At 45.1% G+C, this 57,671-nt stretch carries 54 protein-coding genes and 3 pseudogenes (1 of these 57 cut by a window edge); 31 read left to right on the top strand and 26 right to left on the bottom strand.

Features of this window, described 5'->3' with window-relative positions:
• Positions 1-14, top strand: partial view of a YqaA family protein gene (locus A9E74_RS02475; RefSeq protein WP_069295072.1) — the 3' end only. 427 nt of this gene lie to the left of the window's left edge; the window shows 14 of its 441 coding nt (coding positions 428-441); its start codon lies off the left edge, out of view; its stop codon occupies positions 12-14.
• A gap of 63 nt (positions 15-77) precedes the next feature.
• Here A9E74_RS02475 and A9E74_RS02470 read toward each other — a convergent pair whose 3' ends face one another.
• From A9E74_RS02470 to A9E74_RS02460, 4 genes are all read right to left on the bottom strand, one after another.
• Positions 78-1,580 carry a PepSY domain-containing protein gene (locus A9E74_RS02470; RefSeq protein ID WP_218104275.1) on the bottom strand — a complete coding sequence of 501 codons (1,503 nt, stop codon included), beginning with the start codon at positions 1,578-1,580 and terminating at the stop codon, positions 78-80.
• Positions 1,580-3,010: a TonB-dependent receptor gene (locus tag A9E74_RS02465; RefSeq protein WP_218104274.1), complete on the bottom strand. Its 1,431-nt coding sequence runs from the start codon at positions 3,008-3,010 to the stop codon at positions 1,580-1,582. Before A9E74_RS02465 ends, A9E74_RS02470 begins: the two co-directional genes overlap by 1 nt.
• 73 nt (positions 3,011-3,083) lie before the next feature.
• Complete coding sequence (locus tag A9E74_RS14480; RefSeq protein WP_218104273.1) at positions 3,084-3,704, bottom strand: Plug domain-containing protein; 621 nt, start codon at positions 3,702-3,704, stop codon at positions 3,084-3,086.
• A 155-nt stretch (positions 3,705-3,859) separates the two neighbouring features.
• Positions 3,860-5,050 carry a YbfB/YjiJ family MFS transporter gene (locus A9E74_RS02460; protein WP_069295070.1) on the bottom strand — a complete coding sequence of 397 codons (1,191 nt, stop codon included), beginning with the start codon at positions 5,048-5,050 and terminating at the stop codon, positions 3,860-3,862.
• A 202-nt stretch (positions 5,051-5,252) separates the two neighbouring features.
• Here A9E74_RS02460 and dsbG point away from each other — a divergent pair, with 202 nt between their 5' ends.
• The 8 genes and pseudogenes from dsbG (at position 5,253) to A9E74_RS02430 (ending at position 11,294) form a co-directional block, all read left to right on the top strand.
• On the top strand, positions 5,253-6,014 hold the full coding sequence (gene dsbG, locus A9E74_RS02455) for a thiol:disulfide interchange protein DsbG (RefSeq protein ID WP_069295069.1): 762 nt from the start codon (positions 5,253-5,255) through the stop codon (positions 6,012-6,014).
• The gene (locus A9E74_RS13985) at positions 6,014-6,373 is read left to right on the top strand and encodes a prolipoprotein diacylglyceryl transferase family protein (protein WP_084002844.1); all 360 of its coding nucleotides are present in this window, start codon (positions 6,014-6,016) and stop codon (positions 6,371-6,373) included. Before dsbG ends, A9E74_RS13985 begins: the two co-directional genes overlap by 1 nt.
• On the top strand, positions 6,370-6,813 hold the full coding sequence (locus A9E74_RS13980; protein ID WP_176718896.1) for a TlpA family protein disulfide reductase: 444 nt from the start codon (positions 6,370-6,372) through the stop codon (positions 6,811-6,813). Before A9E74_RS13985 ends, A9E74_RS13980 begins: the two co-directional genes overlap by 4 nt.
• A gap of 50 nt (positions 6,814-6,863) precedes the next feature.
• Positions 6,864-7,655 carry an SDR family NAD(P)-dependent oxidoreductase gene (locus A9E74_RS02445; protein WP_069295068.1) on the top strand — a complete coding sequence of 264 codons (792 nt, stop codon included), beginning with the start codon at positions 6,864-6,866 and terminating at the stop codon, positions 7,653-7,655.
• A gap of 78 nt (positions 7,656-7,733) precedes the next feature.
• Positions 7,734-8,836: pseudogene (locus A9E74_RS02440) on the top strand (NADH:flavin oxidoreductase/NADH oxidase).
• 24 nt (positions 8,837-8,860) lie between these two features.
• The gene (locus tag A9E74_RS13975; RefSeq protein ID WP_084002840.1) at positions 8,861-9,268 is read left to right on the top strand and encodes a GFA family protein; all 408 of its coding nucleotides are present in this window, start codon (positions 8,861-8,863) and stop codon (positions 9,266-9,268) included.
• Between the two features lie 91 nt (positions 9,269-9,359).
• A complete protein-coding gene (locus tag A9E74_RS02435; protein ID WP_069295067.1) occupies positions 9,360-10,196 on the top strand; it encodes a 23S rRNA (adenine(2030)-N(6))-methyltransferase RlmJ in 837 nt (278 codons plus the stop codon).
• Between the two features lie 102 nt (positions 10,197-10,298).
• A complete protein-coding gene (locus A9E74_RS02430) occupies positions 10,299-11,294 on the top strand; it encodes a DNA topoisomerase IB (RefSeq protein WP_069295066.1) in 996 nt (331 codons plus the stop codon).
• 45 nt (positions 11,295-11,339) lie between these two features.
• Here the strand turns inward: A9E74_RS02430 and A9E74_RS02425 are convergent, their stop codons facing one another.
• The gene (locus A9E74_RS02425) at positions 11,340-12,182 is read right to left on the bottom strand and encodes an HDOD domain-containing protein (RefSeq protein ID WP_069295065.1); all 843 of its coding nucleotides are present in this window, start codon (positions 12,180-12,182) and stop codon (positions 11,340-11,342) included.
• A 94-nt stretch (positions 12,183-12,276) separates the two neighbouring features.
• Between A9E74_RS02425 and alaC the strand changes: the two are divergent.
• The 4 genes and pseudogenes from alaC (at position 12,277) to A9E74_RS02405 (ending at position 16,458) form a co-directional block, all read left to right on the top strand.
• A pseudogene (alaC, locus tag A9E74_RS02420) lies at positions 12,277-13,453 on the top strand (alanine transaminase).
• 11 nt (positions 13,454-13,464) lie between these two features.
• The gene (locus A9E74_RS02415; protein WP_069295064.1) at positions 13,465-14,775 is read left to right on the top strand and encodes a homoserine dehydrogenase; all 1,311 of its coding nucleotides are present in this window, start codon (positions 13,465-13,467) and stop codon (positions 14,773-14,775) included.
• A gap of 35 nt (positions 14,776-14,810) precedes the next feature.
• A complete protein-coding gene (thrC, locus tag A9E74_RS02410) occupies positions 14,811-15,956 on the top strand; it encodes a threonine synthase (protein ID WP_069295063.1) in 1,146 nt (381 codons plus the stop codon).
• A 1-nt stretch (position 15,957) separates the two neighbouring features.
• Positions 15,958-16,458, top strand: coding sequence for a hypothetical protein (locus A9E74_RS02405; protein WP_069295062.1), 501 nt, complete (start codon positions 15,958-15,960; stop codon positions 16,456-16,458).
• A 7-nt stretch (positions 16,459-16,465) separates the two neighbouring features.
• Here the strand turns inward: A9E74_RS02405 and A9E74_RS02400 are convergent, their stop codons facing one another.
• The 4 genes from A9E74_RS02400 to rph all read right to left on the bottom strand — a co-directional run bounded on the left by A9E74_RS02400 (position 16,466) and on the right by rph (position 19,365).
• The gene (locus tag A9E74_RS02400; RefSeq protein ID WP_069295088.1) at positions 16,466-16,768 is read right to left on the bottom strand and encodes a hypothetical protein; all 303 of its coding nucleotides are present in this window, start codon (positions 16,766-16,768) and stop codon (positions 16,466-16,468) included.
• Between the two features lie 34 nt (positions 16,769-16,802).
• Positions 16,803-17,963 (bottom strand): radical SAM family heme chaperone HemW, encoded by a 1,161-nt coding sequence (hemW, locus tag A9E74_RS02395; protein WP_069295061.1) that lies wholly within the window; start codon positions 17,961-17,963, stop codon positions 16,803-16,805.
• Between the two features lie 80 nt (positions 17,964-18,043).
• Positions 18,044-18,649: an RdgB/HAM1 family non-canonical purine NTP pyrophosphatase gene (gene rdgB, locus A9E74_RS02390; protein ID WP_069295060.1), complete on the bottom strand. Its 606-nt coding sequence runs from the start codon at positions 18,647-18,649 to the stop codon at positions 18,044-18,046.
• A complete protein-coding gene (rph, locus tag A9E74_RS02385) occupies positions 18,649-19,365 on the bottom strand; it encodes a ribonuclease PH (protein ID WP_069295059.1) in 717 nt (238 codons plus the stop codon). The genes rdgB and rph overlap by 1 nt, the downstream gene beginning before the upstream one ends.
• 115 nt (positions 19,366-19,480) lie before the next feature.
• Here rph and A9E74_RS02380 point away from each other — a divergent pair, with 115 nt between their 5' ends.
• Positions 19,481-20,344 carry a YicC/YloC family endoribonuclease gene (locus A9E74_RS02380; RefSeq protein ID WP_342670154.1) on the top strand — a complete coding sequence of 288 codons (864 nt, stop codon included), beginning with the start codon at positions 19,481-19,483 and terminating at the stop codon, positions 20,342-20,344.
• A gap of 210 nt (positions 20,345-20,554) precedes the next feature.
• A complete protein-coding gene (locus A9E74_RS02375) occupies positions 20,555-21,811 on the top strand; it encodes an OmpP1/FadL family transporter (RefSeq protein ID WP_069295057.1) in 1,257 nt (418 codons plus the stop codon).
• A gap of 27 nt (positions 21,812-21,838) precedes the next feature.
• On the opposite strand, the gene A9E74_RS02370 is transcribed toward A9E74_RS02375, so the two are convergent.
• The 8 genes from A9E74_RS02370 to A9E74_RS02335 form a co-directional block, all read right to left on the bottom strand.
• Positions 21,839-22,969 (bottom strand): mechanosensitive ion channel protein MscS, encoded by a 1,131-nt coding sequence (locus A9E74_RS02370; protein ID WP_069295056.1) that lies wholly within the window; start codon positions 22,967-22,969, stop codon positions 21,839-21,841.
• 23 nt (positions 22,970-22,992) lie between these two features.
• Positions 22,993-24,612, bottom strand: a complete 1,620-nt coding sequence (locus A9E74_RS02365; protein WP_069295055.1) for a diguanylate cyclase domain-containing protein — start codon at positions 24,610-24,612, stop codon at positions 22,993-22,995.
• 346 nt (positions 24,613-24,958) lie between these two features.
• On the bottom strand, positions 24,959-29,524 hold the full coding sequence (locus tag A9E74_RS02360; RefSeq protein WP_069295054.1) for an EAL domain-containing protein: 4,566 nt from the start codon (positions 29,522-29,524) through the stop codon (positions 24,959-24,961).
• A gap of 295 nt (positions 29,525-29,819) precedes the next feature.
• Positions 29,820-30,365, bottom strand: coding sequence for a VPLPA-CTERM sorting domain-containing protein (locus tag A9E74_RS02355; protein WP_069295053.1), 546 nt, complete (start codon positions 30,363-30,365; stop codon positions 29,820-29,822).
• 249 nt (positions 30,366-30,614) lie between these two features.
• Positions 30,615-31,157, bottom strand: coding sequence for a VPLPA-CTERM sorting domain-containing protein (locus tag A9E74_RS02350; RefSeq protein WP_245652018.1), 543 nt, complete (start codon positions 31,155-31,157; stop codon positions 30,615-30,617).
• A 140-nt stretch (positions 31,158-31,297) separates the two neighbouring features.
• Positions 31,298-32,368, bottom strand: a complete 1,071-nt coding sequence (locus A9E74_RS02345) for an ABC transporter ATP-binding protein (protein WP_245652017.1) — start codon at positions 32,366-32,368, stop codon at positions 31,298-31,300.
• Entirely contained in the window at positions 32,358-34,016 is a 1,659-nt protein-coding gene (locus A9E74_RS02340; protein WP_069295051.1) for an ABC transporter permease, read from the bottom strand. The genes A9E74_RS02345 and A9E74_RS02340 overlap by 11 nt, the downstream gene beginning before the upstream one ends.
• A gap of 58 nt (positions 34,017-34,074) precedes the next feature.
• Positions 34,075-35,115, bottom strand: coding sequence for a Fe(3+) ABC transporter substrate-binding protein (locus A9E74_RS02335; protein ID WP_069295050.1), 1,041 nt, complete (start codon positions 35,113-35,115; stop codon positions 34,075-34,077).
• Between the two features lie 241 nt (positions 35,116-35,356).
• On the opposite strand from A9E74_RS02335, the gene gmk reads away from it, so the two are divergent.
• Genes gmk through A9E74_RS02290 form a run of 8 tightly spaced genes read left to right on the top strand, consistent with a single transcriptional unit; the run spans position 35,357 to position 43,249 of the window.
• Positions 35,357-35,968: a guanylate kinase gene (gmk, locus tag A9E74_RS02325; RefSeq protein ID WP_069295048.1), complete on the top strand. Its 612-nt coding sequence runs from the start codon at positions 35,357-35,359 to the stop codon at positions 35,966-35,968.
• 50 nt (positions 35,969-36,018) lie between these two features.
• Positions 36,019-36,279 carry a DNA-directed RNA polymerase subunit omega gene (rpoZ, locus tag A9E74_RS02320; RefSeq protein WP_069295047.1) on the top strand — a complete coding sequence of 87 codons (261 nt, stop codon included), beginning with the start codon at positions 36,019-36,021 and terminating at the stop codon, positions 36,277-36,279.
• Between the two features lie 5 nt (positions 36,280-36,284).
• A complete protein-coding gene (locus A9E74_RS02315) occupies positions 36,285-38,444 on the top strand; it encodes a RelA/SpoT family protein (protein ID WP_084002836.1) in 2,160 nt (719 codons plus the stop codon).
• A 43-nt stretch (positions 38,445-38,487) separates the two neighbouring features.
• The gene (locus tag A9E74_RS02310) at positions 38,488-38,874 is read left to right on the top strand and encodes a RidA family protein (protein WP_069295046.1); all 387 of its coding nucleotides are present in this window, start codon (positions 38,488-38,490) and stop codon (positions 38,872-38,874) included.
• A 25-nt stretch (positions 38,875-38,899) separates the two neighbouring features.
• On the top strand, positions 38,900-40,981 hold the full coding sequence (gene recG / locus A9E74_RS02305; RefSeq protein ID WP_069295045.1) for an ATP-dependent DNA helicase RecG: 2,082 nt from the start codon (positions 38,900-38,902) through the stop codon (positions 40,979-40,981).
• A 13-nt stretch (positions 40,982-40,994) separates the two neighbouring features.
• Complete coding sequence (locus A9E74_RS02300) at positions 40,995-41,549, top strand: chorismate--pyruvate lyase family protein (RefSeq protein ID WP_069295044.1); 555 nt, start codon at positions 40,995-40,997, stop codon at positions 41,547-41,549.
• Complete coding sequence (gene ubiA / locus A9E74_RS02295; protein ID WP_069295043.1) at positions 41,546-42,412, top strand: 4-hydroxybenzoate octaprenyltransferase; 867 nt, start codon at positions 41,546-41,548, stop codon at positions 42,410-42,412. The genes A9E74_RS02300 and ubiA overlap by 4 nt, the downstream gene beginning before the upstream one ends.
• Positions 42,413-42,415: 3 nt before the next feature.
• Positions 42,416-43,249 carry a thermonuclease family protein gene (locus A9E74_RS02290; RefSeq protein WP_069295042.1) on the top strand — a complete coding sequence of 278 codons (834 nt, stop codon included), beginning with the start codon at positions 42,416-42,418 and terminating at the stop codon, positions 43,247-43,249.
• Positions 43,250-43,258: 9 nt separating this feature from the next.
• Here the strand turns inward: A9E74_RS02290 and A9E74_RS02285 are convergent, their stop codons facing one another.
• The 5 genes from A9E74_RS02285 to A9E74_RS02265 form a co-directional block, all read right to left on the bottom strand.
• The gene (locus A9E74_RS02285; RefSeq protein WP_069295041.1) at positions 43,259-43,648 is read right to left on the bottom strand and encodes a CBS domain-containing protein; all 390 of its coding nucleotides are present in this window, start codon (positions 43,646-43,648) and stop codon (positions 43,259-43,261) included.
• A gap of 18 nt (positions 43,649-43,666) precedes the next feature.
• Positions 43,667-44,017 (bottom strand): transcriptional regulator, encoded by a 351-nt coding sequence (locus A9E74_RS02280; RefSeq protein WP_069295040.1) that lies wholly within the window; start codon positions 44,015-44,017, stop codon positions 43,667-43,669.
• Complete coding sequence (locus tag A9E74_RS02275; RefSeq protein ID WP_141696752.1) at positions 44,014-45,504, bottom strand: DUF1538 domain-containing protein; 1,491 nt, start codon at positions 45,502-45,504, stop codon at positions 44,014-44,016. The genes A9E74_RS02280 and A9E74_RS02275 overlap by 4 nt, the downstream gene beginning before the upstream one ends.
• A 65-nt stretch (positions 45,505-45,569) precedes the next feature.
• Positions 45,570-46,643 carry a DUF484 family protein gene (locus A9E74_RS02270; RefSeq protein ID WP_069295039.1) on the bottom strand — a complete coding sequence of 358 codons (1,074 nt, stop codon included), beginning with the start codon at positions 46,641-46,643 and terminating at the stop codon, positions 45,570-45,572.
• A 39-nt stretch (positions 46,644-46,682) separates the two neighbouring features.
• Positions 46,683-47,408 carry a ComFC family protein gene (locus tag A9E74_RS02265; RefSeq protein WP_245652016.1) on the bottom strand — a complete coding sequence of 242 codons (726 nt, stop codon included), beginning with the start codon at positions 47,406-47,408 and terminating at the stop codon, positions 46,683-46,685.
• Between the two features lie 33 nt (positions 47,409-47,441).
• Here A9E74_RS02265 and bioB point away from each other — a divergent pair, with 33 nt between their 5' ends.
• From bioB to bioD, 6 genes and pseudogenes are all read left to right on the top strand, one after another.
• On the top strand, positions 47,442-48,455 hold the full coding sequence (bioB, locus tag A9E74_RS02260) for a biotin synthase BioB (protein ID WP_069295038.1): 1,014 nt from the start codon (positions 47,442-47,444) through the stop codon (positions 48,453-48,455).
• Positions 48,456-48,567: 112 nt separating this feature from the next.
• Positions 48,568-49,739, top strand: a pseudogene (gene bioF / locus A9E74_RS02255) (8-amino-7-oxononanoate synthase).
• Positions 49,729-50,304, top strand: coding sequence for an alpha/beta fold hydrolase (locus tag A9E74_RS02250; protein WP_245652015.1), 576 nt, complete (start codon positions 49,729-49,731; stop codon positions 50,302-50,304). The pseudogene bioF and the gene A9E74_RS02250 overlap by 11 nt, the downstream one beginning before the upstream one ends.
• Entirely contained in the window at positions 50,262-50,486 is a 225-nt protein-coding gene (locus tag A9E74_RS14625; protein WP_245652014.1) for an alpha/beta fold hydrolase, read from the top strand. The genes A9E74_RS02250 and A9E74_RS14625 overlap by 43 nt, the downstream gene beginning before the upstream one ends.
• The gene (bioC, locus tag A9E74_RS02245; protein ID WP_069295037.1) at positions 50,479-51,378 is read left to right on the top strand and encodes a malonyl-ACP O-methyltransferase BioC; all 900 of its coding nucleotides are present in this window, start codon (positions 50,479-50,481) and stop codon (positions 51,376-51,378) included. Before A9E74_RS14625 ends, bioC begins: the two co-directional genes overlap by 8 nt.
• Positions 51,378-52,034, top strand: a complete 657-nt coding sequence (bioD, locus tag A9E74_RS02240) for a dethiobiotin synthase (protein ID WP_069295036.1) — start codon at positions 51,378-51,380, stop codon at positions 52,032-52,034. Before bioC ends, bioD begins: the two co-directional genes overlap by 1 nt.
• Positions 52,035-52,037: 3 nt before the next feature.
• Here bioD and A9E74_RS02235 read toward each other — a convergent pair whose 3' ends face one another.
• The 3 genes from A9E74_RS02235 to A9E74_RS02225 all read right to left on the bottom strand — a co-directional run bounded on the left by A9E74_RS02235 (position 52,038) and on the right by A9E74_RS02225 (position 54,919).
• On the bottom strand, positions 52,038-52,697 hold the full coding sequence (locus A9E74_RS02235) for a glutathione S-transferase (RefSeq protein WP_069295035.1): 660 nt from the start codon (positions 52,695-52,697) through the stop codon (positions 52,038-52,040).
• Between the two features lie 80 nt (positions 52,698-52,777).
• A complete protein-coding gene (locus A9E74_RS02230; protein WP_069295034.1) occupies positions 52,778-53,374 on the bottom strand; it encodes a PilZ domain-containing protein in 597 nt (198 codons plus the stop codon).
• 135 nt (positions 53,375-53,509) lie between these two features.
• A complete protein-coding gene (locus A9E74_RS02225; protein ID WP_069295033.1) occupies positions 53,510-54,919 on the bottom strand; it encodes a PhoH family protein in 1,410 nt (469 codons plus the stop codon).
• 305 nt (positions 54,920-55,224) lie between these two features.
• Here A9E74_RS02225 and A9E74_RS02220 point away from each other — a divergent pair, with 305 nt between their 5' ends.
• Positions 55,225-56,115, top strand: a complete 891-nt coding sequence (locus tag A9E74_RS02220) for a mechanosensitive ion channel domain-containing protein (RefSeq protein ID WP_069295032.1) — start codon at positions 55,225-55,227, stop codon at positions 56,113-56,115.
• Positions 56,116-56,262: 147 nt separating this feature from the next.
• On the top strand, positions 56,263-57,303 hold the full coding sequence (locus tag A9E74_RS02215) for a DUF2235 domain-containing protein (protein WP_069295031.1): 1,041 nt from the start codon (positions 56,263-56,265) through the stop codon (positions 57,301-57,303).
• 17 nt (positions 57,304-57,320) lie between these two features.
• Here the strand turns inward: A9E74_RS02215 and A9E74_RS02210 are convergent, their stop codons facing one another.
• Positions 57,321-57,578, bottom strand: a complete 258-nt coding sequence (locus A9E74_RS02210) for a hypothetical protein (RefSeq protein WP_069295030.1) — start codon at positions 57,576-57,578, stop codon at positions 57,321-57,323.
• Between the last annotated feature and the right edge of the window lie 93 nt (positions 57,579-57,671).

The raw sequence follows: 57,671 nt of genomic DNA, 5'->3' as shown, positions 1-57,671 counted from the left end.
TGCAAGTTGGTTGAAAAGACTTTGCTGTATTCCTGATAGCGCAAGCTTGGAAGGATTTTTGCCACGCGCGATCTAAATTACGTTGTATTAAACGACTTTGATTTATCTTGGTATTTTCGTGTTTTTCTTCTTAGTCTGCGCCAGCCTATCAGAGTACCGCTGATACAAATAATCAGTCCACCAAGACTGAATAGGGTAATTAGACTTTCCCGTAAAATCGGGCGCTCCAGTAACGGCTGCCAATCCCAGCTATGCAAAAGATTAAATAGCCAGCGTGCTATTCGACGGTTTTGATCAAGGCTTTCAATGACCGAACCGTTATGTGGATCAATGTGAATCCACGTTTTAGCAGGATCATCAAACTTGGCGCGTAAAATTGGTAACGGTCTTTCTCTTGCGCCATACATGCTTTGTTGTTCTCGGGCAAAATAGTAAAAATCATAATCCTTCACCCACTCAAGCTGAAATGTTTGTGTATCAGACATAGTCTGAACCGCGTGTTTTAATGCCATAAATGGAACGATCTGTAGTACAAGTCCAGTTGATGATAGGGCTTGTACTCGACTTTGCCCGTGTTCATCGTAAGCCGTTGCCCAATCTTTACCAGCAACTTTATTCCAGACCAGCTCACGAGGCTGAATACCTGCCTGTTGGAAATTTTGGATAAGCTTTGCCGTAGTCATATTTGTATCGAAGTTATTGAGTGCTTCTCCCTTAAAGCTCTGGATATCAATCTCCGATTTATTGGCCAACAAGTTCCAGGGATTCATAGACATTAAACCACTGAAAATCCAGGCAATTAACAAAAAACCAAACAACATACCGCCGATATGATGCCAACGCATATTGGTCTGAGAGTATGGCGAATGTGAGCCACTACGATAGGTTTTGCTAAAGCGCCAGCGCTTGATGCCAATAAACTGACCTAAAAATGCCATCGCTGTTGCAGTGAGCGAGAGGTAAATAATCAGCTCGCTCCACCAGCTTAAGTTTCGAAATGGATAAAGCCAGTGTAACCAGGCGCCAAGCCAACCCCATGTTCGCTCATGAAAAGTTGCATCACGGATGACTCTGCCAGAATGTGAAGAAATATACAGAATTCGGCCAGCCTCATCATTGAGTCTAATTTTGTGCAAAGGTCTTTCGGTGTCTAGACCTCGCGACAAAGTCCAACTGTCGTACTCAATAAGTCCGAGATATTCAGTTTTTGCTGCAGGATAAAAGGCTTGAGCAGAGGCTAAAGCCTGAAGCTGGTTTGCGTTTTCGATTTTTTGTGCAGTCAAGGCATCTATAGCTATTGCTGCCTGATCTGGATAACGTATTAAATAATGAGGTTTGTCAGCAATGGAACTCAGTCTGACTTCAACAGGTGGCACAGTTTGTTTAGTCGCATTAATAGCCTGATTAACGTCAATATAGTCGGTCCCGGCAGATAGTGCTGGCAGACTTTGCAAATGTTCTGTGGATGTTAACTTGGGATAGCCGACAAACAACATGACGATACCTGATATGAACCACAAGGCCATAAACAGGCATAGAGCAATCCCAAGCCAACGATGCCACAGAAACAACTGTCTCATCAGTATTTCAGATCCAATGATAATTCGACGCTGCGTGGCTCACCGACGTAATACTGACTAGAAGAACCAGAATAGGCATACAACTTGTCAGATAGGTTTCGTCCACGTAGCGTGATATCCAAGTGCTGACTAACACGGTATCGAGCATACGCATCATATAGGGTATAGGCTGGGAGTTTCTGAGTGTTGGCACTGTCGGCATATACCGATGTCACGTGACGGGCTCCCAAACCGAACTGCCAGTCTGACAAGGGTTGATAAATCAACCATAAATTGCCAAGTCGTTTAGGAATACTGCTCGGCATGTTGCCCTTATATGATTCACCCGCCTCGAAATATTCATCATATTCGGCGTTGACAAAGGCGACATTGGCATCAGCACGCAGAGTTGTGGTTATTTGCAGAGATGTCGCAAATTCGAGGCCTTTTGATGTTTGTTGACCAACTTGAATCGAACGGCTGGAGTCATTTGGATCTCGGACTAAGAAATTCTTACGAACGATATGATAAGCCGCGATAGTGGAAGTACCACGGTTATTCCAATAATTAAATTTTGCACCTATTTCAAATTGACGGCCTTTACTGATATCGAAGTCATCAATCGTCGTAGTGCTTGATGTCGTCAATGTACCGCCTGGTGGTTCTGATGAGGTGCTGTACTGAGAATATAAACTGATGTCCTCATTTAACGCATACACCAGTCCTAAACGGCCAGAAACGGTATCCCATTGACTGGTTGATTTTTCTGCCTCTGGCGAAGGTACAAGTTCAAAATCAATGTGGTCATAACGCAAAGCCGAGATAAGTGATAGACGATCGGTAAGGCCTTGTCGGTTCTCTGCGAATACAGAAATCATCTTGACTCTGTTGCTGCGGCCTTCTTGCAAAGAACCAATACCTAATTCAGCAAAGCTGCCAGGGTCATAGTTATATGGATTAATAAAATCAAAAGTTCCGGATGAGGTCGGAAAGCCTGTGTGATGGTTAGTGTTGAAGTCAAAGCCAACAGCCCAGTCACTTTGTTGGGCGAACAGCTCGCCCTGATGCGTCAGCTCAATTCGGTTACCATTCATTTCCTGTTCATGACGTTGTTGAAGCCCACTGCGTCGATCAATTACGCTATTGGTTGAGTCTGTATAACGATAGCCCTCAAGGTTCTGATAGTCACGTTCAGCACGATAATGATAAAACGTATTTCGTAAAGCGGTTTTGTCATTAAACTGGTAGTCAGTCACTGATCGTAGCCAACGAACACGTTGCTTATATACCCCATCTTCAACGTTATAGTTGTTATGGCGGATACGCTTATCAATTTGTAATGTGCCGCTGTGGGGCTGTAACGTTGGCGTGCCCCAATATGGACTATCAACATTTTCTTCCTGATATTCCACAGCTAACGTATGAGATAGATTGGTCGTAAGATCACTCAACCATGAGAAGGCCATAGAATCAGAGCGTGTTTCATTTCGATCAATGTAACCGTTGCTATTTCCTTGACTGTAATCAAAAACGAATCCAGTTATACTCATTGAGTTCTTTGTTAACACCAAGGGATGTTTCAGTGGTATCAAAGCGACCATAACTTAAGCGACCGGTAAGTTCTTGATCAATACGATCAGCGGTTTTGGTAACGTAATTCAGGCTACCGCCAACGGAGCTAGCTCCATATAAAAAAGAAGATGGGCCGCCAACCGCTTCAACACGATCATATATCCATGAATCAACAGGTCGCGCAGCTATACTATAAGCTAAAGGTATACCATTAAATAACTGGTTTACCTGTGATCCTGTAAATCCTCTGTATGAAACAAAGGCACCACGACCTGGAAAGGATGCCAGATTAATTCCGGGCAAAATATTGGCAGCATCTTGCAAGTCGCGAGCTCCTATTTGTATCATTAACTCACGATCTGCAACTGCAACCGATGCTGGGTTTTCCCGAGCTGATAATCCAAGGCGGGAACCTGCCTCAGTCGGTGTATCAAGATCTAATAAACCTCTATTTTTATCGGAAGTTACCACCAAAGCGTCTAATTCTTGTGGTGATTCAATACTTGTGTCGGCGAAGGTAAGTGGACTTAAACCTAGAAATAGAAGATTGATATATACGATTTTTCCAGACATTGATAAAGCTCCGCAAAATTAAGCAAAGCATGTTACCGATGAAAATCTGGGGGGAAATCGGTGATTTAATCTATGACTATGGGATATGACACGATTTTCAATAATGCGTTGTTTTACTTGTGAAGTTATGACAAGGATGTCTTGGTCTACGCAATCTAATGCGTTGAGGTTTTGATTAATAACTTTTCTTCAAACCGCTGAATCCGCCAGACAAAGAAAATGCCGGTACTCATGACTGCTGCAGCCATCCACAAGGATGAGAGGTAATTACCGGTTAGGGTTGATAAATATCCGGCTAAAGCTGGTGCGATCAGTTGGGCAATCCCGTAGCTTATTGTCAGTTTTGCCATGGCTTTGGCAGGGTTATGTGGAAACTTATGGCCGACATACACCAGCATCAGACTGACAATACCGGCAAAGGTGGCGCCGAAGAGCAATGCGCCAAGCACATTCAGTAACAGTGATTCGCTGAAAAGTGGGATCAAGATGGATAGCAATATCATTGAATAAGCCGTAATAATCGCTCGAGTTTCTCCTATTCGTTCAGCCACTTTGTCCCAGATGATGCACGATGGAATCGCTGCAACTCCCAACATGACCCAGATAATATTGCCATGACCGGAAAGACTGGGCATGCCTTCGAGGATCGCCACGATAAATGTGGCACTGATAACGTAACCCACACCAGCACAGGCATAAGCGGCAATCATTAATCGCATCCATTTAGTATTGGGAGCGGTAAAATCGGCTGTCGGAGCATTTTGTAAAGCAGGTTTTGGCATTAAAAACCAGGCAGGCAGGAAAAACAAAATCCCGAAAACCCCCATGATTAACCATTGCTCAGCCCAATTAAAATAAGGCGTGATAATCACGATAACAATACCCGGAATAGCGATTCCTAAACCCAGCCCGGAAAAATGGATACCCAAAGCCGATTTGTAGCCATTCTGTTTAAGCCAGCCCATCACAAATCCTGCGGCAAGAATGATTCCTGCGGTGCTGGAAAGACCACCAATAAACCGCAAAATGCTCCATAAAACCATATCGGTGGTAATGGCCATTAATAAAGTGCTCAACACCGCTAGGATGAGATTGATCCGGTAAAACAAAAACTTGGTTTTAAGGCTGGTTAAGAACGAAATCAGCACGACACCACTCAGATAACCAATGTAATTAAACGTCGCTAGCCAACCACCGGTGAATTTATCCAGTGACGTTTCGCTGAGCATTACGGGTAAAAATGGCGTGTAGGCAAAACGGGCAATACCGACGGTGAGGATTAATGCACAAATGCCTGCCAGGATCACTTGATAGCGAGGGGATATATGCAGTCGGTTGGTGCTCATAATCAGAAACTTACCTGAACAAAATGGCGAGTCATACGTTTTACCATAAGTCATCGCAATGCGTACGGAAGAGAGTGAAACGACTTGAGAGGTTCATTAACTTAAAGGATTAATTCATAGTTGGCCTTGCTTTAGTGCTCATTAATCCTCACTTAATAACAGTTGATTAGACTCAATCAAACAAATAACACCGGAGTTTTGAATGAAGAAAATAATCTTAGCTGTTTCGATAGTGCTCATTGGCTTGGGCAGTTATTTTGCGATCGCTGAACAGCAAGAGCCCGAAGTCATCAGCTATATCAAACAGCAAGGTGTGACGATTGTGGATACGTTTGACACCCCCGCCGGTTTAAAAGGCTATGCCGCTATGGTTCAAGGCCAGCCGATGAGTATTTATCTGACAGAAGATAAACAATATGCCGTTATTGGAAATCTGATTAATGCCGAAGGTGACGATTTGGGGCAGGAAGCGCTTTATGAACTGATCAGCGCGCCGCAAAATGAAAAGGTTTGGCAGCAATTGGAGAGTGCGAAGTGGGTATTAGATGGCGATAAAAATGCCAAACAGATTATTTATACCTTCACCGATCCGTTTTGCCCATATTGTCAGCGACTACGTGAAATGGCCGAACCATACATTGCGAAAGGTGAGGTGCAGTTTCGCCATATTATCGTCGGTATTTTGCAGGAAGACAGTTTGCAAAAGGCCGCTTCTATTTTAGCGGCCGACTCGCCTGAAGAGGCTTTGCAGCAACATATTCAACAGTCTGATAGTGCTGGCTCAAGCCTCAATGAAGAAGCTTTAACCAAAGGCACAGTGCTGGTGGATGAAAATAATCTGTTGATGGAACAGTTGGGTCTGATGGCGACACCAACCAGTGTTTATAAAGATGCCAAAGGCCATGTGCGACTGGTCGAAGGCATGCCGATGCGGGAAGATATCAACAGGATGTTTGAACCGTGATGTCAATTAACATCGGTCCATTTGCCATACCACTTGAGCCATTGCTGTTATTTAGCAGCGGTTTAGTTGGAATCTTGGTGGCATCTTTTTTAGCCAGAAAAAATGAAGGTTCAGTGACCGATCCGTTATTGATGATGCTGTTATTCGGGCTGGTGATTGGTCGTATCGTGTTTGTGATCAAATTTGCTGATCATTATGAATCCTTCTGGCAAATGCTGGATTTCCGGGATCGTGGCGTGGATTGGTTTTCCGGCATGATTGCGATGGTGCTGTTTTTGTTATGGCAGATTAAACGTCTGCCTCAACAACGCATAGCTTTATTCGGCGGAGCTTATCCATTCTGCTGTTCTTTTCAGTGACATCTTTTGCGCTAAATGCGGGCCGTGAAGCACCTTTGATACCGGATATCACCATCGAGCAACTCGATGGCGAGCAAAAATCGTTGAATCAGTTTGCTGGAGAGAACGTGACGGTGGTGAATTTATGGGCAAGTTGGTGCCCACCCTGTCAACGTGAAATGCCTGCTTTTGAAAAGTCAGAGCAACAGTATCCTGAGATCCGCTTTGTCATGCTGAATCAGCAAGAATCAGCGGAAACAATTGAGAAGTTTCTGGCTGAAAACCAACTGACATTTGATCATGTGCTGATCGATAAAACCGGCAAAGTCGCAGATGCATTTGGTGCTTACGGTTTGCCTGTCACGTTATTTTTTGATCAGCAAGGCACATTGGTTGAGAGTCATATGGGGGAAGTCTCAGCGGCTTCGTTAAGCGCAACGTTAAAACAGCTTTCACCGTAATCAGCACGTCACGCTCACCCTGTTTTATATACAGTTTGAAAGGAGTATTTATGGATCTGCAACTTACTAACAAAACTGCTTTTATCAGTGGTAGTACTGCCGGTATTGGTTTTGCCATTGCCAATGCTCTGGCTGAAGAAGGTGCCAATATTATCGTGAATGGGCGATCCGAGGCATCCGTAAAACAGGCTGTAGAATCATTGAAAACAACGGCCAAAGGCGAAGTAACAGGGTTTGCCGGCGATTTGTCTTTGGCCTCTGAAGCTGCGAAATTAACTGAGCAGTATCCCAAAGTAGATATTCTGATTAATAATCTGGGTATCTTCGAGCCAGTCCCTTTTGAAGAAATACCGGATGAAGACTGGTTGCGCTTTTTTGAGGTGAATGTGCTCAGTGGTGTGCGTTTAACGCGTGCCTATCTACCTGCGATGAAACAACAAAACTGGGGCCGGGTGATTTTTATATCCAGCGAAAGCGGCGTACAGATTCCTCATGAAATGATTCATTACGGCATGACGAAAGCAGCTCAGATTGCCATTGCCCGAGGTCTGGCAGAACAGGTTGCCGGTACCGATATCACGGTGAATTCAGTCTTGCCGGGCCCAACCAGCTCAAGAGGTGTTGAAACCTTCGTCAGTGATCTGGCAGAAAAAGAAGGTCAAAGCATTGAAGCATTCGAAAAAGACTTCTTTGCAAACGTCAGACCGACATCACTGATCAAACGTTTTGCCACCACCGAAGAGGTCGCATCAATGGTGTGTTATCTGTCCAGCCCCTTGGCTTCTGCAACGACCGGAGCAGCTGTTCGTGTTGATGGTGGGGTGATTAAAAGTGCTTTTTAAGCATTTATCCGATTTCTAACTTTTCAAAATCCAGCCTCAGAAATATTTTTGAATTTTATTCTTTAACAAGAGATTTTTATGACAGCATTGTTTACTGAGTTTTCACTGAAAGATGTGACGTTACGCAACCGTATTGCGGTTCCACCGATGTGCCAATACAGTGCCGATGATGGCCATACCAATGACTGGCATCTGGCGCATTACACCCAATTAGCACGCGGTGGTGCGGGTCTGGTGATTGTTGAAGCCACGGCAGTCAGTCCCGAAGGAAGAATTACCCCGGGGTGTACTGGCATATGGAATGACGCCCAGGCTGAAGGCATGGCAAAAATTGCTTCGGCCATTAAAAAAGCCGGTGCATGTGCAGGTATTCAGATTGCACATGCTGGACGTAAAGCCAGTGCTAATCGTCCATGGGAAGGTGATGATCATCTGGCTGATAGCGATCCGCAAAGCTGGCAGACAATCGCACCGTCTGCGGTTGCTTTTGGTGCCAATTTGCCCAAAGTCCCCCAAGCGATGACGCTGCAAGATATTGAACGGGTTAAAGCTGACTTTGTTGCCGCTGCCAAACGCGCCAAGCTGCCGGATTTGAGTGGCTGGAATTGCATTTTGCTCATGGCTATCTGGCACAAAGCTTTTTTTCAGTCCACTCCAATAAGCGTGACGATCAATATGGTGGCGATTTGGCCGGTCGTAGTCGATTCTTACTGGAAACTTTACAAGCCGTGCGAGAAGTCTGGCCAGAAAATCTGCCATTAACCGCCCGCTTTGGGGTGATTGAATATGATGGTCGTGATGAAGAAACGCTAAGTGAGTCGATTCATCTGACTCAACAATTTAAACAATCTGGTTTGGATATGCTCAGTGTCAGTATTGGGTTTTCTACTCCCGATGCGGCTATTCCGTGGGGACCGGCTTTGTTAGCACCTATTGCTGAGCGTGTGCGTCGTGAAGCAGAGATCCCAGTTGCTTCAGCCTGGGGCATTGATGAACCTAACACGGTGAACCAGGTTATTACTGATCAACAAATGGATTTAGTTATGGTGGGACGTGCGCATTTAGCCAATCCTCACTGGCCTTACCATGCAGCTAAAACCTTAAAAATTGAAGATCCAGCCTGGGTGTTACCTGCACCTTATGCACATTGGCTGTCGCGTTATCATGCTCCAGATAGCTAAACATTAAAAAGTAGCCAAAACGTAATGATCACCAAAATAGGGAACACCCAAATTCAGCCTCATCATAAAGGCAGTTGCCATTGTGGTGAGGTTGAGTTTGTTGTGCATTTGCCAAACGGTATTGAAGACCCTCGGCGCTGTGATTGTTCTATGTGCCGGAGAAAAGGTGCCATTGCCGCGTATGTCCCGCTATCTACTCTGCAAATCACCAAAGGTGCAGATAAGCTCTCGCGGTATCAATTTAATACCATGACGGCAAAGCACTATTTTTGCTCAAGATGTGGGATTTATACGCATCATCAAACCAGAGCAAATCCTGAACTACTTGGCTTTAATCTCGCCTGCCTGGAAGGGGTAAATCCTTTTGAGTTGGGTGAGGTTCGAGTGAACGATGGCATCAATCATGTCTCGGATCGAGGTACGTTAAATTAACGCGGAATGAAGTTTTTTTGCCAAATCAGCTGGCTCAGCGTAATTTGCTGTTTTTCGATTCACTGTCCCTAAAAAATAATCAGGATATCCCTTGCTAAGCTACCGCCATTCCTTTCATGCTGGCAATTTTGCCGATGTGCTCAAACATATTGTATTGATTGAGATTTTGCAGCACCTCGGTAAAAAAGAAAAAGCCTTTGACTACATAGACACGCATGCCGGGGCTGGTCTTTATCATCTGGCTTCAGCTCATGCTGAAAAACTTCAGGAATACCAAAATGGTATTGCTAAATTAAAGGCATCTGACTGGCCGGAACTGGCTGCCTATTTTGCCGTGATTGATGCGGTCAATAACAATAACTCGCTGGAGTATTACCCCGGTTCCCCGTTTATTGCTTTGCATTGTATGCGTCGCCAAGACCGAGCCTGGTTATATGAATTACATCCTGAAGATGCCAGTTTGTTATTGCAAAACACCCAAAAAGTGAAACGGGCCAGAGTGATGCGTGAGGATGGTTTAAAAGGCTTATTGTCTTTATTACCACCAGTATCACGCCGTAGTCTGGTATTGATTGATCCGTCTTATGAAATCAAATCTGATTACGATTTAGTGTTTCAGACCGTTGAAAAAGCCTGTGCAAAATTTCCCACCGGCACCTATGCCATCTGGTATCCAGTGGTTGAACGCAGTCGAATCACTCGCCTGGAAAAACAATTTATTAAAAGTGGCATCAAAAATATTCAACGCTTTGAGTTGGCCGTCACTGCGGATTCTGACGAGCGCGGCATGACAGCCTCGGGCATGATTGTGATTAACCCGCCTTGGCAGCTAATGGAGACAATGAACCAGCTATTACCAAAATTGGTCGGCACGTTGGCAGTCGATAGCGGTGCTTTTTATAAAGCAGAAATACTGGTAGCAGAATAATCCCTCGCGACTTCGCCAGCAGACATAATCTGCATTAAAGTCAAACGCCATAATCTCATGACAAGATAGTGTTGGATTCACCATTCCGGACTAAATAGCATCATGAGCAATCCGATTATTCATCGCAAACCACACGGTAAATCGTTCAGTTATCGTTATGGCAATGGTAAGACGGTTAAAAACGCGGCATTAAAACGCTGGATAAAAAGCCTCGCTATTCCACCTGCATGGGAAGGGGTTGAAATTCAGCAGGATCGGGATGCCAAAGTTTTGGTGACCGGACGGGATAATCAGGGCCGAAAACAATATATCTATAATCCCCACTGGGTCGAAACGGCCAGCGAACAGAAGTTCAAACGAATTTTGCGATTTGCCGAGCAACTGGAAACTATGCGGCGGGTAACAGGACAACATATCCAACGAAGACCCATTGATCAAACCACTGTGCTCGCCTGTATGACACGGATGCTGGATGATGCTTTTTTTCGACCCGGCAGTGCCAGTTATACCCGGCAAAACCATACTTATGGTTTGACCACCTTGCGCGCAAAACACATGACTATCAAAGATGATCGTGTGGAGTTTGAATACGAAGGTAAAAGCCATCAACAGCAATTTCGTACTGTCACCGATGAGCAGGTACGCGAGGTGCTGATAGCATTGGAAAATATGTCCGGTTATGAATTATTTGATATCACCTTGCCGGATAAAAGCCGGAAAAAAATCACGGCACAAGATTTGAATCAGTACATTTCAGACGTCATGGGTGAGGACTTTAGTGCCAAGGATTTTCGCACTTGGGCTGGAACTGTTTTGATGGCGGTGGCATTGGATAAACTTGGTCCGGCTTCCACTGAAAAAATCAGTAAAAGTAATATCGTCGAAGCAGTGAAAAATGTGGCTGAACGGCTTGGCAACACTCCCGCTGTATGTCGCAGTAATTACATTCATCCACAAGTGATTTTGCAGTATGAAAGCGGCAAGACTTTGGATTACTTTCGCCGACAATTTAAACGTTATCGCGGCAAATATCTTAGTCTGGATGAGAAAGCGACAATGAAACTGTTAACTGTTTTAATGAGCGATGAGAGTAAATAAAAAAGCCCGTTGTATTGAACAACGGGCTTTTTTAGGTAAACAGACTCAGAAATTTTGAAATAAAGCTAAAGCTGCAGCATATTCTTCACTATTTTCATCCAGCTCTACTACACTGATGCCGGTATCAATACCCAGCTTGCGGAAGGCTAGAACCTTGTCGCGAGTGTTGGGATCCAATGCCTTATTGGTATTGAAATAGCTTTGCAGACTGGCGACTTGGACCACGTCGGTCAAATCCGGACCGTTCTGGCTGTTACGATTCAAGTTAGCATGCTCTGCGGCAACCGTGATGAGATTCTCTGGAAAATCCCAGCTTTTAAGAATGGCTTCCCCAATTTTTGAATACAGATTTTCAATCAAAGTATCCAGACGGCGAGGATCTTCTATTAAATCCGGCATATCTGCAGCTTTCATCAGAATTGGCAGCGCACCAATTTCATGTATCAATCCTGCCAGCATCGCTTCATCATTGGCAATATGAGAGTGTTTTGAGGCGATGACCTGACTGGCTGCAGCAACTTCGATACTGTGTTGCCACAAATCGCGCATGCGTTTTTCCAGTTTTTTATTGGTTGGACGGAACATTTGTTCCATCACCAAACTGGTGACCAGATTGCGAACCATGGGAATGCCGAGTCGAGACACTGCTGTCTGCACCGATTCAACTTCAACGCGACCTCGATACAGCGGGCTGTTGGCGACTTTTATAAGTCGAGCTGATAACGCTGCGTCGGTGGTGATGACCTCAGCAAGTTGCGCTGCAGAGACATCCGGATTGTTGGCAACCTCACGTACCTTGAGAGCAACCTCGGGCAATGTAGGCAGTACCAGTTTTCCCTTTTGGAGATCATTAATGATCGTCGTGTACAATTGGTCTTGTTGACTCATATTAATCCACTGTAATAAATCAATTTGAAGTGTGAATGATTTTCAGTTATTTTGCTTGGTTTGCCAACCGTTTTAGCTAATAGCAGGTGCTCAGTTGAACGACGAATTTCCTAGAATCAAACGTCTTCCGCCATACGTTTTCAACATTGTAAATGATTTGAAGGCAAAAGCGCGTGCGCGCGGCGAAGATATTATCGACTTTGGCATGGGAAATCCGGATAAACCGGCACCCGCGCACATTGTGGAAAAATTAGTCGAAGCGGCCCAGCGTCCCGATACTCATCGATACTCTGTTTCTCGAGGTATTCCACGTCTGCGTAAGGCAATCTGCGACTGGTATCAGCGTAAATACGATGTGACTCTGGATCCCGATTCTGAAACCATCGTGACCATTGGTTCTAAAGAAGGTTTGGCGCATCTACATGGCAACTGTTGGTCCTGGTGACGCAGTATTGGTACCAAATCCGGCTTATCCGATCCATCCGTATGGCTTTGTTATTGCTGGTGCGGATATACGACATGTGCCATTGACGCCTGATGTTGATTTTTTTGCTGAACTGGAAAAGTCAGTAAAAGACTCTTGGCCGAAACCCAAAATGCTGGTGCTGAATTTTCCCGGCAATCCGACTACTCAATGTGTAGAGCTGGATTTCTTTCAGCGCGTGGTGGATTTCGCCAAGGAACACCAGATTTGGGTGGTTCATGATCTGGCATATGGTGAAATCACCTTTGATGGTTATAAAGCACCGTCAATTTTGCAGATCCCCGGCGCAATTGATGTAGCTGTCGAGTTTTATACCTTATCTAAAACCTACAATATGCCGGGTTGGCGGGTAGGCTTTATGTCTGGTAACCCGACATTGGTTGCGGCTTTGGCTCGGATGAAGTCCTATCTGGATTACGGCATGTTCACGCCGATTCAGGTAGCCGCAATTACCGCATTGGAAGGTCCGCAGGAATGTGTCGCGGAAATCGTTGAAACCTATAGACAACGTCGTGACGTGTTGTGTGAAGGTTTGAATGCGATTGGTTGGCCGGTTGAGAAGCCAAAAGCGACCATGTTTGTCTGGGCCAAAATTCCGGAACAATTCCGTGAAATGGGCTCGTTAGAATTTAGTAAAAAATTGCTCAAAGACGCTAAAGTCGCGGTATCACCTGGCATCGGTTTTGGTGAATACGGCGATGAATATGTTCGTTTCGGACTGATTGAAAATCAGCACCGTACCCGGCAGGCAATCCGTGGTATCCGCGACATGATGAAAAAAGGGTAGGGGGCAAAAAAGTGCAATCAGTCAAAATTGGTATTCTTGGCTTAGGCACTGTTGGTAGTGGTACTGTCAGTGTTTTAAAGCGAAATTCAAAAGAAATTAGCCGTCGCGCTGGCCGTGGTATTGAAATTACGCGTGCAGCGGATAAAAACCTGGATTCACCCAAAACCTGTGATCTCAGTGGCATTGAATTAACGGATGATGCGTTTTCGGTGGTCAATGACCCTGACATTCAAATCGTCGTTGAGTTGATCGGCGGTACTGGTATTGCCCGAGATTTGGTCATGCAGGCCATTGAAAATGGCAAACACGTTGTCACTGCCAACAAAGCACTGATTGCGATGCATGGTAATGAGTTGTTTGCTAAAGCCCAGGAGAAAGGCGTCACCATTGCTTTTGAAGCGGCGGTAGCTGGCGGTATCCCTATCATTAAAGCTATCCGTGAAGGTTTGGCAGCCAATCGCATTGAATGGCTGGCAGGCATTATTAACGGTACGGGCAACTTTATCCTCACTGAGATGCGCGACAAAGGCCGTAACTTTGCCGATGTGTTGGCTGAAGCTCAGGCACTAGGTTATGCCGAAGCGGATCCAACGTTTGACGTGGAAGGGATTGATGCGGCACACAAGCTGACCATCATGGCGTCGATCGCGTTTGGTATTCCGTTACAGTTTTATAAAGCCTATACCGAAGGCATCAGCAAAATTTCTCAGGAAGATGTGCAGTACGCCGAAGAACTGGGATATCACATCAAACATCTGGGCATTGCTAAGAAAACAGCACAAGGTGTTGAGCTGCGCGTACATCCGACATTGATTCCAAAACGTCGGCTGATTGCCAACGTTAATGGCGTGATGAATGCGGTAGTAGTGAAGGGCGATGCAGTTGGGCCAACCTTATATTACGGTGCAGGCGCGGGTGCTGAACCCACTGCTTCTGCCGTAGTGGCTGATATCGTTGATATTGTCCGTGCGTTAACTACAGATCCGGAAAATCGCGTACCCCATTTGGCTTTCCAACCGGATTCATTAAAAGACACACCAATTTTGCCAATGTCTGAGGTAATAACCTCCTATTATTTGCGCATATGTACAGAAGATAAACCGGGTGTGTTAGCTGACATCACGCGGATTTTCAGCGAGCAGGACATCAATATTGAAGCGATTCTGCAAAAACAACCGGAAGAAGAAGAGGGCCTAGTGCCAATCATTATGCTGACGCAACCGGTAGTTGAAAAAAACATGGATGAGGCTATCGCTCAAATCGAAGCTTTAGACACCGTTAAAGATGCGATCATGCGTATTCGCATGGAAACGCTGGGCTGATTTAGCGCCCGTTAAAGAATTAAAGAGGAAACTTTATGTCATTTCGTCCACGTTACACTGGCCTGATTGAACGCTATCGCGACCGTTTGCCGGTCAATGACGACACTCGTCTGATAAGTCTTGGTGAAGGTAACACTCCACTATTGAAGCTGAATAACATCCCTAAACTGATTGGCAAAGATGTTGATATTTATGTCAAATATGAAGGTTTGAACCCGACGGGCTCATTCAAAGATCGTGGCATGACCATGGCGGTGACCAAAGCCGTTGAAGACGGTAGTAAAGCGATTATTTGTGCTTCAACTGGTAATACGTCTGCTGCAGCTGCGGCTTATGCTGCACGTGCCGGTATTACTGCGTTTGTAATTATTCCGGATGGCAAAATCGCTCAGGGTAAGTTGGCACAAGCGATGATGCACAATGCTGTCGTTATCCAAATCAAAGGTAACTTTGATGAAGGCATGCAATTAGTTAAAGAAGTCGCTGAACATGCGCCTGTCACCATCGTAAACTCGATTAATCCATACCGCTTGCAAGGTCAGAAAACAGCCGCTTTTGAGATTGTTGAAGAATTAGGCCGTGCACCGGATTATCACTGCCTGCCAGTCGGTAATGCCGGTAATATCACTGCACACTGGATTGGTTATTGTGAATATTCATCTGGCTGTGGTGAACATGTGACAGAAGCTTGTGCTTTCTGTCATGGTCATTGCAAATATGCTGGTGGAGCCATTGTGGGTAATCGGCCGAAAATGGTGGGTTATCAAGCTGCTGGCAGTGCGCCGTTTATGCGTGGCGCCATGGTAGATGACCCTGAAACCGTTGCTACTGCGATTCGCATTGGTCATCCGCAAAGTTGGGATATGGCTTGGAAAGTCAAAGAAGAATCTCACGGCTGGTTTGATGAATGCTCGGATGATGAAATTCTGGCTGCACAGAAATTACTGGCTGAAAAAGAAGGTATTTTCTGTGAACCTGCGTCAGCAACCTCACTGGCCGGCGCTTTACGTGATATTAAAACCGGCAAAATCCCTGAAGGCAGCACAGTTGTTTGCACGCTGACAGGACACGGTCTTAAAGATCCGGATATTGCGATTAAGCAAAGCACCTCACCTGTAATTACAGTTAGTGCTACATTGGACTCAGTACGCGAGGCGATCATCAACAACTTGGCCAGATAATATGACTGAAATGACGGCACCAGAAGATCAGGAAAGAGCGGCGGCTAGAATGCCGCACGATATCTTTTTAACCAACCTGATTGCGAACCATATCCTCCTGTTCACGGCGATAGCCGCAACAGGTAAGAGTTATTTTGAGTTTATCGTGCTGGTGCCGTTGTTATCATTTTCATTTTTGGGTTACACGTTTATTCGTTCCAGCCGAATCAAGCGTGAAGACAGTGAGTTTGTTTATATCCATTGGCAAATTGCACGGCGCTGGAGTTTTATCTTCGCCATGGTGCTTACAGCCGTCGTCAGTGTCGCAGTGTTGGGTTGGTTAAGTTATACCTATCTCGGGCTAATGAAAGAAGCCGCATTTGCTTTTGTTGGCGGGCTGAGCTTTCTGCCGACACTGATTAGCGTGTTGGTATTAATCGTTATAGAGATGGATTCACTGCATCATGCCAGAGTCGGTACATTACCAGCATGGGCCAGACGGCGTTTTCTGGGCGAATCTTAAACTTGTTTTACTGTGGGGCCGGTTCGCGCTGAACCACCGAGTGAATCACTAGCTGGTTCTCAAAATACACATCAAATTGTGAATATTGCCAGCGAGTAATGGCTGGAGTGCCTTTGGCCGCGTATTGCTTCTGCGCCTTGCCAAACTTCTGTTCAACCTGCTGCATTGTCATGCCACGTGTCGGACGCAAAACACCTGTCTCAGAGTTCGGCGTATTATAAGTCGGTTCTGCGATAGATAAGACATCGGCTTGGGTTGGCAGTGCCATTAACAGCATTGCTCCGGCAGCCATAAGATGGCATTTCAACATGATGGTGACTCCCTTTATGACCTGCGCCAGCATATTATTGCGGCAAAAATAGTTCAATCAAACTGTTTAAATAACGTTGACCTAACTCAGTTGGGCGAATCCACTCGACCGAATAATCAATCAATCCACGTTCTTCAGCTTCTGCAAGTTGGCTTTTTATCGTCGCCAATGGCACACCGCAATGTTGCATAAATAAAGGTGTGGCAAATCCATCGGTCAGGCGCAGCGCGTTAAGCATAAACTCAAAACCAATTTCATTAATGCCGACTTGTTCTTGCTTCAGAATACGTTGTGAACTGTTGACCTTATCCAGATAGGCTTGGGGTTGTTTTTGTTTTACCAGTCGCTCGATCGACTGTGTGGCGGCGCTGGTTAATTTTCCATGCGCACCGGCGCCTATGCCCAGATAATCACCAAACTGCCAGTAGTTGAGGTTGTGACGACTCTGGCAGCCTTTTTTGGCATACGCTGAGACTTCATATTGCAGGTAACCGGCCTCTGCAAGGCGTTGTTGATTAGCAATTTGCCAGTCATAAATCGGCTCATCATCGGGTAATTGTGGTGGCGATTGATGAAAAAAGGTATTGGGTTCAATGGTCAGCTGATAATAGGAAATATGTGTTGGCTCGAGAGCAATCGCTGTTTCTACATCTTTTTGGGCGAGCGCTGCTGTTTGATTGGGTAAACCAAACATCAGATCCAGATTGAAATTATCAAAACCAGCATGGTGGGCGATCTCTGCAGCACGAATCGCTTGTTTGCCATCATGGATGCGACCCAAAACAGTTAATGAATCACCATTAAAACTTTGAACGCCAATTGATAAACGATTAATGCCCACTGCACGATAGTCGGTGAACTTAGCTGCTTCAAAGGTGCCGGGATTGGCTTCTAGGGTAATCTCTGCATCAGCGCGGATTGGCAATAATGCTCGCAGAGCTGAAAATAAACGATCATAACCTTCTGCACTGAATAGGCTGGGAGTACCACCACCGATAAAGATGGTTTGAATCGTTCGTCCCCAGACCAGAGGCAAATCCTGTTCGAGATCGCGGATCAATGCATCGATATAGGTTTTTTCAGGGATCTCATTACCGGCCTGATGTGAATTAAAGTCGCAATATGGACATTTACGCACACACCAGGGCACATGGATATACAGGCTAAGTGGCGGTAAGGTGGTGAAGTTGAACATAGTGGCATCAGCCTTGATGATTTTAGTCTGCAAGGCAGAATGACTCGCGTATTAAATATAGGTTTAGCAATAGCAAACTTTTATGGTTGGTGGCGAGTGTATTTAAATTCTTCCATGAACTGACGCATGGCTTTGCCTCGGTGACTAATCGCATGTTTCTGTTCAGGTGAAAGCTCGGCTGCTGTGCAATCTGTTTCGGGAACCCAGAAAACCGGATCATAACCAAAACCTTCATCGCCGCTTGGCGATTGCAGAATTTGTCCCTGCCAGCTGCCCTGACAAATCAGCGGGGTCGGATCTTCAGCATGACGCATAAACACCACCACACATTGAAAACGGGCTGTGCGTTCATTCTCCGGCACATCTTTCATTGCGGTAAGTAAGGCGTGAATATTATCGGTATCGGAGGCATCGGGTCCGGCATAGCGCGATGAATAAATACCAGGAGCACCATGCAATGCATCAACTTCAATACCGGAATCATCGGCAATGGCTGGTAAACCAGTCACTAAAGCGGCATTACGAGCCTTAATGATGGCATTTTCAACGAAACTGAGGCCGGTTTCTTCGGCCTCAGCAACATTCAAATCGGATTGGGCAATCAGCTTCAATCCTAATGGGCTAAGGATCTGCGATAACTCACGCAGTTTGCCAATATTGCCGCTGGCCAGAACAATTTGTGACATTAGTTTGCCAAAGCTTCGCGTTGTTTAATCATCAGTTGTTCAATCCCTTTAGCCGCCAGATCCAACATGGACTGTAATTCATCGGCACGAAACGCATGGCCTTCCGCAGTGCCCTGTAACTCAATATAAGCCCCGGCATCATTCATGACAACATTCATATCAGTTTCAGCAGTAGAGTCTTCAGCATAATCCAGATCCAGCACTGCTGTGCCATTATGAATACCAACCGAAACAGACGCTACCTGGCCGTGTAAAGGGCTTTTCTTGATTTTGCGTTTTTTAATTAAAAAATCAATTGCATCATGCAGTGCGACAAAGGCACCGGTAATGGAAGCGGTACGCGTTCCGCCGTCAGCCTGAATAACATCACAGTCAATGGTTATGGTACGTTCGCCCAATGCTTTTAAATCGATGGCGGCACGTAAAGATCGACCAATTAAACGCTGGATCTCCATAGTGCGGCCACCTTGTTTACCTCGGGCAGATTCACGTTGCATACGGGTACCGGTAGAGCGAGGCAACATGCCATATTCAGCAGTAATCCAGCCTTCGCCCATACCACGCAAAAAAGGTGGAATACGTTCTTCAACCGAGGCTGTGCACAATACTTTGGTGTCACCAAATTCAACCAAGACGGAGCCTTCCGCATGTTTTGTGTAATTGCGGGTAATGGTGATCTCACGAAGTTGATCTGGTTGCCGGCCACTTGGACGCATCTGCTTTATCCTTAACATAAAATACGATGATTATACTGATGCCACCCATTTCCCGCGTGCTTTTTACGTTCAGTTTTCGTTACCATAGGCGCTCAACAGCTATAGGAAAAACATCGTGATACGAAGCATGACCGCCTTTGCCCGCCATGAGCAAGTAACTGAACTCGGTACCCTGATCTGGGAGGTTCGATCAGTGAATCATCGATATTTAGAGCTCGCATTGCGACTGGAGGAAACGTTTCGTCCTTTAGAAATGGATATCCGCAAAATGTTTGCTGAACGCATGGCTCGTGGAAAGATTGAAGCCAGTCTGCGTTATCAACCTTCTCAGCAACAAACGGCTTTGCATATTAACGAGAATCTTGCTCAATCCGTTATCAATGCTTGTGATCAATTAACCCAAATGGCTAACCAGACCTTGCCGATTGATCCGCTAAGATTATTGCAATGGCCAGGTGTAGCCGATACCGAACAAGTGGATTTAGCGACATTGAAACAACAATCTGTGGATGCTCTGGAGATTGTGTTAGCAGACTTTATCAGTGGCAGAGAACGGGAAGGACACGCCCTGGCGGAAATGATTTTGCAGCGCTGCGACGAAATTTTACAAATCGCAGAAGCGGTAAAACAACGTATGCCGGAGATCCTGGAACAACAACGTCAGCGTCTGGCACAAAAAGCAGCAGAGCTTGAAGTCACGTTGGAACCGGAACGCCTTGAGCAAGAAATTGTATTAATCGCCCAGAAAAGTGATGTCGCCGAAGAACTGGATCGTTTGCAAAGTCATGTCGATGAAGTCAAACGAGTACTGCAACGTGATGAGCCAGTAGGCCGCCGACTCGACTTTTTGATGCAGGAGCTTAATCGTGAAGCCAATACTTTGGGCTCCAAATCTATTGATACCGATACCACTCGATATTCAGTTGATCTGAAGGTATTAATCGAACAAATGCGTGAGCAGATCCAGAATATTGAATAAGTTCGTATCCGGCAAGGCTCTCGCCAAAAGTATCTATATCAAAGTATTCAGATCAGCTTATCCGAAGATTGGTTAATTTTTTGACGTAGCATTAAAGACACATTAGTTTGTGCCGCTACTTGGTTCTGTATTCGGAACGTTCATGATGAGGTTCTGTGGTAACAAGTGCTCTAAAGGGATGAATAAAAGAGCACTCATTAAGAGCTTCGAATGAAAAAAATAATAATATGTTCTTTAGGGCTTTTTGCAGGCGCCAGCCATGCCACAAATGGCATCAATCTGATTGGTTTCGGTGCTGAATCAACATTAATGGCAGGTGCGGATATTGCTGTCGCTCGGGATACCAGCGCGCTGAATACAAATCCGGCCGGGCTAACTCAAATTGATAGTAAACGCTTTGACCTTTACGGTTCTTTATTGCGGATAACCGATCTGTCACATGAAGATCAGTTCGGTAATGACAGGCATGCGAGCAATCTCTATACCGGCCTGGGTGGTATGGGCTACGCCCAAAAAATTGAAAATACACCGTGTACTGCCGGGCTTGGGCTTTTTGCACAGGGCGGCTCGGGCGGTGTGTTTGAAAATCTGCAAACGGCTTTTGGCACCGAGGATGAATATTCCGGTTTATTTGCTGTGGCAAAATTGACAGCGGGTTTAGGCTGTAAAGTGAATGATAAATGGTCGGTCGGTGGAAGTTTTGGTCTGGTCTATGCCCAGGCCGAACAAAAGATTTTTGCCGATACATCCACATCCGCGCCGCAGACCTTCAACGGTATTGAAATCGAAGATGCCAGCAGCCTACGCACCAGTTTTAAACTGGGTATTCAATATCAGGCAACACCCAAACTCACGCTAGCAGCAACTTATACCGGGAAGACTGAGCTGCCATTAACCGATGGTCAATTAAAGCTCAACATGACTGGGGCAGGTCTAGGCGTAGTGAAATACGATGATGTCACATTAAAAGGGTTGGCGTTACCCGAGGAAATTGGGGTGGGTGCTGCCTATCAGATGAACAATAAGTTATTGCTGTCGCTAAAAATAAACTGGATAAATTGGTCTGATGCGATGAAAAACAACGTATTAAGTGCCAGTAATCCAAGTAACCCAGCCTTACCGGATATCAATAGTACCTCTACCATGAATTGGAATAACCAATTAGTGTTTGCCACCGGCATGGCCTATCGCTACAGCGATAAAACGACCTTATACGCAGGCTATAACTACGGCAAAAACCCGATACCGAAAGAACATATCAATCCCGTTGTGGCCGGCATCTTTGATCATCATCTGACTTTTGGTGGCAGCTATCAGCTCAATAAAGAATGGACCTTTTACAGCGGCATTGAATACGATTTTCGTAAAAAGGTGGATTACACCAATCCAGAACTGCCATTCGGCAATGATGCTCAATTACGCAATGAGGCTATTTGGTTACATATGATGGTCAGCAGACAGTGGTAGGCTACCGACCATCAAAGCATTTCGTAGTTATTTTTTGATTAAATCGCTATTAAAGCCAAACACTTTACCGGCCCAGATAAAGATGACCCAAGCCAATATGCCGAATGGCATATAGCCCATATAACCGAGCAGCGGCATCTCTGAAAAGATATGGATGACGTTAATATAAGGAATGTCGTAGACCCAATAATTCGGATTGGTCACGGGCTGTGCGGGATGAGCACTGCCGTAATTCCAAAACTCCCAGAAAAAGCCGTTGAGCATGGCTGATACAGCCATTAATAAGGCCGGGGACCAGTTACCCTCAGCCATCGCAGTAAACGGTGACCAGATATTGGCTCGGATCAATACCCCTGAGAATACCAGTAACGGTCCAATCCATAACACCCAGAACAATGGATAGGGCCAGAACACCATTAGGGTTAATAAAACTAACCCGGCTATTATTAACAGATTGCCATTCAGGCTGAGTTTAGGTCCATTTGCAAAGCGACTGACCAGTCTCGGACAGGTGTTTAGCAAGGTATACCATTGGAAAATGGCAGGCCAGACAGTGGTATAAGCCAACAGAAAAATGATCACTATCGTTTGGTGACTTAGCTCTGGCATGGTGCTGTTGGGGTAATACCAGTTGCCCAAGGCAAAATAATTAAAATATTCAAATAAATACCAACCAACCAGTGAAACAATGGCAGTCATTAGAAAGGTTTTAGGTTTGCTGGCAAACAGTGATTGACCATTTGAATAACGATAGGCCAAACCATCCAGTACAAAGATAAACCCCCACCACATCGGGGTAAACGCATAATAGACCAGATCACCAAAAATGGTGATCCGGCTCCACATCAACCACCAGAAAAATAAAGTCACCGCCAAGCCAATCCAGAACCAGATGGGCAAGGCTACAGTTTTAGCTCGAGGAGCAGGGGGCACTTTTTTGAACCCAAATAAAGCCGGAGCAAAATACAAGGTGAGAACCAAAAGTTCGGCCAAAGCGATAACGCAAAACACGGTGAGATTAAACCCGGGGGCATCGGCAACATATTGAGGGGGAAATACACCAAAATCCGGTGGCAAATGGGTCTCAGGATAGGCGAACCAACTGGCTATTAACGGCAGAAGTAATGCCAGTAATACCGGAAAAATCAGTTTCTGCATAAGCGTCCTTTCTTAATGAAGTTTTAAGCCCATTGCGGGTCATTGTGTCTGCGTTTATGTTGATACATGCGTTGATCTGCCAGCATACGAAGATCATCAACATTCATGGTTTCTATCATATAGGCCGAACCATAACTGACCCCTGCTTTCTCAAAACCGTTTAGCTGCATATAGCTGATAGTTTCAGCAATGACCTCTTTAATTCTTTCTGCATAAGAAAGACTTTCACTGGTGATGGCAAATTCATCACCCCCCATGCGATGTAGTACGCCGAGTGTATCTAATTTTGAGGACAGAATAGTGGCAAACATTTGTAACATTTCGTCACCTTTGTGGTGACCGTAGGTGTCGTTGTAGGTCTTCAAATTATCCATGTCCAACATCGTTATCATGCCGTTGGAGGGGAGTTTTTCGAGAGTTAGATCTAAAGCATAACGATTGGGTAGGCCAGTTAAAGCATCATGATGGGCTATTTGTAAACTATGCTGTATCAAAGACAAATTGTTTTCTTTTTCACGGTAAATTTCGGCAAACTGATAACCCAGTACCAGACCGATCAGTAACACTTCAACGGTAACCGCCAACAGACCGATATGCTCGATATAAATGGTGTAGATGCCTTCCAAATCTTTGCTGGAGATGGCGAACGATCCAATAATAAAAAAAGCAGCAATCGCCACCAGATAGAAATAGGCGATTTTGTAACCTTCAAAGGCACGCACCAGTGCGGCGATTAATCCGTAAAGCATCATTAACCCGACACCATAGCGAGCACATTCTAATATCAAGTGTTTATTGAATATGGCTACCACGAGCAATACAGCCATACCAGTCAAAAACAGTTTTGCCAGAGTATTCAGTTTGGGGTGCGTGGAGGCTCTTATTTGTAATAAATGCTTGGCAAACAATAGGTAAGCAAAATTGCTCAGCAAAATGGGAGCGCCGGCAAGGTAAAACCAATGGATATTAAACAGATCGGGTGTGATGAGCAGGCTAGTGCCATTAAAAACTACATTCATCCAGATAAAGATGGTGTACATGGTTTCAGTTATACGTCTTCTAACATAAGCCAGAATCGCGTAATACACCCCCAAACTTATCAGGATGCCCATACTGACTAAAGTGATCACCGTGCCCCATTTTATGGCATGCCGGTAATGGGCGAGCGAGTCCCAGTATGGCTGAGGCTCAGCAATGAAATAAGTAGAAACCAACTCTGTAGTCAGTTCATATTGTCCCGCAGGCAAGCGGAATTCACGGCCATGCCTTAGAAAAAAGGTATTTTTTGCGTCCGATTCAATGCCACCTCTCGCCTCAGCAACAACGTTGCCAGTTGAATCGGAAATGTAGTGATGAAAATGACCTAAAACGCTCGCGTTTTTAAAATCAATAACTATTGTTTCATCAGCATCGGTGATTTCAAATGAAGAACGAAAAACAAAATGTCCACCCGTTAGAACTGGAGCGTCAATGGTTTTGAATGGTGGATCGGGAAAACGCCAATTTTGGCTGACTTCATACCATTGACCGACAAACTGTTGCTGAGCAAAGCTGATATTTGGCGCAAGAAAAAACAGCAGCCACAACAGGCTTAGGAATAAATACTGAGAACGTCCCGCAACTAATTGCCGAAACCGTATCATGCTCCGTTATTCACAAGTCCAGTAAATATCAATATATTCATATGCTTATCTATTATTTTTATTCAATATAAACTGCAAGGAATTTACCACAATTCAAAAGCTAATGTAACAAGACTCTCATCAAGATTCTGTGCGCCTTGTGGTGTTTTATTATCTTCGGAAATTGTTCAGAAGCTGGAGAGTCTGTCAGTGACGTTTTATTGAAGCAAGTGAGTAGTAATAAGGGAAAAACAAAATTAACAGCGGTGTTTTTTGAAATGCAACTGTTCGTGAGTATTAAACTTCAGTTGGGTTGATAGGTGAGAAGACAATCTTCGAGGTAAATATGCTGTTTAGCAGATGAAGATTAACTTTTTTGAATATCCATAGACTGCTTATCCAATTGTGCGACCGACAAGGGTCTACTCAGGTAAAACCCCTGAACATTTTGATACCCCATATCGGTAATAGTTTGCATTGCAGCGTGGTTTTCAATTCCTTCAATTACCGTTTCATACCCCATATCGTGCAGCATCGTCAGTAGTGCTTTTACTTTTCGGCATTTATGTTTGTCATGTTCAAACTGATAAATGACCGATCGATCCAGTTTCACCACTTTGATTTCGCTAAGCTCAGTAATATAGCCAAAATTTGAATAACCTGAACCAAAGTCATCAATAGCAATTGATACACCAAGCTTAGTGAGGTTTTTTAGTGCTAATTTGGCATTTTCGAAGTGGGCTAATAACGCCACCTCAGTGACCTCAATTGTAAGCCAGCTAAGGGGTGCGAGTTTTTGTAATTTTAATAACAGTTTGCTGTTATCCGGATCATGCAGTCGGTTTAAATGTGAAGGATGCATATTGATGGATATGCATAAGGTTTCGGCTTTTTCCGGATGATTCTGTAACCATTGGTTACGCTGTTGTATAACCTGCTCGATAACCCATTCATCAAGCTCAGCGGTGAGTTTCGACATTTGCACAATGGGCATAAGTTCTTTGGGCATGATGTGTCCCAATTGCGGATGATGCCAGCGGATCAAAGCCTCAAGAGATGCTTCCACTTCAGGATCGTTGCAATGAAAAATAGGTTGGTAGACCAGATGCAAACCAACATCTTCACCTTTTATCAAACCTCTTTGTAATTCAGCTTCAATCTGTAATTGTTTTCTAAGCTCATCAGAGCGTTCCGGATCAACAAAACCGAAATAGCCTTTACCATTTTCTTTGGCACGATACATGGCAATATCTGCATTTCGCAGCAATATGTCGGGCAGATCACCATCCTCGGGATAAATAGCGATACCAATGCTTGAGGAGATAAACAATGTTTGACCGTTAGCTTGAAAGGGTTTTTTGAGGTTTTCAATAATACGTTGGGCAAAAATCTGTGCATCCACTTCCGATTCAATTTCTTCTAGCAGAATGACAAATTCATCGCCACTAATACGAGCAAAGGTATCGCTTTCGCGCACCAGTTCGGAAACGACATGAGTGAAGTATTGCAATACATCATCACCCACCGCATGGCCCAGAGAATCATTAATGCGTTTAAAGTTATCTAAATCTAAAAACAATAACGCAAACTTACTTTGTTTACGGTTGGCACGCGCTACGACATCTTTAATGATTTGATTAAGATGCATACGGTTAGGTAAGCCGGTTAATTCATCAAATAAAGCCAGTCTATGTAGTTGTTGTTCACGACGTTTTAGTTCGGCGATATCGCTGGCAAGCAGTACGTAACAAACGTCTCCATCATGCTGATCTTCAACGCGACTGATAGACACCATCTGCGGTTTTAACTTGCCCTGAAAATAAAAGTTCAGTTCACCACGCCATGAACCCATTTTGGCCAGAATTTTCCACAGTTGATTTAATGTGAGTTCACTCTCTTCATCACAACGCAGAAAATCATTTATGTTAGTTGCCAGAATTTCATCATTCTCAATATTAAGTGTGGTTAGCAATGCTTGGTTGGCATAAAGAATTTGCTGTTTGTGGTTAATGACCAGAATATTATCTTGAGTATTATCAAATACCGATTGAGCTAATGACATTTGTCGGTTATCGATAATTGACTGGGTAATGTCGGATTGTAGCCCTATGAAGTGAGTTACTTGCTCATTGTGATAAACAGGTGCGATGCTCAATTGATTCCAAAAAGTGGAGCCATCTTTCCTGTAATTTAAGATGGTGGTTTGCAGTGGATTTCCCTCGCTCACTGCCTGCTTTATCGCGTCAATGGCGTCTTCTTGAGTGGCTTCACCTTGTAATATCCTGCAGTTTTGCCCAATGACTTCTTCACTTTTATAGCCAGTCATCCGGGTGAATGCCGGATTGGTATATAAAATAGGCATATTTTCAGTCAGAGCATCCACGATAATAATGCCCTGCTGGGCAGCTTCCATCGCTCTGGCCTGCAAGTTGTTTTCAATTAACGATTGTTTAAGTCGATCATAGGTTTGAATTAACTCTGTGTTATCCCAGAACAATAAAACCGCCCCATTAATATTGCCCTGACTATCGAGATACGAATTTACTGAAAGTAGATAATGCCTTTCACCGGTAATTTGAAAATTAACTGTTTGAGCCGTTTCATGGGCTTTATCAATTAATTTGATTAAATCTGGCAGGCTGTAGTCGCTTCGTAACTGGTTTAAACGTGAACCAACACTCACACTCTCTAAATTAAATAGTTTTTGGGCGGCGGGATTGAAATGCGTCAGTAACAAATTGTCGTCAACCACCATAAATGGATGAGACAAACTGTTTTGCATGTTTTGCAGATCCGTATTAAGTGAGATGATCTCAATACTTTTTACCTGCAACTCTTCATTCACCGTGGTCAGTTCTTCATTGGTCGATTGCAATTCTTCATTGGAGGTTTCCAACTCTTCATTGGTGGATTGCAATTCTTCATTGGCTGACTGCATTTCTTCATTAACGGATTGAAGTTCTTCATTAGAGGTTTCCAACTCTTCAATAACCGTTTGTAAATGATCTCTACTCGACGTCAACTCTTGTTGTAACTGCACAATCCGTTCGTAATTTGCCGATTCTGTTTCCTCGTTGATAAGCTCATCCACTGCGGTTTGTTCAAATCGAACCAGATATAGCGCATCGTTTATATCAGCGATTTGCAGTGGCATCACTTCAAACATAAATGCATTGTTGCCGAGGCGGATGATATGACTGCGATAGGATTGTGGTTGTTTTTTGGCTCTATAAACCAGCCCTTTAATTTCCAGCTGAAATTCATTACGCACCAAATTTTGCAAATTCAAACTGGCCCGGCCGCGCCCAATTTGTGTAATAGGTGAAATATCGCCATAGATAAAACGGATCTCCATGCTGTCATCAACAACAAAAGCATTGGAGATAACGTATTGGGTGACTGCTTTAAACACCCGATCTTCTAAGGTATCAATGTTTCTGGTAGATGCTTTAATTCTGTTCGGATTTGTACTTCTGGCCGGTTGTTGTTTCACTTTGTGTCTTCGGTACACTTCCAGACTATTAATGTTGCGGCGAGAAAAAGTACGACCTTCATTTGAATCAATATCAAATAACTCACTATTGGGTAATGATTCAGATTTACCTAAAAACAAAAAACCATCTGGATTTAATGCGTAATGAAAGGTGGCTTGAACTTGTTTTTGAAGTGGTGGTTTCATATAAATCAACACATTCCGACAAGTCACCAGATCCAGACGCAGGAAGGCAGGATCTTCCACCAGATTCTGTTTGGCGAATAACACCATATCGCGCAGCGGTTTTTTGACCATATATCCATCATTCATCTGGTTGAAATGACGATCCAGGCGATTTTGAGAAAGTCCTTTTATCGCTGCCTGTTCATATTTTCCTTTGCGAGCAATGGCCAGCGCTTTCATATCTATATCTGTCGCGAACACCTGAGCGCGATAATCATCCAGTTCGTGCCCAAGAATTTCTCGCAATATAATCGCGATACTGTAAGCCTCTTCGCCCGTCGCACATCCGGCTACCCAGATACGAATTTCATCACCTTTGCTTTTACCAGCGATGATTCTGCGAAGCAGCTTTTCTAATTCATTAAAGGCCGATTCATCACGGAAAAAAGCCGTAACTGAGATCAATAGATCCTGATAAAGATTATCTAACTCATAAGGATGCTCTTGAACATATTGCTCGTACTCAATCCAACTAACAGTATCAGTCGCTAACAGTCGACGGTTAATCCGCCGGCGCAAGGTATTGTCTTTGTAATTAAAGAAACTGACCCCTGTTTGTTTGGCCAATAATCCTAAAATGTTATCAAGCGAATCTAATTCATTACCGGCTTTTTTGGGCGGGTTACTGATTTCTTCATAATTTGCCAACCGAATTAACTCATATGCAATTTGTGACGCACTTAATACGCGATCCACACAGCCGGTATCTATGGCAGCTTTTGGCATACCTTCGTATTTTGCTTCGTTAAGTAGCTGTGCAAACACAAAACCATCCCGAGCCTTAATCTCCCGACAACCACGAGCACCATCACTACCTGTGCCGGATAAAACCACGCCTACAGCACGTTCTTGATAAGTTTCAGCCATCGAAACAAACAGATCATTTGCCGAAGGTTTAGGCACACCATGTTTATGAGTAGATTGCAGATAGATCTTATCGTCGCTCACGGTACCGTTATAACCGGGAGGGATTACAACGGCTGTTCCGGGCAATAATGACATGCCATTTTTTGCGGTCAAAATCGGGAAGTTACTTTCACGAGCTAATAAATTGACCAATAAACTTTCATGATCTGGCGAGAGATGTTGAGCGATAACAATACACAGGCTGTCATGTTTCTCAGTGTTTTTTAGCAGGATAGTTAATGCTTCCAGTCCACCCGCTGATGCCGCCAAACCTACATATAGAGGCTTTCGGCTATTTTGTTTAAGCATGGATTTCTCCATTTAGATCTATGCCTGAACACATCCGTAGTTCGCCATTGCTAATTTTGAGATAGCAGGGTGAGGGGATTAGGCATTGAAGAGTTGTAGATGTTGAATTTTTGACAACATTACCATTGTGTTAAACAGGCGGGCTTTAACTTAAATTAATAGTAGGAATTCAATCAGATAATGAATTAACTGAAATCTTTGAGGTATTTAAAAATTGGTATCAAGGATGATTTTGATTGTTACAGATAAATAAAAGCCGTGATAAACACGGCTTTTGGTAAGGCGGAAAATGGGCTTATTTAGTTAAACGACGTCTCATTCCTAACAATCCCATTATTGCTGGAGCAAACAACCATAACGCTGCAGGTATTGGCACTTCCGATACTGATGTATTGAAATAGGCAATATGTGAAACATCTTTTCCATCATGCGTTAGGAAATCCAAGCTAGATATTGGTGTATCGAATAGGCCAATTAATGTGGTTGTTCCGTACTTCATTAAGAATCCGGAAAATGCCAAGCCTAAAGAAGAGGTATCCAATGTGTTTGAAATAGGATCTTCGATTTTAAAAAAGTCCGTCACCACAAAGCTTGAGCCCGCTGCTGACAATGCAATTTGTAAATGAGCAGCACTAACCGCTGTTGGATTAGGTTTTACAAGATGAAAACCTTCTGACGCACCCGGCAGAAAATCATTGATATTTATAACCTGAGAAATGTCCCCTGTAAAACCATTGGTGTCATAAGAGACCGTCCCTGCTAATGATAATGTTGCTGCGTTGACTGCAAACGACAGGGTCGCCAAACCTGCCACTAATAGTGATTTAATGTAGTTTTTCATAAATTACCCCTCAGCGCTTTATTAGAATTATTGTGACCTACGTCTCATAATCTAGGCTGCTTAAAGCCATTTTCATACTGTACTTTGGTACTAATTCCCGACTTTATATATGAAAAATTCCTAGATATAACTTGAGGATTGAAACTGCAGACTTGAGTGAGTTGGGCTTAATGCCGTCATGCTGAGGTTTAGCCAGGCAAAAAAAAGCCGTGCAGAGCACGGCTTTACAAACACATAAGTAGATTTTGATTATTTAGTCAGGCGACGTCTAAAGCCCAAAAATCCCATCAATGCTGGAGCAAATAACCATAACGCTGCTGGTAACGGTACTTCTGAGACAGATGTATTGAAATAGGCGATATGAGAAACGTCTTTGTCATTGTGAGCCAGGAAATCCAGACTAGAAATCGGAGTGCTAAACAGGCCAATTAATGTTGTTGTACCGTATTTCATCAAGAATCCAGAGAAGGAAAAACCTAATGATGAGGTATTTAATGTATTGGTAGCAGGATCATTAATTTTGAAAAAGTCTGTTACCAGAAAACTTGAGCCTGCTGCCGTTAAAGCTGTTTGCACATGTGCTGCACTCATAGCTGCTGGGTTAGGTTTAGGAACATAAAAACCTTGATACGCACCTGGTAGAAAATCATTAATATTCAGTACTTCAGAAATGGTGCCTTTAAAACCATTTGCATTGTATTTGGTTGTGCCGGTCAAAGATAACGATGCCGCACTAACGCTAAAGCTTAATGAAACACTTATTGCCAACAACAAAGTTTTGATTAAAGACATTTTTCTCATACAGGTTTGCGCCTCCGGGGGCAGGGATTTATGTGAACTACAGCGCATAATTTAAAGATAAGGAGTTACGTTAGATATTGTACCTTGGTACTACTTCCCGACTTTTTGTGGGATAAATTCCTACGTTTTAATCACGTCAGGTCTGAAAACACGGCTAGATGGTCGGCTTCAAGCCTTATGCCCAGAAATTCGCCGATATCGTGTTGATGATGACTTTGCACCAGACAGAGGATTTGCTGACCGCTTTGCAACTTTAATGTGTAGAGATAGACGGCGCCGCGGAAAGCCCTGCCAACTATTTCGGCTTTTAACGGGCTATTATCATCATGAATAATATCGTCTGGTCTTAATAATAAATTTACCTGCTGTCCGGAAGTTGCTGCTGAAGTTATCTTGCCACTGACAATACCCAATTCGGTATGAATTTTATTATCAGCAATGATTTCCCCAGGTATCAATACACCTTGGCCGATAAAGTCAGCCACAAAACGACTGCTTGGACGATGATATAAATCGTAGCCATTTCCCCATTGCAAAAGTTTTCCTTGACCCAACACGCCAATCTGATCGGCCATAGCAAAGGCTTCGTGTTGATCATGGGTCACCATAATGGCTGTGACACCATCCCGACGCAGTAAATCTCGTACTTCTCTGGCAAGTTGTTCACGAAGTTCTGTGTCCATACTGGAGAAAGGTTCATCCAGTAACAGAATATCGGGCCGCGGAGCCATGGCTCTTGCCAAGGCAACACGTTGCTGCTGTCCACCGGAGAGTTGATGGGGATATTGGTTTTTGGCATCGGTTAACTCAACCAATTCGAGCAATTCTTCAACCCGTTGCTGTCGTTGTTTACGAGGCAGTTTTTGCAGTCCAAAACCAATATTCTTTACAACAGTTAAATGTGGAAATAATGCAAAATCCTGAAACACCATGCCGATATGACGTTTTTCTGGTGGCAAGGACATCACCGATGAACTGACCGTCTTACCATGCAAAGTAATGCTGCCCTGCATTAATGGTTCAAATCCGGCAATGGCTCGTAAAACCGAGGTTTTACCGCAGCCGGAGGGACCCAGTAAACAGGCGATTTCGCCGGGCTTTAATTGAAATGAAATACCTTCTACAACCGTTCTGTCAGCATAGCCAATGCTGATATTGTCAACTTGTAATTGTGGAATTTGCATGGAGGTATCAGTTTTCATCAATAGCCAATTTTAGCTTGCGTGAGCGGGTAATGGTTTTGCTTAATAGGATAACCGGAATAATCCCTGCAATGACAATGGCTAACGCCGCCGGAGCTGCTTCGGCCAATCGTTCATCGGATGCCAGTTCATACGCTTTGACGGCCAGCGTATTAAAATTGAACGGTCGCAAAATAAGCGTGGCAGGTAATTCTTTTAAAACATCAACAAATACCAAAAGCAACGCCGTCATTAATGAGGCGCTTAACATCGGTATATGGATCTGTCTGAGGATCTGCAATGGCCGGAAACCAAAAGATCGACCAGCTTCGTCCATCGAATGGGTGATCCGTGTCAAACCACTGTCAACTGTTTGTAATGAGACTGCAAGAAATCTTGTGAGATAAGCAAAGGTAACGGCGACTAACGTTCCGCTAAGAAGCAATCCGGTGGAATAATCAAAATGGCTTCGAGCCAAATCATCCACGGTGTTATCAAACCAGGCAAAAGGAATCATTACGCCAACCGCGATCACCGCCCCCGGTACGGCATAACCCATACCGGCAACCCGCACGGCACCACTGACTAATTTGCCAGGATATAAACGCTGGGCATAAGCCATAACAATCGCCAGGATTAAAGCCAGTACTGCTGCAAATGCCGCCAGTGAAAGGCTGTTCATCAGTAATCGCAAAAATTGAGCATCAATGACGGTATCAGCCACATGGACGGTCCAGCTAAGCAATTGCAATGCTGGTAATAGAAATCCCAAGCTGAGAATGACCAAACAAAACAAGAATGCCAGAGCAGCACGGCCACCAGTTAACTGAAAGCGACGCAGATCCTGATGACGGCGACTGGTGTGGTGGTATCTGGCTTTACGACGTGAATAACGTTCAAGAATAATCAAAGCAAATACAAATACCATTAATCCAGCGGCCAGTTGAGCGGCTGCAGCGGCACTGCCCATGCCAAACCAGGTGCGAAAAATACCAGTAGTAAAGGTGCTGACACCAAAGAATTGTACTGTGCCGTAATCAGCCAATGTTTCCATTAATGCTAATGATAAACCCGCGATAATTGCTGGACGGGCTAGTGGCAGAGCAACACGCCAGAATGTTTTCCATGGCCCATTGCCCAGGGTGCGGCTGACATCTAACACACAGATGGATTGACTTAGAAATGCTGCACGGCTTAGTAGATATACATAGGGATAGAGCACCAGCGTTAACATCACTACCGCTCCATTCAATGAACGGATTTGAGGAAACCAGTAATCCCCATATTGCCAACCAAACCAATCTCGCAACGCCATTTGCACCGGCCCGGAAATATCCAGCATTCCGGTATACGTGTAAGCAATGATGTAGGCCGGCATGGCCATGGGCAGTAACAACGCCCATTCAAAGACACTGCGGCCGGGAAACTGACACATTGTAGTCAGCCAGGCGGTGGTGACGCCGATGAGTAGCGTACCGATTGCAACACCTAACATCAGCAACAATGAATTACGGATATAGTCCGGAAGAACGGTACTGCTCAGGTGTTGCCAAATATCGCCGCTGGGCACAAAAACATGTGCCAAAACCACCACAACCGGCATTGACAATACAATCGCCAACACAAGGATGAATAGTGGATAAGGACGAAACTGGTTTATTAATGACATGGAAAGGTAAAGTTGGCAGTTAATCTGACAAAACTGCCAACTTTACGCATAGAAACCTTTATTGCCAACCTGCACGATCCATTAAACGCAACGCATCTGCATTAAATTCACCTAATTTATCCATGTCCAACGGGTCGGCCAGAAAATCACCCCATTGTTCCAATAGCTCGCCTTTTTCGATATCGGCTCGCACTGGATATTCGCCATTGGTTTCTGCATACCATTTTTGCGAAGTGTCACTGCTGAGGAATTCAATCAATTTAATGGCGTTTTGTTGATTTTTAGCGTCTTTAATAACAGCAGCTCCGGATACATTGATATGAACACCGCGATCAGCCTGATTAGGCCAGAAAACACCGATCTTTTCTGCAGCTTCTCTTTCATTAGCATCATTGCTGGTCAGCATACCCGCCAGATAATACGTGTTGGCGATCACGATATCGCACTGCCCAGCGGCGGCAGCACTAATTTGATCACGGTCACCACCTTGAGGAGAACGCGCGAAGTTTGCAACCAATCCTTTTGCCCATTCTTCTGTTGCCGCTTCACCATTGGCCACAATCATTGATGCGACCATTGACTGGTTATAAACATTGCTGGATGAACGAACACAGATCCTGTTGTTCCAACGCGGTTCCACTAAGGCTTCATAAGTCGAAAGTTCAGCAGGATCAACGCGATCTTTGACGTACATTATTGGACGGGCGCGCAGTGATAAGCCAAACCAATAGCCATCAGGATGACGATATGAGGCTGGAATGCGCTGCATCAAAATATCGGATTGAACAGGCTGAACCAAATCCACTTCCATCGCACGGTGCAAACGACCTGCGTCTGTAGTCAACAAAATATCGGCAGGTGTATTGCGACCTTCGTTTTGTAGGCGTTGCAATAATTCATCTGCATTACCGGTAACCAGATTGACCTTAATACCAGTTTCTTCAGTAAATTCATCCAATAAGGGTTTGATTAAAGATTCTATACGTGCAGAGTACAGATTAACCTCTTGAATCTCTTGTTGAGCATCGTCACTACACCCAGATACCAGCAATACAGTTAAACCCAGCCATACACTAAGAAAGATACCTGCTTTACGCATAGAACACTCCATGGTTGATAATTAGTGCAATGATAATGAGATTTATTTTTGTTTGGAATAGCAAATACATTTTTTATTTGTTTGACGGTTATGTTGGAGTGGGAATTAGCAATAGAAAAACCACAGACAATCAGCTTTTAGCCAAGCAAAAAACTGGCACAAAAAAGCGTAAACCAGTATTGTTTTGGCTTACTGAATTTAGGTTTCAAAACTGAAACCGCGCAATCTGCAGGGTATCAAAATGTCTGGAAGTTTATTTATCGTAGCGGCGCCTTCAGGGGCGGGGAAAACCAGTCTGGTTCGTGCTTTGGTCAAACAGGATCCGCATGTACGCTTATCCGTTTCACATACCACACGACCTGCCCGAGCGGGTGAAGTAGACACGGAAGATTACTTTTTTGTCAGCGAAGAAATGTTCAGCAAGATGCGTGAAGCAGGTGATTTTCTGGAATCAGCAACTGTATTTGATCACAGCTATGGTACTTCCGCAGCAGCAGTGCATCACCAGTTGCATGCCGGAAATGATGTGATTCTGGAAATTGACTGGCAGGGCGCCCAGCAAGTGCGGAAAAATTTTCCTGACAGTAGCAGTATTTTTATTCTTCCCCCTTCCAAGCAGGCGCTTGAACAACGTCTAAGAGGACGTGGACAGGATGATGAAGCAACTATTTCGCGCAGAATGCGCGATGCCGAGAGTGAAATGTCACATTACGTCGAATTTGATTATTTGATTGTGAACGATGATTTTGATCATGCACTTGCCAGCCTGACTGCGATCGTGATGGCCAGTCGGCACAAACTGGCTGTTCAGCAGTCAAATTACAGTACCTTGTTGGCTGATTTGCTGGCTTAAGCCTCGCATCTCTCGTAAAATTACATGTTTTAACCACAGGACAAATTATCATGGCACGTACTACAGTTGAAGATTGCCTCGAAAATGTAGATAACCGTTTTCAATTGGTGCTGGTTGCAGCGAAACGCGCCCGCCAAATCGCCATGGGTGATGATGCAATGGTACCGGTCGATAACGACAAACCTACCGTTATCGCTTTACGTGAAATTGCCGCCGGTCTGGTTGATCGTACGATTCTGACTAAAACCTCAGCTCGTCAACATGCTGCAGAAAGCATCGTTAATGACGAAGAGCTGCTAAACGAAATTTAATTATTGTGAGCGCAAAACCTTCTGTTGCGTCTGAGCTTGACTTCATTCAGGAGTCAGAGCCCAAACTCACGATAGATGATCTGTGTTTTGCGACCTCAAATTACTTAGAAACCAATCAGGTCGAGTCAATCCGTCGCGCCTATCATTTTGCAGAACAATGCCATGAAGGACAGACTCGACGCAGTGGTGAACGTTACATCACCCACCCCTTAGCGGTAGCGCATGTACTGGCGATGATGCACATGGATTATGAGTGCATTATGGCCGGCCTGTTGCATGACGTTATTGAAGACACAGAAATGTCTAAACGTGATGTGATTGCTGAATTCGGTGAACCAGTCGCGGAATTAGTTGAAGGTGTTACTAAGCTGGCCCAAGCCGCTTTTGAAACACGCCAACACGCTCAAGCAGAAAATCTGCGAAAAATGTTGCTGGCCATGTCGCGTGATATTCGTGTCATTATCGTCAAGCTGGCTGACCGACTGCACAATATGCGTACTTTGGGACATTTGCGTCCTGAAAAACGTCGCCGCATCGCCAATGAAACTCTGGAAATATACGCCCCGATTGCCCAACGATTGGGGATGAATCTGATGCGTTGTGAACTGGAAGATCTTGGCTTCCATGTTCTGTATCCGATTCGTTACCGTGTATTGGGCGATGCAATACGTAAAGCCCGAGGCAATCGCAAGGAAATCGTCAGTCAGATCACCGCTTCCATTCTTAATCGTATGGAACAGGAAGGTTTGAGCGCTGATATTCAAGGGCGTGAAAAAAATCTCTACAGCATTTACAAGAAAATGGTCAGCAAGCAGCTGTCGTTTTCAGAAGTCATGGATGTCTATGCATTCCGTATTATCGTTGATGATGTGGATGCCTGTTATCGAATGCTCGGCGTAGTACATAACCTTTACAAGCCGGTACAGGGCAAATTCAAAGACTATATTGCGATCCCCAAAGCCAATGGTTATCAATCATTGCATACGGTTTTATTCGGGCCTTATGGAGTGCCGATAGAAGTTCAAATTCGTTCGCGTGATATGGATCAACTGGCAGAAGCAGGGGTCGCTGCTCACTGGTTATATAAAACTGGCGAAGCCGCCGGGAACACCTTGGCGCATCGCAAAGCCAGACAATGGTTGCAAGGCATTCTGGAAATGCAGAAAGGTTCTGGCGATTCGATGGAATTTTTGGAAAATCTGCGAATTGATTTATTCCCCGATGAGATTTATGTGTCTACGCCAAGAGGTGAAATTTTAACCTTGCCGCGTGGCTCAACAGCGGTGGATTTTGCTTATGCAGTACACTCTGATGTCGGCAATAGTTGTGTCGCAGCTCGGGTGGGCCGTCATTTGGTCCCTTTGAGTTCACAACTGGAAACCGGTCAATCAGTCGAAATCATTACTTCACCAACCTCACACCCGAATCCAGCCTGGCTGAACTTTGTGGTGACGCCTAAAGCTCGCACCAATATCCGAAATTACCTCAAACACCTGCAAGGTGAAGAGGCGATTCAGCTTGGACAGCGGCTGTTAAATAAACACCTGACGGCATTTTCAACGGCTCTGGAAAATATTCCAACCAAACGCATAACCGCGTTGCTGAAAGAGTATGAGCTGGAAAACTTTGACGAATTATTAACCGATTTGGGACTGGGAAATATTTCTGCCCTGTTGGTTGCTCAAAAGCTGTTACAGGAAGAGACCCCGAATAAAGAGCCGCAAGCACTGCTGATTGCCGGTACCGAAGGCATGGTGGTGAATTTTGCCCGTTGCTGTCATCCGATCCCCGGCGATCCGATTCACGGTTTTGTCAGTGCGGGCCGCGGCATCATCATTCATCAACGCAGCTGTAAAAATACTACGCATTTACGTGAGCAAAATGAAAAATGGCTGGATGTTGCCTGGGCCAAAGAAATCAAACGTGATTTTCCGGTGGATTTAATGGTGCAACTGAAAAATCAACGTGGTGCACTAGCAACGATCGCTTCGGTGATTTCAGAAGCCGAGTCGAATATCGACAATGTAATGGTGGACGAGCGTGATGGTGGTTTTACCCATCTGCGGCTGACCATTGAAGTCACTAATCGCCAGCATCTGGCACGCATTATCCGTCGTTTACGCCAACTGGAAATGGTCGAACGTATTAACCGTATTAATAACTGATTTGTTTAATCTGTCGTCTTAAGACGACTTAGCCGGAGTTTTTATGTCCCGAGAAATTATCCACACCAGCAATGCGCCTGCAGCAATTGGTACTTATTCACAAGCTGTCAAAGTGGGCGATGTTGTTTACTTGTCTGGTCAAATTCCATTAGTACCAGAAACCATGACGGTGGTTGAAGGTGACTTTGCCACTCAGGTCCGCCAGGTGTTTGATAATTTATCGGCTGTTGCTAAGGCTGCTGGTGGCAGTTTACAAGATGTCGTCAAACTCAATATCTATCTGACTGATCTGGCTTATTTCGGCACTGTGAACGAAATCATGGCCGAGTATTTTCAACAACCTTATCCTGCTCGTGCTGCGATTGGCGTGGCATCGTTACCTAAAGATGTACCGGTTGAAATGGATGCTATTTTGCATCTTGGCGCATAACCTCGTTCGTTAAAGGCGGTGATTGGTGACTGAACTGGCCATTGCCGATCCGGTCACCTCGCTGAAAGGTGTCGGCACAAAACTCGCTGAGAAGCTTGATAAACTTGGGATACGCCAGATCCAAGATCTGTTGTTTCATCTACCCTTACGCTATCAGGACCGAACCCGATTAATGCCTATCGGCAGTTTGCGGCCGCAACAGGAAATACTGATTGAAGGTGTTATTCAACTGAGTCAGGTGAAGTTCGGCCGCCGCCGATCTTTGCTGTGTCATATCAGTGATGGCACTGGGGCACTGGTATTACGCTTTTTTCATTTTTCCAAAAGCCAGCAACAGCAATTAGCAAAAGGTCAGCGAATTCGCTGTTTTGGTGAAGTACGCAGTGGCCCATCTGCATTGGAAATGGTGCATCCCGAATATCAACTTATTCACGGTGATGTGCCATTTTCTGTCGAAGAAGCCCTCACCCCGGTATATCCGACTACGGAAGGCCTGCACCAACTTTCCTGGCGTAAATTGCTAAATCAGGCGTTAAAACTGCTCGATCAGCAAACCATGCCGTCTTATTTGCCGGAAGCTTTGCTGGATCCGCGAGTTGCCCATTTTGATCTGACACAAGCTCTGAAATATGTGCATTTGCCGCCTCCTGATTGTGATGTCGGTCAGTTAATCGCTCGTGAACATCCGGCACAGAAACGGCTGGCGTTTGAAGAATTACTGGCTCAACAACTCAGCATGCGGCAAATCCGCTATCGCGCTCAGCAACATCAAGCGCCAAAGTTTAATGCAGATATGTTCAGCGAAAAGTTTTTACAACAACTGCCATTTCCATTAACCAGCGCGCAACAACGTGTTATCAAAGAGATTCGTAAAGATCTGCAACAAAATATTCCGATGCAGCGACTGGTGCAGGGCGATGTCGGATCAGGCAAAACAGTAGTAGCTGCTTTATCAGCGTTAATGGCCGTTTCCAGCGGCTATCAGGCGGTAATGATGGCACCCACAGAATTATTAGCCGAACAGCATTATCAGACCTTTCGTAACTGGCTTGAGCCGCTGGGAATTCAGGTTGGCTGGTGTGCCGGCAAGCAAACAGCGGCGCAGCGTCGACAGGTGATTGCCGCACTGGCAGAAGGTGAAATCAATATTGCTGTGGGTACCCATGCGTTATTTCAGGATGAAGTGACGTTTAATCGTTTGGGGTTGGTGATTATTGATGAGCAGCATCGTTTTGGTGTGCATCAGCGTATGGCGTTACGTGATAAAGGCAAAGCGGTTGATATCTTGCCACATCAACTGGTCATGACGGCAACACCGATTCCACGAACCCTGGCGATGACAGCGTATGCTGATTTAAATGTTTCAGTAATTGATGAATTGCCTCCTGGCAGGCAACCGGTCACCACCGTGGTGGTAGCGGATAATCGGCGACAGGAAGTGATTGAACGCATCCATGTGGCCTGTCAGCAAAAACGTCAGGTGTACTGGGTCTGCACCTTGATTGAAGAGTCTGAGCATTTACAATGTCAGGCAGCAGAAGATACCGCTGAGCAATTGCAGCAAGCGTTGCCTGACTTACGGATTGCACTGGTACATGGTCGAATGAAGTCAGCAGAAAAAGAACAAGTGATGCAGGCGTTCAAACAGGGTGAGATTGATTTGTTGGTGGCCACCACGGTGATTGAAGTCGGCGTGGATGTTCCCAATGCCAGTTTAATGGTGATTGAAAATGCCGAGCGTCTGGGGCTGGCACAATTGCATCAGTTACGTGGCCGGGTAGGCCGCGGTACAGTGCAGAGTCATTGCGTGTTGATGTACCATCCGCCGCTGTCGGAAAATGGTCTGGCCCGGCTGGCTTGTTTACGTGAAAGTAATGATGGTTTTGTAATTGCCCAGCGCGATCTGGAAATTCGTGGCCCGGGGGAAGTATTGGGCACACGGCAAACTGGTTTACCGCAATTCAGGGTAGCTGATTTACTGGCCGATCAGGATTTATTGCCAGCCGTAACTAAAGCAGCTGAAACCTTAATCACTCAGCATCCGGAAAACGTAGCACCATTAATTAACCGCTGGTTCGGCACCAAACTGAACTTCGGACAAGTATGAGTTCCAATTTTTTATGATGAAAAGCCAAGCACATTGGCATCCGGCCACTACTGCGAAGCTGCCAAACGAATTGGCTGGCTGGCTGACTGATAAAGGTTCGTTGACTTTGCGATTGCAACAGACCAGTCAACAACAGTTCAGTGTGGATCTGCAGCAGTCCGGTTGGCAAAAGCCATTAAGTGAAGAGGCTTTGAAACTGGAACAGCCCTTACATGAACATGCCTATTGCCGTGAAGTGATTTTGCGCGACGGCGATGACGCCCGGGTATTTGCCCGCACCATTGTGCCGCGTGTCAGCTATCAGGCATTGCAGGCGCATTTGCATATTCATCATCTGGGTAACCGTTCATTGGGTGAAATTCTGTTTACTGATCCGGCAATCCAACGCGGCCCGCTTGAAGTGACTAGTCTGCGGGCAGGACACAGCCTGTTTGAATTGGCAAAACACCACGGTATTGAAATGGATGACAAAGCTATTATGTGGGCACGACGATCCTGTTTTTATTTTGCTGAGAACAGTTTACTGGTCTGCGAAATGTTTTTACCAAATCAGGATTGGTCGATATGACAAGCTTATGGAGTCGTCTGCAGCCTTACTGGCAACTGACCCGAATGAATCGGCCTATCGGTATTTTATTATTGCTATGGCCGACCTTAACCGCATTATGGATAGCGGCTGGTGGATTACCCGACATCAAGATTCTACTGATTTTTATCGCTGGGGTAGTGCTGATGCGAGCCGCAGGTTGTGCCATCAATGATTATGCCGATCGGCATATTGATGGTCAGGTATGGCGAACTGAAAACCGGCCTTTAGCAACAGGTGCATTAACCGCTAAGCAGGCGGTGCTGACATTTGTAAGCCTAGCCTTAGTAGCGTTTATCCTGGTTTTGCAGCTTAATTCCTTCACCATTGCACTGTCATTGATAGCTGTTCTGCTGGCTGCGATTTATCCCTTTATGAAACGCTTTACCTATCTGCCACAGCTGGTATTGGGCATGGCGTTTGGCTGGGCGATTCCGATGGCGTTTGCCGCTCAGACCAATACATTACCAAGTATTGTCTGGTGGTTGTTTGTCGCCAATATTGTGTGGACCACCATGTACGACACTTTTTACGCGATGGCCGATCGTGAAGATGATCTACAAGCCGGGGTGAAATCAACCGCGATTTTATTTGGCAGAAATGACTTGTTAATTCAAGCCTTATTACAACTGGGCTTTTTGCTGATCATGATCCTGATAGGTCTGCAATTGCAGCTGAGCATGGTGTTTTATCTGGTTTTATTGATAGCGGCGATGCTGTTTATTTATCAATTACGCCTGAGCAAAGATCGTGAACGAAATGCCTGTTTACAAGCCTTTCTGAATAATAACTGGGTAGGTGCTGTAGTGTTTTTCAGTATCGTTCTGCACTACAGCCTGGTTTAATTGATGGTGAAATATTTCTATTCGGTTTTTCTGCTGTTCTGCTTATCTGTTTCGGTAAGTGCTACCGAGATTTATCAGTGGACTGATGAAAGTGGTCGGCAGATATTTTCTGATCAACCGGCTGATCCGGCTGCTGAGGCTATCGAGCTTCAACCCAGTTCCAATCGTTATTTATTCAATGTAAAACGGGTTTATGACGGTGATACTTTTGTTTTGGAAAATAATGAACGGGTCAGGTTACTCAGTATCAATACACCAGAAATCAGCTCAAGACACCGCGAAGCAGAACCCGGTGGTATTGCAGCTCGGGACTGGTTAAGAAATAAGTTAAAACAGGGACAGGTTTACCTGCAATACGATACCGAAAAACGCGACCGTTATGACCGACAATTAGCCTATGCATGGACAGTTGATGGGGCGTTTATCAACGAACAACTACTACAACAGGGATTGGCTGCTTTAACTATTCAGCCACCTAATCTGCAGTATGCTGAACAATTGATAACAGCCCAGCAACAAGCAGTTGAGCAGAAAAAAGGCATATGGGCGGATAAACATTATCAGCCTCGCAAGGTGTCAACGATTAACGAAAATGATTATCGAGGCTGGCAGCGCTGGCGATTAACGGCCAAATCACAGTCTCAAACCCGGGATTATTGGGTATTAAAGGTCAATGACAAAGTCAGCCTGCGCATTGCCAAAAAACAACAGGCTTTGTTTCCACCATTAGGCACGTATTTGAATAAACCATTGGAAGTACGTGGCTGGATATCAAAACGTGGAGACCATTACAGTTTATTTGTGCAGCATCCAAGTGCTATCGTCACTTTGGAATAGCTTAAGTCCTTACTCTATTTCGCTTAGCAGTTGTTCCATGATGTCATTCATGGTCACCATCCCAATCAAATCATTGTTATTAAGCACTAAAAGCCGCTTTACTCGGTGGGCGGCCATCAATGTCGCCACATGTTTAATTGACAAGTCGGCCCCGACGGCAATAACCGGTTTGGCGCAAATGTCATAGACGTTGAGTAAATCAATATCACCTTCTTCAGCGATGACGGTTTTCAGAATATCTGAATAGGTAATCAAACCATAGGCATCGTGCTGATTTTGCTTGTCTACGACCAGTGATTTAATTTTGTGCCGTTTCATCAAATTTAATGCTTCACGAATTTTGGCAAATGGTGAAATCGTGATCACATCCGAGATCATAACGTCTTTAACTAATCGCATTAGGGTAATCCTTGATATCTAGAGAGTTTCTCGTAAATGTTGTTGGAATTTTTCAACTTGTGATGTATCAATACCTGCCAAATGTTCAAGTGGTAAAGTAAATACCAGACCTTTTGAGTCGGACTCATCCGGCATCAGAATGGCTTGTATAGCCTTGAGTATTTGTAACGAGAGACCTTTTTCCAGCACCATCAATAAAACGCTCTGACTGCCATCATAGCTGAGGCCAAAAAAGGTTTTTTTTGCGTTATTGCTGATACCGCGAGCATTCATCAGGGTAATACCACCGGCTCCCAAATCTCTTGCTGCATCAATGGCAGCTTGTTCACTTTCTTCTGGAACAATAGCGACAAGAACAGAAAATTTCATGTGTTTACCTTTTGCAATGCGGTCATGATCTGCATCGCGATAGCATAGAGCATGACTGTGATGATTGGAAAGATGGAGGCAAAAGCGATCAAGCCAAAGCCATCCATCAGAATATTACGACCTTCAATATGCGTGGCAAGGCCGATGCCTAGTGCCGTAACCAAGGGCACGGTAACTTCTGAAGTTGTCACACCACCTAAATCATATGCCAGTGGCACAATATATTTGGGGGCGAGTAAGGTCAGCACAATGACGATTAAATACCCGCCGATAATATAGTGGTGTATCGAATCACCGGAGATTATGCGGTGTACTCCGATAGTGATACCGATGGCGACTCCTAAAGCCACTAATATCCGGATGACGTTACCATTTATTCTGCCGGAAGCGGCTTCCTCAGCCTGTTGACCGATAGCAATCAAGGCGGGTTCCGCCATGGTCGTGGCAAATCCAATGGCAAAAGCAAATAGATAGACATAGATAATATGCTGATTTTTTATCAGTTGTTCAGCCATGCTGCTGCCGATAGGGAACAAGCCCATCTTCAGACCGACCACAAATGCATATAAACCGAATAACACCATAGCAAAGCCTAAAACCACTTTGCGAGGGTTGGTTAATGGGCGTTTTAACACCAGATATTGGAAAAATAGAATAGTGATAATAATGGGTAATACATCGCCCACCATGCCGAGCAAATCCATCAACATAGTCATCGGGCCCGTGATAGCTTCTTGCTGAGCTGTATCAATACTTAGATCTGCTGTAGGAGCGGTTTCAGTTCCGCTAAATACCACAATCCCATATAGCTGCACCGTTATCATTGGCACCATCACTGCCATCGCCACAATGCCAAAGCCATCGATAAGTGGATTACGGCCACGAATTGATGTGGCCAAGCCAATGCCTAAAGCCGCAATTAACGGTACTGTGACGATATTGGTGGTAACACCGCCGGAATCATAAGCCAAACCTACAATTTCAGCCGGGGTAAAGAAGGTGATGGTCACGACAGTTAAATAGCCGATGATCATGAACCAATGCAGTGGATAGCCAAAGAGAATGCGAAACACTCCAAGCGCAACCACAAACCCTACTGATATGGCCACCAGAAAACGCAGGATCAGTGCATCAATTCGTCCTTCACTGATCTCCTGAGCTTGTTCGGCAACAGCAATTAATGCTGGTTCAGCAACTACCGCGGAAAAGCCAAGTGCAAAACCAAAAGACAACAAAATCCACAAAGAGCCGCGTTTGGTAAATTGATTGGAGAGACTTTTACCGACTGGGAAAATACTTAATTCAAGGCCACGCAGGAATAAGGCAACCCCAATGGCAACGATAAATAAACCAATGCTGATGGATAAGGTGTCTTCAGGAATACGCTGCAATACAAAGGCTTGAAAAATAACCACTACAACGACGATGGGCAGCAGATTTTTCAATGCATGCATAAATGCATCTGAAAAAGCTTTTAGTTGATTCACCACATCCTCTTAATCGTTGTTTGAGTTTGATTGTAGAGCCTGATATCTGACGTCACAAGCTGTTTTCACGCTTCGGCACTGACCTTCACCTGATTGCGACCTGACAGTTTTGCTCCATAGACTGCCTGATCGGCAGATTGCAATAAACGTTTAATAGTCATATTGCTGCCGGGTTCTAATGTTGAAACGCCAACAGACAAAGTGACTCGAATGATTTTACCCTTTGTCGCAGTGAAATCTGTTTCGGCGACGGTTTTCCGCATTCGTTCTGCAATATCTGCTGCAACCGTGCGACTGGCATCCGCCAACAATACGACAAATTCCTCACCGCCATAGCGCGCCAACACATCACCTTGTCGGAGACTATCATTGAGCAGTTGGGCTACATGTTTCAGCACCTGATCGCCGGTTTGATGGCCATGGCTGTCATTAATGCGTTTGAAATAATCCAGATCAACAAATAAACAGGATAAGGGGGTTCTATTGCGATTCGCTCGACTGAATTCTTCGTTGATCCGTTGATCAAAAAATCGACGATTATTTACGCCAGTCAAAGGATCACGTAAACCGACCAGTTTGACCTCCTCATGCAGACGGGCATTTTCAATACAGGCTGATACCACGGCAGCAAGATGTTCAAGGAATTGTGTGCCGATATTAGATTGAAATCTATTGGGATTACGACTGCCGAGATTCAGACTGCCAATCAGTTGATTTTGTCGGATCAATGGTAACAACGCGATTGAGCCTAGTTCGTTGTATGAGGGAAAGAGTTGCTGGTGTTGATGCTGGGAGAACGTTACTAGGCGTGGTGTTCGTCGTAAACTAAAAAACTGTTCGAGGCGTTGAACCGATTCGGTAAACAGCAAATGGTCTTGCCATTGTTGGGTTTCAGGAAATGATTCCAGTAAGCGTTGAAATTCATACTCCGGATCGTGCAACATTAATGTAACAGCCGTCAGTTGAAAACGATGTTTATGTTCTTCCAGGATCAGTTTGAGCAACGGCTCCAAGCCGCTGCTATTAAGCAGACTTAATTCATATTGCTGAAAATTGAGCTGCTTTCGCTCATTGCTTTTGGCAATACGAATCAGATCATTCAATCGATCTTGAAGCGTCGTCACGTCTTGTTGAGGCATGCAACAGCCTTGAGCAATGTGAAGTAAATGGTATGGAGCCTAATAATGGCGTATTGCGCGGGCAATTGTCCATACCTCTACAGTCTTAACACCATTTTGTTGCAAACAACGACTGGCTTCGGCTGCCGTATGCCCGGTGGTATAGACATCATCGACTAAAGCCACGTGTTTGTATGGTAGCGGCTTAGCGACTGCAAATGCCTGTTTTACATTGCGTTTGCGTTGTTTGCCGCTCATCCCAGTTTGCGGAGTCGTATTGCGCCGACGAATAAAATTGGTTTTATCGACAGCTATTGAGAGCTGCTGAGATAAGGCATCGGCCAACTGGGCTGATTGATTATAGCCACGTTGGCGTAATCGACTTGGATGTAACGGAATGGGAATCAATATTTCCGGTAACGGCTGCTGGCGCTGGTTTACTTTTGCTGCCAGCAGTTTGGCAAACAGTTGAGCAAAAACCAGTTGCTGGTGAAATTTAAATGCAGCGATGCAATGGTTGATGGGCGTTTCATAACGAAATAACGCCAAACTGGATTGCTGTGGTGGCGGATGTTGCAGACATTGGCCGCAGATTCCGCTTTCGTTAAGTGGCAAGGCACAACGCTGACAACAATGGTCCAGCCATGGCAGGTCTTCGACACAGGCTTTGCACAGGGCATCGTGTGGACTAAAGTCACCACAGAGGAAGCAGGGAATCGGCAACAGTTTGCTGTATAATTCCGCCAAACGATGCGTCACTACGGCACTAAAGTTTCTGACCATCATGTTATTAATCCATTAAATCTGATGAAGAAGCCCATGACTGAAAATATAGCAGAAAAGACCGCACCGCTTCGCCATGACTGGCAGCAGGCGGAAATTGAAGCCTTGTTTGATTTGCCATTTGCGGATCTGATGTACAAAGCTCAAACCATTCACCGGCAGAATTTTGATGCCAATGCTGTACAAATCAGTACCTTGTTGAGTATCAAAACTGGCGGTTGTGCTGAAGATTGTGGCTACTGTCCACAAAGCGCGCATCACGAATCAGCAGTAAAAGCCGAACCGTTAATGCCTCTGGATAAAGTGCTTGAATCCGCTGCACAGGCTAAATCCACCGGTGCCAGCCGTTTCTGTATGGGGGCTGCTTGGCGTAACCTGAAAGATCGCGATGTGGATCGTGTCGTGGCGATGATTGAAGGCGTTAAGGATATGGGGCTGGAAACCTGCGTCACGCTGGGCATGTTGGAAAACCACCAAGCCAAACGCCTGAAAGAAGCCGGATTAGATTATTACAATCATAACCTTGATACCTCACCGGAATTCTATGGTGAAATCATTTCCACCCGTACTTATCAGGATCGTCTGGATACCTTAAGTCATGTTCGTGAAGCGGGCATTCATGTCTGTAGTGGCGGTATTGTCGGCATGGGCGAAAGCCGGAAAGATCGGGCTGGTCTGTTGATCAGTCTGGCCAATTTGCCAAGTCATCCTGAGAGCGTACCAATTAATCTATTGGTTCAAGTCGAAGGCACACCACTGGATGGCATCAATAATCTGGATCCGTTTGAGTTTGTTCGCACCATCGCGGTAGCACGTATCATGATGCCGCAATCTTTTGTCAGACTTTCTGCCGGTCGTGAAAACATGACCGATGAATTACAGGCGATGAGTTTCCTGGCCGGTGCCAACTCGATTTTCTACGGTGAGAAACTGCTAACTACAGACAATCCGGATACCGACCACGATCAACGTTTATTCAAACGTCTGGGGATCACACCGTTACAAGTCGGTCAGCAGCAACAGGAAGATAAACACTGTTCAGCCGCATAAACCTTTGCATAATTAACTGGATGCTCTGTGTGGTCTTGCCGCACAGAGCATTTCACTTAAAGGCAATCGCCTTTTCAATTGCTTCACGTAGCTGATTTATCGAGGCGCTTTCGTGTCACAACTTCCCTGGCAATCACAACTTCAACAAGCTTTAAAAGAACGACAAGCTGCTGGTTTGTATCGTCGCTCGCGGTTGCGTGATGGTGAACAGGGTGTTGAGGTCGTCTTGGATGGCCGTAAATTGTTGTCGTTCAGCAGTAATGATTATCTTGGTCTGGCAGCACATCCCACTTTAAAAAAAGCCTTTACCGACGCATTGGATCGCGAAGGCGTGGGCAGTGGCGCCGCTCATTTACTGACCGGACACAGTCGTTATCATCATCAGCTTGAAGAAGCCTTGGCAGAATTTACCGGACAACAGCGAGTTCTGCTGTTTTCCACCGGCTATATGGCTAATATCGGTGTGATTGATGGATTGCTTGGTAAAACGGATGTGCTGGTACAAGACAAATTGAATCACGCCTCATTACTGGATGGTGGCCGCCTTAGCGAAGCTCAGCAATTACGTTATCCCCATGCCGATATGGCTTTATTACATCAACGTTTGCACACTGCCGCCAACTCCCGAAACAAACTGATTGTCAGTGATGGTGTGTTCAGTATGGACGGGGATATTGCGCCATTACCTGAAATCATGGACTTGGCCGAACAGCACAAAGCAGGGGTGTTGATTGACGATGCACACGGTCTTGGAGTGCTTGGCCAAAACGGCGGCGGTGTTATCGAACATTTTGAATTAACACAGCAAAAGCCGATGTTAGTCGGCACCTTTGGCAAAGCCTTTGGTACGGCAGGGGCTTTTGTTGCAGCTGACGAGGTGGTGATTGAAACTCTGGTACAACAGGCTCGCAGTTTTATCTACACCACAGCACAGCCACCGGCTATCGCCGCAGCGACATTGGCGAGTCTGAAACTGATTAAACAGGAAAGCTGGCGGCGCGATAAATTACAGCAACTTATCAAACAACTGCGGGATGGTGCGACTCAATTAGGTTTACCGTTAATGCCCTCACAAACGGCGATTCAACCGCTGCTTATCGGCGATGACAAAAAAGCCTTAAATTGGGACAGGATCTGGAACAACAAGGCATTTTAGTGGGCATTATCCGTCCGCCGACAGTACCGAAAAATACCGCCAGATTGCGTATTACCCTGTCTGTTGCACACGAAGCCGAGCATATTAATAAATTACTCGATGCACTGGAGCTTAGTTATGTTCATTAAACGGGTTGGCCAGGGGCCGGATCTGGTAATGGTGCATGGCTGGAGTATGCATAGTGGTGTGTGGCAGCCGCTTATTGAATTATTGGCAGACAAGTTCACTTTGCATTTGGTGGACTTACCGGGCCATGGTCAATCCGATTGGCAGGCTGAAGCACTGCAAATAGAACCACTGTTAGCAAAGCTTGCCGACAGTCTTCCGCTGACTGCTCATTGGCTGGGTTGGTCGTTGGGCGGGCAGTTGAGTCTGGCATTTGCTTCACGCTATCCGCAACGTGTTAACAAACTTATTCTGCTGGCGGCCAATCCGAAATTTGTTACCTCAGATGATTGGCATTGTGCAATGGATGCAGCAGTTTTTGCAGTGTTTGCCGGTCAGCTCGATCATAATCAACGGGAAACCCTGAAACGTTTTGTTATGTTACAGGCGCGTGGCGCGGAAGGTAGCGTGATACAATTCAGCTGCTGGCAGAGCAAACCGCCGATAATGTCGCCCACCCAGAAGCACTACAGGCCGGATTGGATTTGCTGGAAACACTGGATTTACGTACACAGTTGGCACAATTAACGTTACCGGTGAAATGTATTTTCGGTGAGCGCGATCAGTTGGTACCGATAACGCTGGCGGAAAATTTATCGAGTCTAAACAGTACTATTTCAATTGATCGTATTGCCGGAGCAGGGCACGCACCGTTTATCTCCCGACCACAGTTGTGTGCCGATAAAATCAGTGGGTTTTTGCATGACTGAGCAAACTCTGCGACCGGAAAAAAGCCGGGTGGCGCGGGCCTTTGGTAATGCTGCCAACAGTTATGATGATGTGGCGATATTGCAGCGAGATACTGCCGATGAAATGCTGGAGCGTCTGGATCTGGTCAAAATCACTCCACAGCAGATTCTGGATTTGGGTACCGGTACCGGACGTAATCTGCATTTGCTGCAACAGCGTTATCCGGCGGCCCAGCAAGTAGCATTAGATATTGCACCGGCTATGCTTAAACAGGCGAGACAGCGTTATCGTCAAGATCTTGGGTTGCGGCGCTGGTTACCTGGTCAGCAGACCCCTATTTTTATTGCCGGTGATGCCGAGCAATTACCGTTAGCCGATAACAGTGTGGATCTGGTTTATGCCAATCTAGCCTTGCAGTGGTGTGATTTAACCGCTGCGTTTGCCGAGATACAACGTGTGTTGCGTCCCGGTGGTTTGTTAATGTTCAGCACGCTTGGCCCTGACACTCTGCAAGAACTGCGTCAAAGTTGGGCAGCAGTAGACAGCTACCCGCATATTAATGTGTTTCTGGATATGCATGACGTGGCAGAAGCGATGTTTGCTGCTGGACTCAGTGATCCAGTACTGGACAGTGATCGGCATAGTCTTTTGTATAACGATATTATCGGCATGATGCGCGATTTGCAGCAGTTGGGGGCGCGCAATGTCAATCAGGGACGGCGCCGTGGTTTGACCGGCAAAAATACGTTAAACAAAGTCAAAGCCGCCAGTGAACAATTCCGGGTCAATGGCCAACTTCCGGCCACTTATGAAGTGATTTATGGCCATGCCTGGGCCGGTGAAAATTCTTTGCAAATGACCGAAGAGGGATGTGTGCCAGTCAGCCTCGAAAAGTTGAGAAGCAAGCTCTGATGACCACGCATGTATTTGTTACCGGTACCGATACTGAAGTCGGTAAAACCCGTATCAGTGTTGGACTTATAAAGGTCTTACAACAGAAGGGCCTAAGAGTCGCGGCAATGAAACCGGTAGCCAGTGGTTGTGAATGGCAGGATGGTCAGTTGCAAAATGAGGATGCCCTAGCCTTAAGCCAACAGGCTGATGTCAAATTACCCTATTCACAGATCAATCCTTACGCCTTTGAACCGGCGATTGCGCCACATCTTGCAGCAGAGCAAATCGGTCAAAGCATTTCTCTGGATGTCATTGAAACGAACTTCGCTGCTATGAAATTACAGGCGGATGCCATTGTAGTAGAAGGGGCTGGTGGTTGGTTGGTGCCGCTGAATGATCAGCAAACCATTGCCGATCTGGCTAAAGCATTACAAATACCGGTGGTGTTAGTGGTTGCCATCAAACTGGGCTGTATTAATCATGCTTTGCTGACGGTGCAGGCCATTGCAGCTTCTGGCTTGAAATTGGAAGGCTGGGTGGCCAATGACTTTTTGCAGGATCCACAATCCACAGCAATCATTCAAAGTCTTACAAAGCGAATTGCCGCGCCATGTATGGGGATTGTACCCAAACTGGCAGCTGATGAAGATGCCAGTTTTTATCTGAAGCTGTAATGTTTATAAAGCGACAATAGCTGGAAAATAGGTCGCCGCATCACCATCCTGCCAAGGTGGGTATTTGAGCATAATGCGTTTGAACAAACCTGACTGTAGAAATTCATTTAGCCAGTGATGCAGGTTTGGATAATCCGTCTGACTGAACCAATCCCAATCGACCAGAGCAAATTGTCTGATAAATGGCAATATCGCATAGTCTACCAAGGTCATTGAATCTGCCACTAAGCCTTTGCGATGAGTCAGCCGCTGTTCCAGTGTGGCTAAAAACTGTTCACCTTGTTCACGGTAAAACTGCTGTGAATGTTCCGGATACCGATCGGCGTATTTATAACGATCCAAAGCTTGTTTGAAGCTGACGTCATTTTCCTGAATCAGCATAAAAGATTCATTGCGCTGATCATCATCCAGCGATTGCCAGATGGCATGAGATTCTGCTGCCCACAGCATGATATCCAGACTTTCTTCCAGCACACTATTGGTATTTTGCAACAGAACCGGCACAGTGGCTTTAGGTGAAATTTCCCGTAATTTAGCTGGTTTGTCTTTCAGCACTACTTCACGTATTTCAACCTGACAACCTGTAATGGCAATGGCCAGACGAGCACGCATTGCGTAAGGGCAACGGCGAAAACTATATAAGATGGGTAGTGTGGTCGTCATAAAAAACGATCTCTTTTGTTATATAAAAAGAGACAGTATGAAAAGCTGTACGTTCGATAAAAGTCAGCAAGAAGTTTTGGTTAAATTTGTTTGCTATTGCGTAGCTCTTCAGCCTGACGATTTAACGTGTGTTTCACCAGAATATTACGATCGGTTTCACTCATATGGGTAAACGCCATACGTAAATAGAAGCTTCTACCCTGAATGCTTTGCATTAACTGGTCGCAGGCAATCACCTTGGCAATCGCACGGATATGCAGACCGCCAGGCAACAACTGCATTCTGATCTCCATGGCAGAACGAGCTGGAAAAGCACTTTCTGTCATCAAGGCTATACCACCAGCACTAAGATTAACCTCAGTTGCCGATTCGGGGTTGAGTGGGGTATGTAATAACTGAACATTCTGTGCCAGCAAGCTGACTTTTTCATCCAGCATTCTCAATGCCCTGGCAACGTCTCTATCGGTATGACCAATTTGATCGACCAAGTGGTTAAAGCTTTTTTGAATGGACGTCATTTGTTGGGTTAATTGGCCCGTTTCAGGAGTTGCATCAATAATCGCCTCCCCGATTTGCTCAGCCTCTTCTGTGCTGAGCGGAATAACAGACATGACCAGACGATCATTTATCCGAAAAAAGGCCCGGCGATCGGCACCTGAAAGGGTTGAGTCACTCATCTTTTGTCATCCTGTCTGATCATGATTCTGTCATTGAATCATTAAAATGGTCGGGGTGTAGTGCCTATATAGCCCAAAACATAAGCGTCACGCAAAGAAAACTCTGCGTGACGCTCGTTTTAATGCTGAAACAGATTACAAGTTTTCTGAAGCAAAGTCAGCCAGACGTGAACGTTCACCGCGCATCAAGGTGATATGACCACTATGCGGCCAGTTTTTAAAATGATCGACCACGTAAGTCAGACCCGACGTGGTCTCACTCAAATACGGTGTATCGATCTGCGAGATATTACCCAGACAGACAATCTTAGTACCCGGACCTGCACGGGTAATCAGTGTTTTCATCTGTTTCGAGGTCAGGTTCTGCGCTTCATCAATAATAATGAAACGATTGAGGAAGGTACGGCCGCGCATAAAATTCAATGAGCGAATTTTGATCCAGCGCTGCAGTAAGTCATTGGTCGCCTGCCGGCCCCAATCCCCGCCATCAGTTTTGTTGAGCACTTCCAGGTTATCCATTAATGCGCCCATCCACGGCGTCATTTTTTCTTCTTCGGTGCCCGGCAGGAAACCGATATCTTCACCCACCGGAACCGTGACACGGGTCATGATGATTTCACCATAACGTTTATGTTCAATACATTGGGTTAATGCAGCAGCCAATGTCAGCAATGTTTTACCGGTGCCGGCCTGACCCAGCAAAGTGACAAAATCGATTTCTGGATCCATTAACAGGTTCAATGCGAAATTCTGTTCGCGATTACGCGCGGTTATGCCCCAGACGGAATGATTTTCACGCCGATAATCATGAATTAATTCAATATCCGCAGTGGTGTCATTGCTATTACGCACCACAGCTTCAATCGCACGTTCTTCACCGGGCGAATAAATCAACTGATTCGGATACCAGTCTTTGACCACCTCACCTTCTACCTGATAGAAGGTACGGCCATCTTCGGTCCATGATTCTAGGCGGTTCAGGTCTTCCCAGAAATCGGCTTTCAGTTCACTGGAACCGCGATATAGCAGATCCACATCATCCAGAACTTTATCGTTGTAATAATCTTCGGCGCAGATACCTAAAACCGTGGCTTTAATACGCAGATTAATATCTTTGGAAACCAGAATAACATTGGTATCAATTTGAGCTTGTTGCAGATTGATAGCAACTGCCAGAATGGCATTATCAGCCAGTTGGCCGGGTAATTCTTTGGGTAATTCACCGGCCATTTGCCGGGTTTGGAAAAATAAACGACCACTGGCTTGAGGCACATCACTATTGATAACACTTGGCAGCGGAATACCTGAATTAATCGCATCGTTATCAGCAGCTTGTTCTAACAAATCATCGAGAAAACGACTGACCTGGCGCACATTACGGGATACCTCGGATAAACCTTTTTTACCTCTATCGAGTTCTTCCAGAACCACCATTGGCAGGAAAATATCGTGTTCATCAAAGCGGAAGAGAGCGGTGGGGTCGTGCATCAGCACATTGGTATCAAGCACAAACAGACGTTTTGTCGCGTCGGGTCGTTTAATCATTCGGAGTAGATCCTCTTGTTGGATTGACGTGCCTGTGACTGATTATGATCGAAGAACCGGCGTCTGCAAAGGGTGCTGACGGGTTTTATTAGAGTAAATCAAATAGGTCATTGAATCGGATATAAATAATTCCAATCACGGATTTGTTTCAGACGAATTTTGTTGGAAAGATAAGCTTTGATAAAGACATTCCGGGCTTTAATTCGTGATCAGCATTCTGTTATGTGGCATAAGCGTGATGACTTATGATTGGGTGTAATATTGCAGACTAATTGGCAAATCTTTTAAGAAAACAGGCTGTTTAAATGAACGAAAAACTTGGACTTTCACAGGAAACCTGGGCGTTTTTTCTGCCGATCATCAGTTTATTTGGCAGTACTTTTATCCTGCTGATAGTGGTATTGGTATTGAATTCATTAGCTTCTCGGTTCATTCGTCGCACTGTTGATGCCACCGAATTACGTCGTAAATGGCTGGTACAGACCCGTAACGGCATTATTCTGTTGTTCATACTTGGGCTCATTTTAATCTGGGGTGAAGAGCTTAGAACTTTAGCCTTATCAGTTGTGGCTATTGCTGTAGCGTTTGTGGTCGCTACTAAAGAACTGATTTTGTGTGTAACGGGTTCATTGCTGAAAACCGGTGCTGGTTCTTTTGATATCGGTGACCGAATTCAAATCAGGGATTTTCGGGGTGATGTTATTGATCAGACCTTACTGGCGACCACTATTCTGGAAGTAGGGCCTGGCAAACTGACGCATCAACGAACCGGTCGTATGGCAGTGATTCCCAATGCTTTATTTGTCTCAGAACCGGTTATTAATGAAAGCTATACCCGGCAATATGTTTTGCATGTGTTCACCGTGCCTTTTAAACGTACTGATAAATGGCAGGCAGCTCAACAAGCCTTGCTTGCAGCGGCAGCCAAACATTGTCAGCCCTATCTGGAAAACGCCCGGCTGTACATGCAAAGACTCAGTGATGAAAGAGGTTTGGATGCCAGTTCAGTTGATCCCCGTGTCACCATTCAGGTTCCAACCGCCGCTGAAATTCATCTGGTGGTGCGTTTTCCGGTACGGGCTTCTCAACGCAGTTATATTGAACAACTGATTCTCTCTGAGGTGTTCACCGAAGATTTTTCGGGTAAAGGAAAAAGTACTGAGGAAGAAGCAGAAGAGGAAGAAGAAAAAGCCTAACAAAGGTTCTGTCAGGTTGGTGTTTAAGATTTTGATTTAAAAGTGGTTCAGGTTTAATGTCGCAAATGGTGGCATGCGCAGTTAGCGTGATGAAACTGTTTAACCTAACGCTTTTCTGCTTGGTAAAACGACCTACGGAGTGCGCTGATGACAAAGCGGATAGTGGTTTGTGCAGACGGTACCTGGAATCGACCGGAAAAAGACCTGGCCAAAGATTTCCCAACCAATGTTCTACGAATGGCACGAGCAATCGATCCACGAGGCTCTGACGGCATCACTCAGCAAGTCTTCTACGATTGGGGTATTGGCTCTTATTATGAACAGGTGCTGGGTGGTGCGACTGGTAAAGGTCTAAACAAAAACATCATGGACGATTACCGTTATATCGTTCAGAACTATCAGCCGGGTGATGAGATCTTTTTGTTTGGCTTTAGCCGTGGCGCCTACACTGTTCGCAGTTTAAGTGGTTTGATTTACAACTGCGGCATTCTCAAACGGCCCGATGCCAGACTGATTGAAGAGGCGTTCGAACACTATAAAAAACCCGGCTACAGCTATGCACCAGATGGCGAAAAATCCATTGCCTTTCGGGATGTGCATTCACATAAAAGTCGGAATATTAAATTTGTAGGTGTATGGGATACCGTTGGAGCATTAGGCATTCCCATTTCGTTTCTAGGTTTACTCGATAAAAAAGACGAATTTTACGATACCAAGATTGGCCCCAATGTCGATATAGCTCGTCATGCAATGGCAATAGATGAGGTGCGTTCGGATTTTGAACCGACTATTTGGGACCCTCGTGAAAAGCTGGATCTTAAACAGGTCTGGTTCGCTGGCGTGCACAGCAATATCGGTGGCAGTTATGCGCCGGATAAACAAACCGGTGGTTTGTTATCCGACATCCCTCTGCAATGGATGATGCAACAAGCTGCACAAGCCGGAGTGGTGCTGGAACCCCATCTTAAAACTAGTTTAAATTGTCGATATGATGCGACTTTGCATAATTCTCGCAAACATATTTACCGTTCGAAAAGTCCTTTATACCGGCCTATTGATCACAACAAAGGCGATATCCTGATTCACCAATCGGTGAAACAACGTTGGGATAACGATAAAGATTACCGGCCTAAAAATCTGTTGGAATTTTTAGAGAACAATGCCGGCTGGCCTGAGTTAGTTAAATAGTCTGACGACTTAAACATTTACTCCTGATATTTAGGCTTATCGGTATTGTCATCTTCGTCGGTGGTTTTATCATCATCAACGGTATGATCGGTAACCGCTGTGCCGGCTCCAGACTGATCACCTGTTTGAGACTCTTCTATGGTCACCGTTTTCTTTCCCTGTTCACTGTCGATTTCAATTTGTTTGCCTTCGACATCATCTCCGGCAAATGTCGGACTCAGAAAACACAGAGAAAACAGAGTGGCGAGAAGTGCTTTATTGAAAGTGGTTTGCATAAGTTGGCTCCATACGAAAATTCATTAGGGTTATCTACTGCCAAGTAACTTTTAAATCATAATGTGTTTAAGTGCGTTAACTTTAGTTAATCG

Source organism: Methylophaga muralis (genome assembly GCF_001720165.1).
Taxonomy (GTDB): Bacteria; Pseudomonadota; Gammaproteobacteria; order Nitrosococcales; family Methylophagaceae; genus Methylophaga; species Methylophaga muralis.
This window is presented reverse-complemented; position numbering and strand designations above follow the sequence as displayed.

What these genes read in the sequence shown, in the direction of transcription:
- A9E74_RS02470 (WP_218104275.1), bottom strand. Translation starts at nt 1,580, where the DNA reads ATGAGACAGTTGTTTCTGTGGCATCGTTGGCTTGGGATTGCTCTATGC.
- A9E74_RS14480 (WP_218104273.1), bottom strand. Translation starts at nt 3,704, where the DNA reads ATGTCTGGAAAAATCGTATATATCAATCTTCTATTTCTAGGTTTAAGT.
- A9E74_RS02460 (WP_069295070.1), bottom strand. Translation starts at nt 5,050, where the DNA reads ATGAGCACCAACCGACTGCATATATCCCCTCGCTATCAAGTGATCCTG.
- dsbG (WP_069295069.1), top strand. Translation starts at nt 5,253, where the DNA reads ATGAAGAAAATAATCTTAGCTGTTTCGATAGTGCTCATTGGCTTGGGC.
- A9E74_RS13985 (WP_084002844.1), top strand. Translation starts at nt 6,014, where the DNA reads ATGTCAATTAACATCGGTCCATTTGCCATACCACTTGAGCCATTGCTG.
- A9E74_RS02445 (WP_069295068.1), top strand. Translation starts at nt 6,864, where the DNA reads ATGGATCTGCAACTTACTAACAAAACTGCTTTTATCAGTGGTAGTACT.
- A9E74_RS13975 (WP_084002840.1), top strand. Translation starts at nt 8,861, where the DNA reads ATGATCACCAAAATAGGGAACACCCAAATTCAGCCTCATCATAAAGGC.
- A9E74_RS02430 (WP_069295066.1), top strand. Translation starts at nt 10,299, where the DNA reads ATGAGCAATCCGATTATTCATCGCAAACCACACGGTAAATCGTTCAGT.
- A9E74_RS02425 (WP_069295065.1), bottom strand. Translation starts at nt 12,182, where the DNA reads ATGAGTCAACAAGACCAATTGTACACGACGATCATTAATGATCTCCAA.
- thrC (WP_069295063.1), top strand. Translation starts at nt 14,811, where the DNA reads ATGTCATTTCGTCCACGTTACACTGGCCTGATTGAACGCTATCGCGAC.
- A9E74_RS02405 (WP_069295062.1), top strand. Translation starts at nt 15,958, where the DNA reads ATGACTGAAATGACGGCACCAGAAGATCAGGAAAGAGCGGCGGCTAGA.
- A9E74_RS02400 (WP_069295088.1), bottom strand. Translation starts at nt 16,768, where the DNA reads ATGTTGAAATGCCATCTTATGGCTGCCGGAGCAATGCTGTTAATGGCA.
- hemW (WP_069295061.1), bottom strand. Translation starts at nt 17,963, where the DNA reads ATGTTCAACTTCACCACCTTACCGCCACTTAGCCTGTATATCCATGTG.
- rdgB (WP_069295060.1), bottom strand. Translation starts at nt 18,649, where the DNA reads ATGTCACAAATTGTTCTGGCCAGCGGCAATATTGGCAAACTGCGTGAG.
- rph (WP_069295059.1), bottom strand. Translation starts at nt 19,365, where the DNA reads ATGCGTCCAAGTGGCCGGCAACCAGATCAACTTCGTGAGATCACCATT.
- A9E74_RS02375 (WP_069295057.1), top strand. Translation starts at nt 20,555, where the DNA reads ATGAAAAAAATAATAATATGTTCTTTAGGGCTTTTTGCAGGCGCCAGC.
- A9E74_RS02370 (WP_069295056.1), bottom strand. Translation starts at nt 22,969, where the DNA reads ATGCAGAAACTGATTTTTCCGGTATTACTGGCATTACTTCTGCCGTTA.
- A9E74_RS02365 (WP_069295055.1), bottom strand. Translation starts at nt 24,612, where the DNA reads ATGATACGGTTTCGGCAATTAGTTGCGGGACGTTCTCAGTATTTATTC.
- A9E74_RS02360 (WP_069295054.1), bottom strand. Translation starts at nt 29,524, where the DNA reads ATGCTTAAACAAAATAGCCGAAAGCCTCTATATGTAGGTTTGGCGGCA.
- A9E74_RS02355 (WP_069295053.1), bottom strand. Translation starts at nt 30,365, where the DNA reads ATGAAAAACTACATTAAATCACTATTAGTGGCAGGTTTGGCGACCCTG.
- A9E74_RS02350 (WP_245652018.1), bottom strand. Translation starts at nt 31,157, where the DNA reads ATGTCTTTAATCAAAACTTTGTTGTTGGCAATAAGTGTTTCATTAAGC.
- A9E74_RS02345 (WP_245652017.1), bottom strand. Translation starts at nt 32,368, where the DNA reads ATGAAAACTGATACCTCCATGCAAATTCCACAATTACAAGTTGACAAT.
- A9E74_RS02340 (WP_069295051.1), bottom strand. Translation starts at nt 34,016, where the DNA reads ATGTCATTAATAAACCAGTTTCGTCCTTATCCACTATTCATCCTTGTG.
- A9E74_RS02335 (WP_069295050.1), bottom strand. Translation starts at nt 35,115, where the DNA reads ATGCGTAAAGCAGGTATCTTTCTTAGTGTATGGCTGGGTTTAACTGTA.
- gmk (WP_069295048.1), top strand. Translation starts at nt 35,357, where the DNA reads ATGTCTGGAAGTTTATTTATCGTAGCGGCGCCTTCAGGGGCGGGGAAA.
- rpoZ (WP_069295047.1), top strand. Translation starts at nt 36,019, where the DNA reads ATGGCACGTACTACAGTTGAAGATTGCCTCGAAAATGTAGATAACCGT.
- A9E74_RS02310 (WP_069295046.1), top strand. Translation starts at nt 38,488, where the DNA reads ATGTCCCGAGAAATTATCCACACCAGCAATGCGCCTGCAGCAATTGGT.
- A9E74_RS02300 (WP_069295044.1), top strand. Translation starts at nt 40,995, where the DNA reads ATGATGAAAAGCCAAGCACATTGGCATCCGGCCACTACTGCGAAGCTG.
- ubiA (WP_069295043.1), top strand. Translation starts at nt 41,546, where the DNA reads ATGACAAGCTTATGGAGTCGTCTGCAGCCTTACTGGCAACTGACCCGA.
- A9E74_RS02290 (WP_069295042.1), top strand. Translation starts at nt 42,416, where the DNA reads ATGGTGAAATATTTCTATTCGGTTTTTCTGCTGTTCTGCTTATCTGTT.
- A9E74_RS02285 (WP_069295041.1), bottom strand. Translation starts at nt 43,648, where the DNA reads ATGCGATTAGTTAAAGACGTTATGATCTCGGATGTGATCACGATTTCA.
- A9E74_RS02280 (WP_069295040.1), bottom strand. Translation starts at nt 44,017, where the DNA reads ATGAAATTTTCTGTTCTTGTCGCTATTGTTCCAGAAGAAAGTGAACAA.
- A9E74_RS02270 (WP_069295039.1), bottom strand. Translation starts at nt 46,643, where the DNA reads ATGCCTCAACAAGACGTGACGACGCTTCAAGATCGATTGAATGATCTG.
- A9E74_RS02265 (WP_245652016.1), bottom strand. Translation starts at nt 47,408, where the DNA reads ATGATGGTCAGAAACTTTAGTGCCGTAGTGACGCATCGTTTGGCGGAA.
- bioB (WP_069295038.1), top strand. Translation starts at nt 47,442, where the DNA reads ATGACTGAAAATATAGCAGAAAAGACCGCACCGCTTCGCCATGACTGG.
- A9E74_RS02250 (WP_245652015.1), top strand. Translation starts at nt 49,729, where the DNA reads ATGTTCATTAAACGGGTTGGCCAGGGGCCGGATCTGGTAATGGTGCAT.
- bioC (WP_069295037.1), top strand. Translation starts at nt 50,479, where the DNA reads ATGACTGAGCAAACTCTGCGACCGGAAAAAAGCCGGGTGGCGCGGGCC.
- bioD (WP_069295036.1), top strand. Translation starts at nt 51,378, where the DNA reads ATGACCACGCATGTATTTGTTACCGGTACCGATACTGAAGTCGGTAAA.
- A9E74_RS02235 (WP_069295035.1), bottom strand. Translation starts at nt 52,697, where the DNA reads ATGACGACCACACTACCCATCTTATATAGTTTTCGCCGTTGCCCTTAC.
- A9E74_RS02230 (WP_069295034.1), bottom strand. Translation starts at nt 53,374, where the DNA reads ATGAGTGACTCAACCCTTTCAGGTGCCGATCGCCGGGCCTTTTTTCGG.
- A9E74_RS02225 (WP_069295033.1), bottom strand. Translation starts at nt 54,919, where the DNA reads ATGATTAAACGACCCGACGCGACAAAACGTCTGTTTGTGCTTGATACC.
- A9E74_RS02220 (WP_069295032.1), top strand. Translation starts at nt 55,225, where the DNA reads ATGAACGAAAAACTTGGACTTTCACAGGAAACCTGGGCGTTTTTTCTG.
- A9E74_RS02215 (WP_069295031.1), top strand. Translation starts at nt 56,263, where the DNA reads ATGACAAAGCGGATAGTGGTTTGTGCAGACGGTACCTGGAATCGACCG.
- A9E74_RS02210 (WP_069295030.1), bottom strand. Translation starts at nt 57,578, where the DNA reads ATGCAAACCACTTTCAATAAAGCACTTCTCGCCACTCTGTTTTCTCTG.